The organism is Chryseobacterium sp. RU33C, assembly GCF_900156015.1.
GTDB lineage: Bacteria > Bacteroidota > Bacteroidia > Flavobacteriales > Weeksellaceae > Chryseobacterium > Chryseobacterium candidae.
This window is the reverse complement of sequence record NZ_FTMT01000013.1, coordinates 1-57671: the sequence shown is the minus strand read 5'-3', so window position 1 is coordinate 57671 and position 57671 is coordinate 1. Positions and strand designations below refer to the sequence as shown.

The following is a 57671-nucleotide window of genomic DNA, read 5'->3' as shown; positions in this document are numbered from 1 at the left end:
CCATTAATTCTTTCCCTCCGTTTTCAAGAACAACTTGTGCAAACTTTTCTCCAAAATTCTCAGCTGGAGTATATACAAAATTTTCATCCACAGCAATGCAGTTTTTCCCGTCCAGAGAGCAAAGTGCTGCTTTGAAGCGGATCTGGTCGCCGATGATTTCTGCAAAAGCGCCGATAGGTGCAGTACAGCCTCCTTCTAAAGTGCTCAGGAAGTTTCTTTCAATTTCCACACAGATCTGAGTCTGCTGGTGATTGATCTGGCGTACAATTTCGTTGATCTCCGGTTTGTCGGTATGTCCGGCTACAGAGATTACCCCTTGTGATGGAGCAGAGATCATTAATGGAAGCATTTCATAATCAATTTCCATTTTCATTCTTTTGATTCCCGCCAAAGATAAAATGGTAGCATCAAAATCTCCGTCTTCCAGTTTTTGAAGCCTTGTCTGAATATTTCCACGGATATCCGAAAAATCAGTAGCCGGATAATTTCTCAGCCAGAAAGCTCTTCTTCTCAAGCTGCTGGTAGCCAGTTTAAGCTCGTGGAATTCTTTATTCCTTGCAGATTCTTTTCTGATCAGAATATCCTGTGGATAATCTCTTTCCAGATAAGCGATCATCTCAATATTTTGAGGCAATTGAGTAGGAACGTCTTTTAAAGAATGTACGGCAATATCAATTTCGTCATTCAGTAAGGCAATATCAAGGTCTCTTGTGAAAACCCCGGTAATTCCTAAAGAATAAAGCGGCTGATTGAGGTTCTTATCGCCAGAAGAAACGATAGGAACAATTTCCGTTAAATAATTGTTGTTCTGAAGGTGCCTCGCAACCTCTCTAGCCTGCCAAAGTGCAAGTGCGGAATTTCTTGTTCCGATTCTAATGCTTTTCATTGAATTCGTTGTTTGGTTGTTCAACTAATATTTCGTGCATTAATTTACTAATTTCTTCGGCTTTTAAAGGATTATCGATGATATATTTTGCAAAACGGTTGGTGATTTTCTGGATCATTTTGTCAGAAAGTTCCATGTCCGTGATGTTTATGTATTTATTCTTTTTATAAAAATTATGCATTTCATTGCGTTCCATGTTTTTTAGAACTGCTTTGAAATGATGAATATTGGGTGCCAGCTTTCTCTTTTTCTCCCATTCAATAAAGTCTTTCATCAGTTCCTTAATGATTTTTTCAGCTTTAGGGATTTCTTTTTCGCGCTGTTGAATCGTTTCCTGAATCTGTTTTGAAAGCTCATCTACGTCAATCAGAGTTACGTTTTTATTTTCAGTAACATTCTTTTCAACATTATGCGGAATAGAAAGATCAATGATCAGCGTTTCTTTCCCGTTCGGGAAATGAGACTGGTTAACAATAGGATGTTTGGCCCCTGTTGCCACAATAAGAATATCTGTATTTTTTAATTCCTGGTCAAAATCAGAATAATCAACATGAGGAATATTATATTTCTGGGAAATCTTTTCTGCTTTCTCCTGAGTTCTGTTGGCGATTTTAATTTTCGGCTGATAGACATGTTTTACCAGATTTTCAACAGTATTCTGTCCAATTTCACCTACTCCCAAAAGAAGAATATTTTTTTCAGTGATTCTCTTCTGGTTATTTAGAATATAATGAACCGCGGCATAAGAAACAGAAGCTGCACCATTGGAGATACCGGTTTCATTTTTTATTCTTTTCGAAATCTGAATAGCCGAATTGATGGCTCTTTCCAGATAAGGATTAGAATTTTGTCTTTCTTTTTTGAAACGGCTGTATGCTTTTTTAATCTGTCCGATAATTTCAAAATCCCCGATAATCTGACTTTCAAGGCCGGCCGCTACCCTGAAAAGATGAATCAAAGCTTCCTCTTTGGTAAGGATATTAGCGAATTGAAGAAAGTCTGTTAGTTGTACTCCAATTGTTTTGCAATACTCTTCTGCTACTAAGAGGTAATTGGGAGAAGTGGTATAGATTTCCGTCCTGTTACAGGTGGAAACAACAAATGCATCGCCCAGATCTTCCTCATGAACTCTGGAAACAAAGTTTTTGATGTTCTCATCAAAGAATGCAAACTTTCCTCTCGTTTCTACATCGGCTTTCTCGTAGCTTATTGAAAGCACGGCAAAATTTGACGTTCGATGAATGTTGGAATACTGTAACATAGGTAGTGGCAAATTTACGATTTTTTTAATTAACCTCTCTCAGATAGTGTATATGATAATTATCGTAAAAAACTATAAAAGAAAGAAAAAGCTCTTTATGACGGCAAGGCAAAACTTTAAATTGATAAAATTGCTTATTTTGATCATGATTGTTAATGTTCTTTATTTTATTTGATCTTGTTTGTGCAGATTTCTGGTCTTTTTATCCTTCCGTTATTTCGCTTTTTAACCCTTTTAATATCCCATTAATTTTAGTTGAAATCAAACTCTGTAAATGTCTAAATTGAAAGTTAATAAAGAATTATAAATTTTAATAAAATTTTAACCAAATTAAGTTGTTGGGAAATTTCTTTAGTAGTCTTAAATTTATATCTTTGTATTCTTAAAATCAGAAGAAAAATATGAGTTTATTTGATATGTTTACGCAAGAAATTGCGATAGACCTGGGAACGGCTAATACCCTTATTATCCATAATAATAAAATTGTTATAGATCAACCGTCAATTGTTGCAATTGAACGTTCTACGGGTAAACCCATTGCTGTAGGGGAACAGGCTAAGCATATGCAAGGTAAAACTCACGAGGATATCAAAACCATCCGTCCTTTGAAAGATGGAGTTATTGCTGATTTTCACGCTTCTGAACACATGATTAAGGAATTCATCAAGAAAATTCCCGGAATCAAAGGTAAATTCATTCAACCAGCATTACGAATTGTAATCTGTATCCCTTCTGGTATTACTGAAGTTGAAAAAAGAGCAGTAAGAGACTCTGCTCAGAAAGTAAATGCAAAAGAAGTAAGATTAATCTACGAACCAATGGCAGCTGCAATTGGGGTTGGGATTGACGTTCAAAAGCCTGAAGGAAATATGATCATCGATATAGGTGGTGGTACTACGGAAATTGCTGTAGTAGCTTTGGGAGGTATTGTATGTGATAAATCTGTGAAGATTGCCGGAGATGTGTTTACCAATGATATTGCTTATTACTTAAGAACTCACCATAACCTTTATATCGGAGAAAGAACCGCAGAAAGAATCAAAATTGAAGTAGGTTCTGCAGTAGAAGATCTTGATGTAGATATCGAAGATATCCCGGTACAGGGTAGAGACCTTATTACTGGTAAGCCTAAAGAAATTATGGTTGGATACAAAGAGATTGCAAGAGCATTAGACAAATCAATCATCAGAATTGAAGATGCTGTAATGGAAACATTATCTCTTACACCACCGGAACTTGCCGCGGATATCTACAAAACAGGTATTTATCTTGCTGGAGGCGGGGCATTATTGAGAGGTCTTGCGGACAGAATTCACAAAAAGACAGGTCTTCCTGTATTTGTTGCTGAAGATCCGTTGAGAGCTGTAGTTCGCGGAACAGGTATTGCCCTTAAGAATATGGATAAGTTCAATTTCTTAATTAAATAATTTTAACTTTTTACGACTTTATATCTGAATGGGATTTTTGCTGAGATTATTTTCGAAGAATACTCTTTTCGTCTTCTTTATATTCCTGCAAATTATTGCTCTGGTTTTGATATTCTCAAGAAATGCCATGCAGAGATCCTGGATTGCAGGTCAAACGGCTGCGTTTAATTCCTGGGTTTCCGGATATATTGATGAAGGAGTTTCTTATCTGAAGCTAAAACAGATCAATGAAGATCTTGTGGTTCAGAATAAAGCCCTCATGACTGAACTCTATGGAAAAGACGGAGAGAAAAATCCGGTTTTCAAAAGAGTTCATGATACTATTGGTGGCGGGCAGATCTATACTTTTGTTGATGGAGAGATTGTTTTTAACAGTATCAACAGAAGAAACAACTACTTTACAATCAACCGCGGACGCAGAGACGGAGTCTTTCCTCAAATGGGAGTAATGGCACCAAGAGGTATTGCGGGAATTGTAATCAATTCTACAGACAGTTATGCATTGGTTCAATCAGTATTAAGTGTAAACAAGATCAGAATTAATGCAGCACTTAAAAACTCAGGGTATTTTGGTACTTTAACATGGAATGGAGATAATTCAAGGGTCATGCACCTGGCGGATATCCCAAAATATGTAGCCCTGAAAGTGGGTGATACTGTTGTTACAGACGGAAAATCTGCTATTTTCCCTAAAGGAGTAACAATCGGGACTATTGCAGGATATTCTGTAGACAATAAAACCGGCTTCTGGGATATTTCCGTAGAGCTGAGTGAAAAAATGGGAGCGTTGAATAAAGTGTATGTAGTGAAGAATCTTAAGAAAGCAGAAGTGCAGAAGATTCAGGATACTCTACAGGCTGTAATAAAAAAGGAAAATGATTAGCAGGACTTTATTTACCGATATATTGATCATGATCTTTCTTGTGGCATTACAAATTTTTGTATTGAACAGGATTACACTTTTAGGGAAATATACTCCGGTATTATATCCTGTGTTTGTTATGTTCTATCCGTTTTTCAGAAATAAATTTCAGTTCCTGGGACTGAGCTTTTTAATAGGGCTGTCTATTGACGGCTTCCTCTATTCCTGGGGAATCAATGCATTTGCAACAACGTTAATTGCCTATTTCAGAACGTTGATATTCAGGACTTCCACAGATACGTCTACGGACTTTTTCTCTTTTCAGTCCCTTCAATGGGCGCAGTTTTTGCTGTTTTTATTTTCAAGTATTTTCCTGCATCAGCTTCTAGTACAGTATATCGAGTTCTTTAAGTTTAGCAGGTTTTTTGAAATATTATTTAATGTGTTGGTGACAAGTGTAATTTCATTTATCTTTATAGTCATCTACGCATTAATATTTAAAATCAAACAAAAAGTTTGAACACACGTTATTTAAAAATTTTTTCCATCCTCGTTATCATCGCCCTGATCTTTGTGGCGAGGCTTTCATATTTGCAGTTGTTTACAGACCGTTATGCATTAAATGCAGCGAATACTTCCATTAAAACAGAATACGTCATTCCGCAGCGTGGGGTTATTTTTGATAGAAATGGTAAAATCATGGTGGGTAACCAGCCTGCTTATGAAATTTCGTTTACTCAGGCTTTGATGAAACCTGATTTTGATACTCTGGCTTTCTGTAGTTTGATGAAAATTACAAAACAGGATTTTATCAATAAAGTCAATACTATCAAAAAGGAAAAATACTATTCTAAGCTGACGCCGATGACTTTCATTAAAGACCTCAGCAGAGAAGATATTGCAAGAGTTCAGGAAATTATTTTTAAATATCCTGCATTTAATATTGTATCAAGACCTCAGCGTCAGTACGAAGTTTCCACATCAGGAAACCTTCTCGGTTATACCAGTGAGGTAAACGAAAGAGATATTAAAAAAGATTCTCTCTACTATTTACCGGGAGATTTTATTGGAAAAACAGGGGTTGAAAAATCCTACGAAAAAGAACTTCGTGGAGTAAAAGGAGTGAAATATATCCAGAAAGATATCAGGCTTCGGAATATTGGCTCCTATAAGAACGGTGCTTTAGATAAAGATGTGATTACGGGTAAAGATATTACATTAACCATTGATTACGATCTTCAGAGAACAGCAGAAGAAATGCTGGTGAACAAACATGGTGCAATTGTGGCCTTAGACCCTAATAATGGAGAAGTCTTGGTAGCCGCAACCGGACCGGATATTGACCCCAACCTTTTTACCGGACCTAATAAATCAAAAAACTTATATGCCCTTTCAAAAGATACGCTTTATGAAAATAAACCTACTTTTGACCGTTCTTTACAGGCAGGATATCCCCCGGGATCAACTTTCAAATTACTGACCGCTTTAGCGGCAATGCAGATGGGAGTGATGGATGAGAAAACAATCTTTCCTTGTGGAGGAGGATTTTTCTATAAAGGAAAAAGAATTAAAGGTCATGGTGGAGCAGATCCGCTTATTCCTTCCATTCAGGTTTCCAGTAACTGTTTTTTCACCTACGCATTTATTGCCATTATCAAAAAATATCCGGGAAATCCTTCAAAAGGTGTTGATGAGTGGAAAAAAATAATGAGCAGCTTCGGAGTCGGAGAATTTTTAAATAATGACTTTGCTGTCGGGGCAAAAGGAAGAATACCTTCAGGAGATTTTTACGAAAAAAGATTTAAAGCAATCATGAAGGCAAGCGGTTCCCAGAGAACTGATTTTAAAAACTGGGATGAAATGTCTACCGGTGCTATTTATAATGGAATGGGGCAGGGAGATGTTTTGGTAACTCCTATTCAGCTGGCCAATTATGTAGCGGCTATTGCTAACAGAGGATGGTATTATACTCCTCATATCGTAAAAGCAATTGATGGGAAACCCAATCCAGATCCAAGATTTAAGGTTAAACATAAGACATTAGTTGATCCGAAGCATTTCGAACCGGTATTGAAAGGAATGGAAGCTGTAGTGCTGAGAGGAACTGCAAGAGGATTGAAATCCAATGATTTTACACAATTAGCAAAAACAGGAACAGCGCAGGTGCCGCAAGGAAAGGATAATTCCATCTTTGTATTAATTGCTCCTGCTGATAAACCCAAAATTGTTGTGGTAGCAGTAATGGAGCATGCCGGATTTGGAGCTACCTGGGCAGGACCAGCCTGTACAGTGATTGCTGAAAAGTATATTACAGGTGATCTGAAAAGAGAACATCTTTACAAAAAAATGATCACATCGAGTTTCATGCCTGAATACAAAAGGCAGTGGATTGCAGATTTGAAACGTAAAGGCTTATATATTGATCCTAAACCTGACTCAATCAGACAGAAAAGAATAAAGGATAGTCTGGAGCAGGTGAAACAGCAAAAAGCAAAACTGCAAAAGAAGATAGAAGAGGAAACCAAAAAGAATAACACTGCTAAAAAAACTGTGAAGCAATGAAATGGACAGAAGGAATAGATAAACTGGGCCTTGGGCTGTACTTCCTGCTTTGCATTTTTGCCATTGCAAATATTTACAGTGTGGACCAGAAACTGGGAGAAAAACAACTGGTTTTTTTCTGTATTTCATTATTTGTGGGGCTTATCATCTTTTTCAGCCGAAGTAAATTCTTTGAGAATATGGCAGGGATTATTTATATTGGCGGCGTATTGCTGCTCATAGGACTTTTCCCGTTTGGTAAAGAGATCCTGGGGCAGAAGAACTGGTATAAATTCGGAAGTTTTACCATGCAGCCTGTAGAATTTGCAAAGATAGGAACAGCTTTAATGCTGGCTAATTATGTTTCAGGCCCAGATTTCAATCTTAAAAACAAGAAGTCTTTGTGGACTACTTTAGCCATAATTGGTATTCCGGCAGCAGTAGTTCTTGCTATCCCGGATGTAGGTTCCATGCTAGTATTTATTGCATTTTTCATTGCTTTGTATAGAGAAGGACTGAGCGGCCTTTTATTCGGTATAGGATTTGTTTTTGCCGGAGTTTTTCTGATCTCTCTGGCTATTCCTCCTATTTATGTTACGATTGCAGTGTTATTGATTGCAGGAGTTCTTATTGTAATGAATTATCATAGAATGTCTTGGGATGTTATTTCAATTTCAGGAATTGCAGGTTCCATTCTTTTATTGTGCGGACTGGCTTTCGGTTCTCCTTATATTTTAGAAAAACTTCCTAAGCACCAGAGAGAAAGAATTGAGGTTCTTTACAAAGGGGAAAAGGCATTCAGGGATACTTCGGGATACAACCTGTTGTATTCCAAAACAGCGATCGGTTCCGGTGGACTGTGGGGAAAAGGATATCGTGAAGGATCAGTTACTCAGGGTAAATTTGTTCCGGAGCAGCAGACAGATTATATTTTTTGCGCGGTTGGGGAAGAATGGGGTTTTGTTGGAAGTGCTCTTCTGGTGCTAGCTTATTTGGTTTACATAGGAAGAATCTATTATCTTTCTGAACAGCAGAAATCTACTTTTAACCGTGTTTTTGGGTATTGTTTTGCTTCTATTCTGTTGATGCACTTTTCGATCAACCTGGGGATGGTTATGGGGCTTTTTCCTACTGTAGGGATTCCGCTTCCTTATTTCAGTTATGGAGGAAGTTCTTTACTGGCCTTCTCTATGATGACTTTTATTTTCTTTAAACTTAATTATTCGGATAAGAACAGTTTGGTGTAATGTTTTGGAGTTAAAAGGACTCTCAAAAAACTAGTATTTACCCATTTGATAAACCTGCAGATTGCAGGGTATATTGTCGTATCATAAAACATAAAACATAAAACATGAAAGAAGCTTACGTCCTGGATAAGGATTTTGAAAATACCGACCTTTCTCAAATAGAAAAGGGCGGGTACGAAAACTGTACGTTCAGAAACTGTAATTTTGAATACGGAAATCTATCCGGTTTCAGCTTTACAGACTGTGAATTTTCAGGGTGTAATCTCAGTATGGCGAAATTGGTAAAAACGTCTTTTCATGAGGTTGTTTTCAAAGAATGTAAGATGTTTGGCCTTCAGTTCGGTGATTGTAATGCCTTCGGATTATCTTTTATGTTTGATGGAAGTGCTCTCAATAATTCGCTTTTTTATCAGACATCTGTTAAGAAAACCGTTTTCAGAAATTCCAAATTGATTGAGGTAGATTTTAGTGAATGTGATTTGTCCAATGCAGTCTTCGGTAACTGCGATCTCTCAGGCGCTGTTTTTGATGGTACAAACCTGGAAAAAGCAGATTTCCGGACATCGGTTAATTATTCAATAGATCCTGCCTTAAACAGGCTTAAAAAAGCTAAATTTTCTCTTTCTGAAATCTATGGACTGTTGTATAAGTTAGATATTGAAATTGATAAGGACAGCTGACGTCTTCGGTTAAGAAATGATTACTTATAAAACTTCAGTATTAAGTTAATAAAAGCGGTTTTAATCCGATTTTCTCTTTAGTCTATATTCACTCACGGCTTTGTTAGGAAATTAGAAGAAATAACACATATAAAAAAGCCATCAGAATTCTGATGGCTTCATTATTTAAATCAATTATTTATAAAATTAAAAATTTGCTGGTGTAGCCGGAGTAGAGGCAGCTAGGTTATTATAAGTTTCTCCTTCTTCGTTGATCACTCTCTTGGCGAATCTGAATTTAGGTCCCCAATAAGAATCATTCAGTGAAGAAATCATTACTCCTTTTGATGTTGCTGCGTGGATAAATTTAATCTCACCTTCTTCAGAAACACTTTCTACAATACCTACGTGAGAAATTCTTCTTCCATGGGAAAAGAAGATCAAATCTCCCTTCTGTAGTTCTCCTTTTTCTACTCTTTCACCTTCCTGAGCCTGAGAAGCCGCTACTCTGGGTAAGCTAAGACCTGCTGCTGCCCCGAATACAGAAAGAACAAAAGCTGAACAATCGATACCGTTTCTGGTTGTCCCTCCGTATCTGTAAGGAGTCCCAAGGTATGTTTCAGCTTCTTCAAGGATACCGTCAATGGTTTTATTATGTTTGATTGCTTTTGCAATCTCAGAATTCTTAACTGCTTTTTTAGCACTAGCGATAGATGCCGCCTTTTCTGCAAGGAATGAGTCGATAAGTTTTTGCTTATCCTGCTCCATTTTTTTGTAATCTATAGAAGCTAGTTTGGCATCTGTTTTGTATTCTTTTGTGTAAGTTGCTGGTTTTGAAACCACATAATTTGTAGCACACGATTGCAATGAAACTGTAGAGACTAAAGCAACTAAATAAAACAAAACTCTTTTCTTCATATATATTTGATTATCCGTGTTAAAAAGGAATATTTATTTTCAAAAGCAATACAAAAGTAGATATTCCAAGCAAAAGACCCCTGATATGATAATTGTCAGAATCTTATTTTAACACATTTTAACATATAGTTTGCATATGTTAAAGAAAAATAAACCGCAACAGCCTGTTTTTGGTAAGTGTGCGGTTTTTTTTATTAAGATTCTTTAACAAACTTCTTCGATTTTCTTCTATATATCGGGTTTTGTGATTCAATGTCTTGATTTTCTATGCTGTTAACAAAACAAAAAAATTCCCCGGAAAACCGAGGAATTTAAACTAATATGGAACTTTACAGGACGTTATTTTGTAAATAACATTTCTCTGTATTTTGTCATTGGCCAAAGCTCATCGTCAACCATCATTTCCAATGCATCAGAAGCCTCTCTGATAGGATCGAATAATGGTTTTACTTTGTTACAGTAGTTTTCTGCCTGTTTTTGGCTGTCTGATATGCTTTTTGCAGCTTCTCTGGCTTTGATAAGATCTTCAACCCCAAGCTTGATTTTAGAAACATTTTCAGAAATGCTTGTAATTAAACTCATCTGCTCTTTTGCCAGCGTTTTGAATTCTTTATCGCCAAAGATATCTTTAAGACCTTTTACGTTTTCAATTAATCTGTTCTGATAATTTAATGCAGAAGGGATGATGTGGTTTCTGGCGATATCACTTAACACTCTAGCTTCAATATCAATTACAGTAGAGTATTTCTCTAATTTAATCTCGTTTCTTGCTTCTACTTCTCTGTGGTTGAAAATTCCCATCTCTTCATAAAGATCTAAGAATTTCTTATCCATTTCCTGTTTTAAAGCTTCAGGAGTTGTCTTAAGGTTGTTCAATCCTCTTTTCTTAGCTTCTTTTGCCCAGTCATCAGAATATCCGTCACCTTCAAACATAATGTTTTTACACTGCTTGATGTATTCTCTCAATACATTAAAGATCGCTTCGTCTTTCTTAAGACCCGTTTCAATTAAAGCATCAACTTCTTTCTTAAAGTCATTAAGCTGTTTAGCAGCAATAGTATTCATTACGGTCATAGACTCTGCGCAGTTTGCAGAAGAACCTACCGCTCTGATCTCAAATTTATTTCCTGTAAATGCAAACGGAGAAGTTCTGTTTCTGTCTGTGTTATCTAAAAGGATTTCAGGAATCTTTCCAACTACATTTAATTTTAATTCTGTTTTCTCTTCCGGTGATAATTTTCCGCTGGTTACTTTTTCAAGTTCTTCCAATACACTGAACAGCTGGCTTCCGATGAATACGGAAATAATTGCTGGTGGCGCTTCGTTGGCACCAAGTCTGTGGTCATTGCTTGCAGAAGCGATACTTGCTCTTAAAAGATCTGCATATTCGTGAACCGCTTTAATGGTGTTAACAAAGAATGTCAGGAACTGTAAGTTTTTCTTTGGATTCTTTCCCGGGCTTAACAGGTTTTCACCAGTATCTGTAGCTAAAGACCAGTTGTTGTGTTTTCCGCTTCCGTTTACTCCAGCGAATGGTTTCTCGTGGAACAGAATGTGGAAGTGATGCTTGTGCGCTACTCTTGCCATGATGTCCATCAACAGAGAGTTGTGGTCTACCGCAACGTTTACTTCTTCAAACATTGGTGCAAGCTCGAACTGGTTCGGAGCAACCTCATTATGTCTTGTTGTTGCAGGAATCCCTAATTTCATACATTCGATTTCCAGCTCTTTCATGAAGTTCATTACTCTTGTAGGAATAGAACCGAAATAGTGGTCGTCCAGCTGCTGTCCTTTTGCCGGAGAATGTCCCAACAATGTCTTACCTGTTAATACAAGATCCGGACGTGATTGGTATAATGCTGAATCAACAAGGAAATATTCCTGCTCCCAACCCAAAGTAGGCGTTACCTTAGTTACGTTTTTGTCAAAATACTGCATTACATTCGTTGCCGCTTCATCCACAGCGTTCAAAGCTCTTAAAAGAGGTGCTTTATAATCTAACGTTTCTCCTGTATAAGAGATGAAGATAGAAGGAATACATAATGTAGTTCCCATAATGAATGCAGGAGAGGTAGGATCCCAGGCTGTATAACCTCTTGCTTCAAAGGTATTTCTGATACCTCCGTTAGGGAAAGATGATGCATCAGGCTCCTGTTGTATAAGCATATTTCCGCTGAATCTTTCGATTGCTCTTCCTCCTTCAATGGGTGTAAAGAAAGAATCGTGCTTTTCTGCAGTAGTACCTGTTAAAGGCTGAAACCAGTGAGTATAGTGGGTTACCCCTTTGCTCATTGCCCAGTCTTTCATTGCTACAGCTACCTGATCTGCAATATGTCTCTGGATCTTAGTTCCTTTTTTAATTGCATCCATGATGGAACCGAATGCTTCTTTTGTTAAATATTCTCTCATTGTTTCTTCTGAGAAAACATTTTTACAGAATAGCTCTGATAATTTTGCAGGGATCTCAACAGAGTTGTCTTTTCTGAAATCCTTAAATGGAAGGGTTTCTAATGCTTTGAATCTTAAGGTTGACATAATTGGGTTAATTTTTACAGGGCAAATTTACAAAAAAAATGAATCGGAAATATTTTAACCCTAAAAAATTTAGGGGTGTGTATGGTTTTTTTTTTTTTTTTTTGAATCAGTCTTTGTTGTTTATATTAAAAAGGCTCGCAAAATTGCAAGCCTTTATAAAATAATATCAGGAACTATTTTTTTATAATAGAGAAAGATTTACCGCTATTACTGGAAGAATTTTTTATTTTTACAATATACATACCAGCCGGCAGGGTAGATAATGATATTTTGATTGTTTTTTTTGAAGTGCCGGTCTTGTGTATTACCTCTCCTAAAGTATTGATAATTTCTATATTGTAATTGTCATTAGCAGAACCTAGATTAATATTTAGGTCGTCCGTCACAGGATTTGGATATATGCTTTGATTATTATAAAAAGAATCTGTCTCCAGAGTGGCTAAAGTGCCAAAATGGACATTAATATTAGGAATTCCGTTTATATATGAAAAAGGATAATAATCAAAGGTTGTTTCTCCATTTTGAAGCACAAGTTCTACTTGTAAATTATATTGTCCGTTTGTTATTTCTAATTCGCTTACCGGCATGTTTACAGAAAATGTGTTTCCAACCGGTGGAACCGACCATGCTTTTCTTTCATAAGCTTCACCTCCAACACTATGTGGTGCTGGGTGTGGATCTTGATAAATGTTTATATCTGTTACAGGCCTGTCAGACTGAAATGAACCTGAGGCAGTAAGAATGCCATTATTATATGTTGTGTGGAGAGAGGTTAGTCCTGCATTATGATTATTATAATAAGTTCCTCCTGGAGCAGAGGTAAATACTTGGCAGTTATTAAGTATAGCAGATCCTGCTCTGTTAATAAATGTTGGTGAAGCTCCTAATGTTAAATTGCCTGGACCCATAAGGTTCTTTCCTTTATTTGGATTCAAGTTTTCGGAGTTGGTTTGCCTGCTATGTGGCAAATTAAGGCCATGTCCAAGTTCATGCATCATTCCCCCAAACCATTTAGAAAATTCATAAGTACTGGTACCCACATATTGAATATTAAATTGTGGATAATCAAGTGCAAAACAAGTTTTGCCTACGCCATAAAAAGGAACGTTTGCGGTAGCCTGATCTGGAACGGCTGCAATCACAAGTGTATGCTCACTGGTTTTTTGTGTTGGATTATTCGCAAAATAAGTATTTACTTCATTTTGCATTAAACCAGAATCGGTATAAGGATAGCTTGAAAGGGGTTGGCTTCCATGAATCAAAATAATTTTAACATTATTAGGATTCGCCGTTTCTCTAAAAAGGCCAAATGCCTTGGCACCATATCCATTACTTATCATATTTTGTTTATAAAAATTTTGTCCCCAAAGCATTATAGCACTTAGACGTGTTTTATAAGTTGGATCTAATGGGACATTATTTGCTACAAAATAAACTATATTCAAATTGTTTGGTTGGTTAGAGGAATAACTAATTCCATCATACGTGCTTGTGTAAATTTGAGCTTTGGTTTTGTTGTTAAGAAATAAGCAAATAAGTAAAAATGCCCATTTGTAGATTGTAGAGGTTTTTTTCATCATAATTATTATTAATTTACAAGTTAAATGTTTCAAAAAAATAATAATCTATCCATTAAACTTTAATAGTCGTTGTGAAGAATAGATTTTTTTAATTGCCGTGGCAATTCAGTAAATAAATAAATGTGTTTTTTGCAAATGTAAAAAAACATGAAATATAACCACTATTAATTCCTCTTTATTTAGATGAAAATCTTTATTATACACAATGAATATCATTAAAAAAATATTAAACTGAAATGATAAATTGCAGTTTTGTGTGAATATTACTTCTGGTTATTTTGTTTTACAGCGATATTGTTAAATAATTTCAAGAGAGTTCGGTATAACTATTAAAATAAATAAATCTGTTTAGTATCTGCAGAATTGTTTTTTAGAGAAAGCTTTTTTTAATGAAATTGGATATTATCTGTGCAGAAAAAATAGTATTGAGGTAATTGGGCTATACTTCTGTGTCATAAATGCTGTACCTGATAATATTTTAAGCTGATCAAAGATGGTTTCCATAGTAACTCTTCTGCGCAGCACATAGGCATCGAACATTCAGGTTAAAGATTTTGTTTTCATATATTTTTCGTAAAGTTTTTATATTGCCGTGGATTTCTGTTCATCTAAAGTTGCAGCAGTGATTATACAATCAATAATTCAGCCTTTGTCATTGGTAAAAAACATGAAGTTTAAAACTGTAAAATCACCCCAGAAAAACAGGCCCCTTTTGGCAATTTCTTTAAAGGTTTTATACTTATGAATTCTCCTGCTGTGGCACAACCTCAAAGCCTTAATATCTAAATGGCTGATCCCGGAACAATTGGATAGATTGATTTTTACTTTTCAGGAAAATGCTTTTTCGTAAATTTTCATACAGCCAGGATAAAAGGATTTAAATTTCCCGTCCCTTTTCTAATAGCAAACTCACACTATTTTAAGTGTTTTCTTAAAGGTTGCTTAAAATAAGTTGAGCAGAGATTTTGTATATTTGTGTGAAATTTATTTTATGACAAATTCTAGAGCAAGAGAAACAACAGAGGCTATTGAAAGACTATACATCTCTATGAGACACCTGTTTTATAGAGGATTTTTCAAGCCGGGCGGAGTTTCAGGAGAAAGTATCAGAAGTTTGTTAAAGACCATCAATCCGGAAATTTATGGAACCATGAATATTCCAAGTAAATTGGAACTGGACGGTTTGATGTATGTGCTGGACAGACTTCCGGAAGGAATTGAAGAATGCGCTTTTATTCACCTTACATCTGATGAAGGGTTTGATAAAGGAAGTTTCGAACCTATTGTCCCTAAGAAAAGAAGAAGAAACTGCTATAGAATAGACGAACACCAGATGAATATTGAGGTTCTTTTGGGCCGTTCCGAAATTTATGACATTCTTACCCACCTTACTTTCCTTTTTATAGAAGCTGACAAAATCCGTAATCTGGCATTCATTCAGGATGAAAACTGGAAGCCGACACGTGCTTTCAAAATTATTGAAGAAGTAGTGAAAGGTGAAAAGAAATTCAGCAGAAAAGAAAAAGAAGTAGCGCTTATTCATCTTTCTTCTTTAATAGGAAGATCTTTTGATGAAACGTTGAGAGCTTACAATACTTTCGGTGATGATCATAATCCTGACCGTCTGTTCAAAATCATTTACAACTTGGCAAAAGTAAGTCTTGATGATGCCAAAGGAAGCAGAGAAAGAGAAATTCATTTCAGTTCTATATTAAAAGAAAGAGTAGGTCACCATTATTTTGGTGAAAAATGGGCCAACAAAGTGAAAGAGGTTTTATTTGAAAACAATCTTCACATGCGTCCGTTGCACATTATTTCTGCCAATATGCACTCGGTGAAAAATATGCTGTATGCCAATAATGCCCTTAAAAAGAAGCAGCATCATGAGGTGGATTATAAATTGTACGAAGAGATTTCGAACAAAAAAGAACTTCGTGATAAGGTTTTAAAATATGCTTTGGAGGAAGGAATGATCCATATTGCGGACAAGAGCGGAAGTAATATAGATGTACAAATCATAGACCTCAGCAAAACAGATCTAAAGAATACCCCATTTGCAGACTGCAAGTTCGGAGGAGATGATGTGGTAATGGTTTTTGATTATGCATTCGGAGAGCAGGCTTTTGAAGTAATGGATGAATTGCTTCGTCCTTTTGAACATAAAGGAGAAGTCTATATGATGCATGTAAAATCTGTTTCCATTATGGGTAAAGCCGGAATTCTTACCGGAGAAAAAGGAGATATTATGATTCCTACTTCCCATATTTTTGAAGGAACTGCAGATAACTATCCTTTTGAAAATGCTTTAAAACTGGAAGATTTCAAAGATGATGAATTAAAAGCTTTTGAAGGTCCTATGATTACCGTTCTGGGTACTTCTCTTCAGAATAAAGATATTCTTTTGTATTTTATGAATACTTCATGGAAAGCAATAGGTCTTGAAATGGAAGGAGCGCATTACCAGAAAGCCATTCAGGTAGCCTCTAAGATCAGACACCACATTTCACCGGACCTGTTTGTAATGTATGCTTATTACGCTTCAGATAATCCGCTGGAAACAGGGAGTACATTGTCTTCAGGAGGGTTGGGGCTTACGGGAGTAAAGCCAACCTATCTGATCACTTTAAGAATTCTTGAAAAGATTTTAAGAAGTGGAAAGAAAGAAGCTTCTGCAAAAAAATAATTGTAATTTAAAATTATAATATCAACCTCAGATACTTTTGTATTTGAGGTTTTTTGTAATTAATTAAACACGAATATCACAAATTTATTTGCACAAATTGCACTATTTTATTGTGTTTAGAATAGTGGTTTTCATTGGTGAAATTTGTATTTAAATAAAAACCTATCTTTAGGATACATAAATAAATATCCATGAGCTCAATTTCACAACTTGCCAAAAGATTCAGAGAAGTTATGCTGGATGGTTTCTGGATCGCCAATACCAATTTTAAAGATCAGCTTTCAGATGTTACCTGGGAACAGGCGGTTGCAAAAGTAGATTCTTTAAATACCATTGCCATGCTTACCTTTCATATTGATTATTATATTGCAGGCATTATTAATGTTTTTGAAGGCGGCGGGCTTGAGATCAAAGATCAGTTCAGTTTTGATCTTCCAGCCATAGAATCTCAGCAACAATGGGAAGAGCTGTTGAATAAACTCTGGGCAGATTCTGAAAAATTTGCATTATTATTAGAACAAATGCCTGATTCCAGACTTGATGAGGTTTTTGTTGATGAAAAATACGGAACCTACCGAAGAAATATCGATGGAATGATTGAACACAGCTATTATCATCTGGGACAGATTACTTTAATTAAGAAATTATTAAAAAACGCCTGAAAATAAATATAGCACCTTTGAAAAGCCGTGTATCAGTGATTCTTGTCAAGATTTCAAACCTTGACAAGAATTATTTCAAGAAAACTCAGAAAGAAATTTAACAATTCAGATCAAAATCCATCTATAACCATAACAAACAGAATAAAACCTCAGAATAACTCCTATTTGAGGCTTTTATTTAAATTACCTACCTTTAGAAAAAATAAAATTTTAAATGAGAAAATCGGCTGCAATCATTTTTGCGTTTATCATTTCACAATTTCAGGCTCAGCAAGGAGCTTACTATCAGCAGGCTGCGAAATACAAGATGGATATTGATGTCAATGCTGAAAAATTTACCTATCAGGGAAAACAAACTTTAGAATACACCAACAATTCGCCGGATGAGCTGAATGTTGTTTATTTTCATTTATACTGGAATGCTTTCAAACCTAATTCTATGATGGATCAGAGAGTGGCTTCCCAAGGGAAAAATGGTGACGGAAGACTACAGAAAGACGGTGTTTCAAGACTTGCTTCCATTCCTAAAGACCAGGAAGGTGCTCAGAATATTCACTGGATTAAACAAAATGGGAAAGATCTGAAATTTGAAGTTCAGGAAACCATTATGAAAGTATATCTGGCAGAACCTGTCAAGCCAAATTCTACCACTACGTTTACAATGGATTGGGATGCTGTGATTCCTATGCAGATCAGAAGAAGCGGAAGAAACAACAGAGAAGGAGTAGATATGACCATGACGCAGTGGTATCCGAAAATTGCTGAGTACGATTATGACGGCTGGGCCACTTTTGATTATCTGGGAAGAGAATTCCATGCGCCGTTCTCCGATTTTGATGTTACCATTAAAATCAACAAAGATTATGTAGTAGGAGCAGGAGGAATCCTGGAGAACCCTGCAGAAGTAAAAGGTTATGATGTTAATGCAAAAATAAAAACAGAAAAAGATAAAAAGGCAATCTGGAGATGGACTGCAAAAAATATTCTTGATTTTGCATGGAGTGCAGACAGAGATTATTCGGTAGAAAGCTTCAATGTTCCGGAAGGTCCGAAAGTATATCTGGTGTATCAGAAAAATGATAAAACGAAAGTGTGGGGCGAATCACAGCCTTATATTACCAGGTATTTCCAGATTATGAATGCTCACTTTGGAAAATATGTATATCCTAGCTACGCATTTATCCAGGGAGGTGATGGAGGAATGGAGTACGGGATGTGTACCATGATTCTGGGAGAAGCTAAAAATATTAAAGATTTAATGGGGCTAATGGCTCACGAAGGCGCTCACTCATGGTATCAGCAGATGCTTGCCACTAACGAATCTGTGCGTCCATGGATGGATGAAGGTTTTACAAGCTATGCGGAAGGGTATACCATGTATCAGCTATTCCCTGAAGATCTGCCAAATCCTTTTGCTAAAACACTGGATGCTTACAGAGATTTTATTAAAAAAGGAATTGAAGAACCGGCAGTCTGGTTAGGTGATCACCATGATAACGGAACAGCTTACACCTATGCATCTTATGTGAAAGGTGAACTGTATCTGGTGCAGCTTGGGTACATTATGGGAGAGCAGAATCTTGCAGAAACCTTAAAGCAATATTATGACCAATGGAGTATGAAACATCCTTCAGACAGGGATTTCCTTCATATTGCCCAAAAGGTTTCCGGAATGGATCTGAAGTGGTTCCATAACTATTGGATCAATACAACAAAGACAATCGATTACGGAATCAAAGATGTAAAATATGATGCCAATTCTACTACTATTACATTGGTTAATAATGGTCAGGTTCCAATGCCTATTGATTTTGGAGTGATGACTGCGGATAAGAAGATCGTTACGTATCAGATTCCAATGAATATGACTCATACATGGAAAGAAAAGGATATTTATGGTGATCTTAAAACAATGCCTTACTGGCCTTGGACACAGAAAGAATATACCCTTACTATTCCTTACACAAAATCTCAGTTATCTGTTCTGGGGATTGATTTCAGCCAGAGAATTGCAGATGTGAATATGGAAAATAATTTTGTTGAGGTAAAATAATCTACATAAAAAACTATCCATACTAGATAGCTGCCTTTATGTTTTTTTAGTCAATCTTTTCAGAATGAAACATAGTAAAACCCACAGAGCCCTCTGCGGGTTTTACTATTTTAATTTTTATAATACTATTTTCAACCTGATCTCTTCCAGGTTTTCTATTGAATGGCTGAATCTGTATCCTTTTCCATAATTTATGGTATAGCTTTCAATAATAAAATTATAATTTCCATTCAGTTTTTCTTTTAAACTTTCAACAAGTCTTTTATTGAGGCCATCATCCAGATCTGAAAAATAAAATCGAATTAAATCTTTATCCCAGGGCTTTAATTTTACAGTTAGCTTAATCTTCGTTTTTCTATTTTCAATAGCTTGGTAACATTCTATTAAATATTGATGATCTCCTTTTTCTTCAATGATAATATCATCAGCTATAAATCTATTTTGAGGGTTAAATTTTTGAGAAGAAATAAATTTATAAATATTCCTGTTGAATTCTGTATTGTGATTAAGTACTATAACTTCATTATTTTCATGATCAAATATCTTTACTGCTTTGTCATGATATTGATACATAACATAGTTTGGATTTTCAGAATTTATCAGGAATTGTGATTTATCTATTGTGCTGAGATTGCTTTTTATGAGAAATTTATAATCAAATGTATAATGAGACTGTGCATTCCAACTAAAGCTAATAAGCATAAATAAAAAACATATTATAGCTTTTGAATTTCTAATCATTTTTTGCATTTTTAAAATCTTATTGCAAGAATAATTTTTTTTAATCAATTAACAATACCCTTTTCCTGAAAAAATAATTTTAACCTTTAGATATGCTGCAGATGATATTTTACGAGGATGTTTCATGGTACAATATATCTCATTTTGTTACAAATGAATAGGCCGGAGCTTTCCGGAGGGCTCAGTTGATTCCCCCCCAGCTTGCGGGAGCCTTCCGGAGATCTCCGGAAGGCTCCCGCAAGCCTGTTTTAAACCTCTCGAGGTCTCCGGAAGGCTAAAATATCTGTGTTTGTAACTTCCGGAGGATTTGTACAGGATACCAACGGTTTGTTTTGTGTGATGTGAATTCTGTCAATGATAGTATTGAGATCATTGTAATTTATGGGAGATTGGCAGGTTTTTTTTATAAAAATCATTAAATTTAGTGCCTCAAAAATAAGCGGGATTTCAATTTATGTAATGAATTTCTTCTGAAAAATATGTCAATGAATTCAATTGTAATAAACGTAGGAAACAGCAATATCAGATTTGGTCTTTTCAATGGGGATAATTGTGATATTTCGTGGGTTATCAATACAAAACCTTACAGAACAGCAGATGAGCTTTATGTACAGATGCTGATGCTGTATCAGACCTATAAAATTGATCCCAAAGAGATTGATAAGGTAATTATCGGATCCGTAGTACCTCAGCTTACCAAAGTAATGAGCTCCGGCATCAAAAAAATTCATGGAACAAATCCTGTGATTGTTGATAGGTCAACACCTTCGGGAGTTCAGGCGAAATCCAGACAGATGGGAACAGATATTTACGCAAACCTGGTGGCAGCACACAATTTGTACCCGAACAGAAAAAAGATTGTCATAGATTTTGGGACGGCTCTTACCGCAAGCTGTGTAGCTGAAACAGGGGAAACTTTAGGAGTCATTATTGCTCCGGGAATTGTTACGTCTCTGAATTCGCTGATCAACCAGACCGCACAACTTCCGGATATCGAACTGAAAAAACCAAAATCTGTCCTGGGATTGGATACGGTAACCTGTATGCAAAGCGGAATGGTATATGGCTTTCTTGGGATGGTAGAAGGTTTTGTAACCCGCATTAATGAGGAAGTGAATGACGATTGTTTTGTAGTGGCAACAGGAGGTGTTTCTCACGTATATAAGCCTCTGACGGATAAGATTCATGTGATGGACAGACTTCACACCCTGAAAGGTCTTTATTTCCTCGGAAAAGATTTATAAATTTAAATGGTTAAAGTTGAGGTTGAATCCAGCCGATACTTTAGTTCCTCAATCTTACTGTTAACATAATGAAAAAATTTCCCGTCATACAAACAGAAAGGCTGACTCTTTCCCAGCTGGAAGAAAGAGATATTTCTTCTATAGTTGAATATCTTCAGCACAGAATTTTTTCTGATCTTACCTCTAATATTCCTTATCCATACGTGGAAAATGATGCGATATCCTGGGTGAAAATGTCAAAAGAAGCTTTTGATAACAATACCGGATACACATTTGCTATCCGGAATAAAGAAGGTCAAATCATGGGAGCTATTGGGCTGCATGACAGAGATGATGATAAAGCTGAACTTGGCTACTGGATAGGAATTCCTTACTGGGATAAAGGATATGTAACTGAGGCCGCAAAAGCGATAATAGATTTTGGTCTTAATGAATTAAAGTTGAATAAAATTTTTGCCACTCATTTCCTTCACAATCCCGCGTCCGGAAGAATTATGGAGAAGATAGGAATGGAGCAGGAGGCTGTTCTCATAAAAGAAGTGAAAAAGGACGGAGAATATTTTGATCTGGTGAGATATTGCATCTTAAAAGGCTGAATATAAGGCATTTGTGGTTATAAAATTGAAAGCCAGAAAATATTAATATCCTCTGGCTTTTGTTTTTAATTATCTTTTACTTTTAAAGAATTCTTTAACAATAGAAGAGCATTCCGCTTCCATGATTCCCGTAATAACTTCTGTTTTCGGGTGGAGAGAAAGATGTTTATTGATAAAACCTCTTTGTTCATCCCGTGCTCCAATCACTACTTTCGAGATTTGAGACCAGGAAAGTGCGCCTGAACACATGACGCAAGGTTCCATCGTAACATACAGCGTACAGTCTTTTAAATATTTTCCTCCCAGGAAGTTGGCTGCGGAGGTGATGGCCTGCATTTCTGCGTGGGCTGTAACATCATTCAGTGTTTCGGTGAGATTATGGGCTCTTGCAATAATTCTGTTGTTTGAAACCACCACGCATCCGATAGGAACCTCATCTTTTTCTAAAGCGGTTTCTGCCTCCTGTAGAGCCATTTTCATGTAATATTCGTCTGTAAACATCTATTTAATCAAAGTTTAATGCTAATGGAACGTTCATAAAAGCCCTTTCCGGCTGTCCGTTTCTGGTTGCGGGTTTCCGTGAGTAATACACAGAGTTCAGCTTGCCTGTTAAATTGTTCATTGCTGCCAGAGGCTTTTACAGAAGTAATACTTCCGTCTTTTTCTATAATAAAATAGACTCTGCATTCAACTCTGTTCGTACCTTTAATCGCATCTGCATAATTATTTTCTATATTCTGAATCTGAATATCGTATTTTGCCTTAATAATTCTGAGGCCTTCTGTCTGCTGTGAAAAATAAAAATTAAGTGCAAAAAACAGAAATAAGCTGAAATACTTTTTCATTAATCCGTTATCGTTAAAGTTAAAGGAAGTTTAAAACGGTAAATAGTAGGATCGCCTTTCAGCATTGCCGGAGAAAATTTTTCGGTCAGAGAATACAGGGCTATTTCTGCCTGCCTGTTGAAGGTGAAATTATTTCCCTGCGCATGAACATTGCTGACAGTTCCATCTTTTTCTACAATAAAAGCGACATCTGTTTTTACCATCTTTTCTTCAGAATATACCCCGTCTACGTACAGCAGATTGGCAACTTCCTGCCTCAAAGAATTGATGCCTCCGGGATAATCTGCGATTTTTTCGGCATCTGCAAACTTTTCAGATGAGGTGAATGTGGTGTTTTTGATGGTTTGAAGGTCTTCCAGATTTCTGACTTTTAATAAAGCTCCGATCAGAGCATTGTTTTCAATGCTGTCCATTTTTTTCATGAAAAAAAGGAAGTCTCCTTTTATCGCTGCTTTTTTTACCGTATTGGATTCGGCATCAAATTTCTTTTTAAACTCTTTATTCAGCATATTTCTGTGCTGGTTATAATAACTCTTTACAAGCCTGAACTCTTCTTTCTGCTGGGCGAGAAAAAAGGAAGAGATAAAGCAGCTGATGCCAATGAATAAAGTTTTCAATAAAGGTATATTTATGTAAATATAACAAAAAATATGGAATATATTCCTGATGATCAGCTTTCAAGATAACGGTTCAAAGATTCCTGCAAATGATTGCGGATGTCATCAACTAAACCTTTCGGTTCCAGAACGGTTACTTCCTTTCCATAAGAAAGAATCTCCTGCATAAAATCATAAGTAGGGTGGAGGAAGAACTCAAAATAGATCTCTTCCGGAGTTTCTTTGGTTTCTTTCTGTGACTGGTGAAGCGGAAAACTTCTGATATATTCTCCCTGGTGGCGGCTGCATTTCAATACAATGTTCTGTGGATTCTGTTCTGTCAGGTTCATCACCCCGAATGCATTTTTGAAATGCTCCCTGAAGTTGTATTTGTACTTTTCTCTGAACTGATTTTTGGATACATCCAGATAGTTGATTCTATCCAGCCCGAAAGATTTTAAAACTTTATCTTTTGTATCAATGGCAATAAGATACCATCGGTCTTTGGATTCTTTTAAAGCCAAAGGATGCACTTTTCGGGAGGTCATCAGCTTATTTTTGTAATTGTAGTGTTCAAAACTTACAACCCTTTTATTACGGATGGCGAAGAACAGGTCATAGAAATGTTCTACACCGGTGGGTTTACGGCTTTCGAAGAAGATAAAATCTGAAAAATCGGGGTGGGTATTCATGGCGTTACTCACCTGAAAAGATTCAAGCAGTTTCTGATTGTATTCATCCACTTCCATAATGGGGCGACTCTCGATGTAGTATCGATTGTCTCCTTTTTTCTTGTTGTGGATGGAAAGGTTGAAAAGATCGGAAATCTCCCGGATATCCCTCTGCAGGGTACGGATAGAGTAGCTCTTGATTCCTGCATCCTGGAATTCAAATGAGTTTAAAAGATAGTCCTCCAGCTGTGAATAGGTAGCCGGAGAACTTTCTAGTCTTTTAATTATTAAGGCATACCTTGTCAGATAAAAATCTTTCTTCATTTCTCTATTTTTAGGGTGCAGCAACGCTGCGTTCATGGTAAAGTTTTATAAGACAAATATATGCGGTTAATGCGACAAAACGTGTCGTGTTTTATTTTTTTGTCAAGTTTATATGAAGAAATAGTAAAGCCACAGATATACTGTGGCTTAATGATTGTTGATAAAAGTTCATCCTTTTTCTGTTCATTCATTATTTATTGGAACTGTTCTTTGCTTCCGCATTTACACACCATTAAAGTTAAAACAAGCAACAAATTATAATTTTTCTTATTTTCTTAGCGAAGTTTTATTAAGTAGAATTCCATTATAAAAAACTCCATATCGACTATAGATGGTATCTTTATTTTTACTAAACTTAATATTTTGTTTTTTATCTAAAATATTAAAATAATTACCAGTTGGATTTTGAGGAACAAAATAAATAAATTTATTGTCTTCAAAATAAAAATTATTAATTTTTCTGAAAGATTCAATGTTTATAATTTCTTTTAAACTTACATCTTTATTTAAAGAATATATATTTACAGTATTATAAAATTCATAATAATTATTTGCGTGTAATTTTTTTTCTAACTTAGGATGACGTTCAATGTTTTTAGTTCTGAAATAAATTTCATTTTGATCCTTATTAACAAAGATTAAACTGTCTTTAGTTGTCTCACAATTTTGACAATCTTTCAAATTTTTCTCACATGAAAAAATTATAAATGAAAGGGCTAATAAGATTAATTTCTTTGAATTTTCCATATTGATGATATCGTTTTAGTTAAAGTTTGTTTATTACTATTTAAATAAAAATTTACATATGTCCAGCTAGATTGATCTTTAAATCCATTTTCAATATCAGACAATTTACCATTTGACGATGTTTCACCATGTTGGTCGACAATTCTGTAAGTTGCATTACATGGATTAGTATTATCAATAATTAATGTTTGAACATGGAAATCATCTGAATATGTTGTATAAAAGACATGATATCCAATTTTATTATTAATACTTTTTGATATAAATCCCATTAGTAGACCTTTTTTTATACTTAGGGCATCATAAGTTACATCATTTTTAACTTTTTGAATATTAGCAAATATTGGTAAGGCTTCCATGTCCTGCATTTCCAAAATCCACTTTCACACCTCCTACAGGATAATAGCTGGGAGCCGAAATGCCCGGCTCCCAGCAGTATTTATTTTTATTGCAAGATTGTAACAGACTAAGACTTATCATAAGCGTCCAAAACAGGAGTGTAAGAGTCCCTTTTATAGGGCGGATTTTTAAACTCTTTTTCATCAAAATTAAGGGATAAAATACTCTACTTCTGTAGCATAAGCATAATCATTGTTTTTTTTCTCTTCTGCTGTTGGAATTTTATTTCTAAAACGCAGTATTTTTTCTTTTGTATTATTGGTAACTAAATAAAGCGTTGCATCTTGATCATTATCATCAATCTCTAACTTAAAAATAATTGCATTAAGTCCTCTTTTTTCTACAAAGCTTTTAAATTTTTTTGGCATTGTAAATTTGGAACAATAGAAAGTTTCTTTTGCTTTATCACGCCAACCTAATTCAAACTCAACAGGTAATTTTCTGCGAAATTTTTTATATATCCCTATTCCTTGTTCAAGTGTTCCATCTAAAGAAGTAAAACTAAACCCTACCTCACGATGATTAGGTCTGTTAAAATCAAAAATTATATTATATTCCTTTTCATTTTCAGCCCAAGCTTCATAAGGAATACCATGGAGTTGCCAATAAGTGTAATATTTACCCCAATTTTCAAAGTTTTTAGTTTTATATCGCACATCAGCGGTATCATCATAACTTCCTTTTAGTCTCGCCTTTGCCACTTCTATATTTACATAATCATCTGTTTTTTTATCAAGAGCTTGAAACCAAACCCGAATCCAACCACCTGGAGCCATCCCTACCACCAAATGCCCTAAATTGTCTTCGTCATCAAGATTATATTCATTAAATAAATCCCTTATCTTTTCTTGTGGAAGTGAAATTTTTCCATCGTAGGTATAATTTTCTGCCCCACTATTGTAGTGTATGGAAACCTCTTTTGGAGCATCTTTCCATTTTTCTCCAACTACCGCTCCATAGGTCTGTCCCCAACCGGGATCAAAACTAGTAAGACTGCCATTTCCTGCGTTATCAAAACCAACTCTAACATCCGCCGCAGGATAATAGCTGGGAGCCGAAATACCCGCCTCCCAGCGGTATTTATTTTTGTTGCAAGACTGTAAAAGACTAAGACTTATCATAAGCATCCAAAACAGGAGTGTAGGAGTCCCTTTTATAAGGCGGATGTTTAAAATCTTTTTCATCGGTATAACTACTGAATGAAGTACTCTACTTCTTGAGAAAAATCACTGTTTCCTAAAATTTTATCCTTCGAAGGATAAGTTTTAAAACGTAATAATTTTTCTTCACCTTTATCTCCAATAAGATAGATAACTCCATATTGGTCATCTTCTTCTATTTGTAAGGAAAGAACAACTTTACTTAATTTTCTATCTTCAATAATTTTTGAAAAATTTTTAGGAAATGTTACATGGGTATCATAATAAATATTGCTGTTTTTGGATTTCCAAACAGCAACAAGGTCAACAGGTAGTTTCCTTTTTAATAGACTATCAACGGGTGTTCTGTAATATAGTGTGCCATCTAAAGAAGAATATTGAGGATCAGTAACCTCATTTTTAGGATTAGGTTTATCGAAATCAAAAATTATATTATACTCCTTTTCATTTTCAGCCCAAGCTTCATAAGGAATACCATGGAGTTGCCAATAGGTGTAATATTTACCCCAATTTTCAAAGTTTTTAGTTTTATATCGCACATCAGCGGTATCATCATAACTTCCTTTTAGTCTCGCCTTTGCCACTTCTATATTTACATAATCATCTGCTTTTTTATCAAGAGCTTGAAACCAAACCCGAATCCAACCACCTGGAGCCATCCCTACCACCAAATGCCCTAAATTGTCTTCGTCATCAAGATTATATTCATTAAATAAATCCCTTATCTTTTCTTGTGGAAGTGAAATTTTTCCATCGTAGGTATAATTTTCTGCCCCACTATTGTAGTGTATGGAAACCTCTTTTGGAGCATCTTTCCATTTTTCTCCAACTACCGCTCCATAGGTCTGTCCCCAACCGGGATCAAAACTAGTAAGACTGCCATTTCCTGCGTTATCAAAACCAACTCTAACATCCGCCGCAGGATAATAACTGGGAGCCGAAATACCCGCCTCCCAGCGGTATTTATTTTTGTTGCAAGACTGTAACAGACTAAGACTTATCATAAGCATCCAAAACAGGAGTGTAGGAGTCCCTTTTATAAGGCGGATTTTTAAACTCTCTTTCATCTGTAAAATGTGGTACATTGGCATAGGCAAAATTATAATGATCTAATGCATCTGCTAAAGGTGCATTGAAGTTTGCTGATAAATGTACAAAATCTTCCATAATATAATTATTCATTTCAGCCGAAAGATTATAATAGCCTTTTTCATCAAAATGCTGAGGATAGGTAACTATTTTTCCTTCTTTGTTTATCCAACCATGTTCAGCCACTTCTTTTAATAAATTATAATATGTTTTCAAATCTTTTTCCTTTCCATCTCCTTCCGGATAAATATATTCTTCGGGATGAAAAGGTGGTGGCTTTAACCTTTTATCAAGTGGTTCTAAAAACGGCACATCAGCATAGGTGGAGGCAATGTACTTCATCACATTCATATACACCAAAGAAAGTTTGTTATTTAGCGGACGTTTAGAGACGAGTTTGTGGTGGTAGCCTTTTAATAAATACGTCCAGTTGCCCACTGTTTTTTGGGTAGCATTTCCCATAAAATTTTCAGGTAACAGCTCGTCTTTCTCTCCATCTGCATCACTCCCCATGCCCTCAAAAGCATGTACATGATGTTTGGTTTCCCAATAAAATTTAGATTGATCGTCTGGGCAAAGCTTTTGAGAGATATACCAGTTACGCAATAATTCTTTTTGTTGCTCTAGTTTTTGCTTTTCAGAAGCACTGGCATCAACCCCTAAATCGAAAAAATGTAATGTGGTAAGCTCTTTTTTGGTCTGCCAGTACGCACCTCCTACATCCGAATGTGCTCCCAAAACCCCCAATTCTTTAGCATGAGTAGTACTAGAGATACTTCCTATTGGGGTAATAGGGAAATTATCTCGCCACTCAGTTTGGGCTTTTAGTTGCAAAATTTTCTTAATATGTGGGTTGGAAAGATTTGGGTTTACTTTTTTTATCAAACTTATTGCTTCTACACCTGCGCCTACAATGGGCTTTAACCATAATGGACTTAGAGTTGTTGCCAGTATTTTAGTAATTGGATTTCTTGCACCATCTATAATTCCCTTCCTTTCAAGCATCTGAGAAATTACCGTATCAAACAAACCTAAAAATTCTACATTTACGTTATATTTGGGGTAATTAATTTTCTTTTTTTGGAGAAAATCTCCCAATTTCCCGCCTATAAAGACGTCTCTTTCAGGTGCATTGAAACGTTGCACCACTCTTGTATTATCCTTTTCAATCCTATACGCCTCTCTTTTGTACTGCTTAATGCTTGGAAGGCTGTCCTTTGTTTTTTCATATTTTTTAATGCTTGGACGTTTAAGATCGGTAATAGGCATATTACCTCCGCTTCCTGGGTTTTTGTCTTTTCCTGTTTTCAGCACCTCGTTGCAGAAATGTCTTGCTGCTGCTGCACCACGGCTAAAACCAAAAACATCAAACTGAATGGATACAATCTCTAAAGGTTTTTGCTTTGCTATACTCTTAAAAGCAGCGTCTATCTTATCTGCTATATCTTGACACGCCTGTTCTACTCTGGAGATAACGCCACGGTCTCCTTCCCCCATACCAGAACCTAATTTATCATCTTCTTCATCCCGTAAAGTTCCAATACCCTGTATGTAAACTTTTAATTGAAGTTCTTGAAATTTTGGGTTTTGTTCCTTACTTCTGTCTTTTTTTTCCTCATATAAATCGTGCAGTAATGAGATGTTGGAGTAAGAATTCCAATAGCTGCTCCCGGATTCTATCACAAAACTTTTAAAGCCTTTAATTTTGTGTACTTCATCTTCTTGTAATGGGTGATTATAAGGTTTAGGTTTGTAATTAGGATTATATTTGGGATTGTAATAAACTGCATCCGAATTATACCTATTATTCCCTGTTCCGTCAAAAAACACACCAATTCGGAGTTTTACTTTTTCGGTACGGCTATAGGATTGAAGTTTCCTTTTATCCGCTCCATACACATCAATATCAGCAACACCAATATCCACAAGGTTTCTTATTCCTATATTTCCTGTTTTCATTTTTTGTGAATTTTAAAAATTAATAAAAAAGAAAGCGGTGGTTTCCCACCACTTTCAAAACAAAGTTTTATACTTTTATACAGGTTTTATAATTGTACTTGGCAATGTTGTAGGTTTGTCACTATGCTGCAATTGCACATCCTTATCCAAAGAGAAGCTTGTTTCAAACTCCAGTTCTTTTGGATTTTCACAGTTCTTCGGATCATCTTCAGGGAAGATAGGAAGCGGGTGATCCACAGGAAGCCCCGTAGATTTATCCTGAAGGATCGTCAATGTAGTAGGGATTCTGGTAATCCAGTATTTACCCTGAGGTTCTCCGGTAGGCTGTCTCATTTCGTCCACGATACTCATGTACATTGGGTCTCCGATTACCGGAACAGAACCGCCATTCCATATTAGTCCTGTTTCAAGGAAGAACTGAACAGCTGCTTCGAAACCTGGTTTTACGGTAACGATAATTCTTGCCATACCTGCCTGCAGGAAACTTCTGAACAATGGGTCCATACTTTCGCTGATATAGAATTCCTGCCAGCTCTTACGGTTAGCCCAATAGTATGGATAGAAGGTATAATCCATGATTTCCCATTCGAATGCCTGCTCCATAAACTTGGCAAGGGCTGTATATCTGTCCAGATTTTCATTCAGGTATACCTGGAAATTATCCATGGTTGTTTTCTCATCAGCACCGTTGGTTGTTTCCTGGCCTAATGTATAAAGGTAATCCTGTAATAAATAAGCGATACAGTTGTGCTTTAATACATCATGTTCCATATAACGGTAGAAAGTATCCTGTCTTTCTTTAAGCTGGGCTTCTTTTTCTTTCTGTTCTGCATCCAGCTTTGCCTGATCTTCCTGGAATTTGGCATAAGCAGCTTCATAGGCTTTAATAATGTCGTTAAAACTGTCTGTTTTCCATTTGTTGATAAAGACATCGCTCAGCTCACAGTTTACCACTACTTTGATGGTATAACTTCTTACGTTGTGTCCCTTCACCTGGAAAGATACATTACCTGTGATATTGAAGCCAGATGATGCTTCGCCAAAAACAAGGTCTCCACCACGTTCAGAACGTCCAATCATGTCTCCTTTAAAATTAGAGAAGAATACTTCAGAATAACGGGATCCTGACCATCCACCACCTCTGTTTCTTGTTGATACGCAATTGAAACTTGCATTTTTTCCGGCATAATTGTCCGGGATGGTAAACTGTGTATAGTCAATTCCAAAATCATCATTTTGACTATGAACAGCTGAAGCTGTATGAATAACCTGTTTGGTTGCTTCCGGGAAAGCTTCTAAAGTTACTCCATATTCCTGTGCCCAATGCTGGATCTGTACAATCGTTGCAGATTTTGGATCTGCCATTAACCATGGTTCCGGTGCTTTTCTTGGATCTACAGGAGCCTTAAGCACCTGAGCTTTGGCAACAGTAAGAGCCAGACGGTGTAATCTTGAAGGTTCAGGAACCATAAATTCAAACATTGTACGCTTACCATAGTTGTAGATCTGGTTTTTCATTTTCTTGTCGATCCATCTGTAAACTCCGGTAATGTGTTTAGGCTGTGCAGCTTCAGCATTATCAGTGTTGGTTACCTTTCCTCTGTTATCATATTCATGAACATTGGTTTCCGTATATTCTTTGATGATTTTCTGTACTCTTTCTTCTGAAATTTTAGTAAGAACTCTTTCCATTGCTCTTTCCGTGATTTCCTGAGATTTCATCACAGCCTGTCTTGTACTGTCGTGCTGTGCCGTATTATTGGCATAGTCTGCACCGATTTCAAACTTCATGGCACTGTCATTTCCATAACTGAATCTTGTGTAGGCAGAAATACTCTGCTGCTTTTCAATTTCTTTCGCAACTTCGGTCTGCATATCCGTTCTGGAAGTTTTGGAAGTGTCTGACATCTTCTCTGTTTCCTGAGATTTGGAAGTTGTATCGGTAATTTCAGAGTATTCTCTGGAAACGGAAGACTTATGTCTCAATTCGCTTGCCATGACGTTCTCAATATTGGACACTTCTCCCGGAACATAAGCATGAACACTTTGCACGACTTTCATATAATCTGCTACTCCCAATCTTTTGATCCCGAAATTTTTACGTTTTTGGGTTGTACCTGGTTCAGGTGTACCCGGGTTTTCCACTGCTGCACGCTTCAGAGTCAGCATTCCGGTAAGGTTTAAGTCTTCTTTCAGATATTGTGTGGCAATCTCTCCATAAGCATGGCTTCCGTTATCAAAAATAATTTCTATTTTGAAACTAAAGCTGGTTCTGAATCTGTTTACCAAAGCCGCAGGTAAGGTAATTTTATTATCAACTACAGAAATATTGCTGTAATTTTCTTCGAAAGTTCCGGCAGCATCTGTTGTAGCCGTAATTTTAGCATTGGCAACGCTCCACGAAACATCTTCAACTTCAAAAGAAAAATTAACAAATCCTCTGCTGCCTGCTACTACGTAAGCACTGTGAGCATATAAGCTGTATGCCATCGGTGTTCTGGCTGTATTCTGAATAAGAGGTATTGAAGCTCCGCCGATATTGGCATACTGCTGTTCCGGAAGAGGACTATTTTGAAGTGCGGTCTCCATGGAAGAAGATATATTGTTTCTTACAACCAGTAAAGCATCAGCATAGCTTTCAATCTCATCATCGAGAACAATGGTCTGAGCACCCATTCTTAAGGTGTCATGCGAAAGGATCTGAAGGCTGTCTGTATCTTCTGCCACAGAAGTTAAGCTGGTTGTGGATTCACCGAAAAGTTCTACAAAAAGGTCGAAAGATTCCGGAGAAAGCTTTGCCTGCAAATCTTCCAAATTGATTTCATTTTTGTACGTAAATACGAAAGGAGCAACTTCATATTCTTTCAAAGTGCTGTAAAGACGTTCTTTTTCTTCTTCAGACATGTCCGGAGTGATTTTACTGTCTACTTCTGCCAGCTTTCTGTCATACAGTTCCAAACGTTCTTTGTTTTCTGCCATATATCTGGAATACTCATCCTGGTAGGCCTGATGTCTGGATTTATGGAACTTTTTCTGAAGCTTTTCCAGTTCGGAATTCAGTGTGTTTAGAGATTCCTTTCTGTGGATCGCTTTGCTGGATATAAAAGAAGCTCTTGCTTCAGACTCTAATCTTTGAACCGTTCTCGCTGCCAAAGCCGGTTCAGAACCTTCAGCTCTCGCAGAAACTAAAGATGCCGTTTCTGTATCCTCTGAAAATAGAATGGTAGGGAGTATAATTTTTCCATCCATTGCCTTCTCCAATGGTTTTTCTCCATTAATTTTGATGATTTCCTGATCTGTAAGGTCCTGGTTGCTGGCAAAACCAAGCTGAATAGCCATTAAAATGTGGCTGATGGCTTCTTTAATATAGAAATCTCCCTGGGTAACAATCTGATAAATATAATTATTCCAAAGCTGGGAAAATATAGCAATTCCTTCTGCGTTTAGCTGTCTGTTAGTGTTAATAAGGCTTTTGTAATAATCCGTAACCAAATTCCAGTCAGCGCTTTCTAATGTTTCTTTTTTAGAAAGCTTTCTTCCGATCATCAGAAGGTCTTTAAATGCTCCTTCTTCGATTTTCTTCTCGCTTTCGAATCCGGAATTGTTAAACTCACCGGCAGCCCTTTTCATGGCTGTAAATTTTAAAGTTTTGGCAGGTCTTCCAACTACTGCTGTATCAAAAACACCGGTTACTCCTTTAGGTCTGTGGATAAATCCTAAGTTTTTGTCTTTAATTTCTGTTAATTGCGGGTTTCTCAGACTTACAAATCTGAAAAGTGATTGTGATGCGTTATTGGTTGTATTCATAGGGTTTGTTTCTTTATAATTAATAATTCCTTCTCCTATTAAGGATTTTCCGACAGTAAATGCGGATTTTGCTGTTGATGTATCGTTTGTTGGCATTTTGTTTTTATTTTTTGGTGTATTCAAGTGTTAGAGTAAACGAGTTGATAAGAGAATAATCATAATCAGGCACATTTAGTAGTTCAATAATTGCTCTTTCTCTTTCGATCGTGATGTAGGCTTTTGTTCGCCATTGGTTACCTGCAAATGCAGCTTTAAGATCATACCATTCTGTAAACATTTCATTAGAGATGATGGTTTCAAGATCCGGGAATTCAGATCTTAAGTCGATTTCACCTGTTCTTGGAATCTGATCCAGATATAATGTTTTTTTATAAACAGGTTTGCCATTGATCCATTTTCCGCCTGTCAGTTCTTCTTTGGTGCTGTAGGAATGCTGTTTGTCTGCATATTGTTTCTGGATGTAATCATTTTCCTGTGCGTTGTCTCCAAAATAAGTTTTAGAACTTAATCCTCTGGCATTTGATACCTGATGTTCTACCATAACAGGTTCATCTGGATAATTGCTTACCATGATTCCTTTTCCGTCAGAATGATCGGTAAAACTCGTTAAAGAGGCTCCGGCATTACTTAAACTAAGTTTTGCGCCATAAGCTCTTGCCAATACACCGTAATCTTTACTGACATCTAAATTTGATTGTATAGAATTATCTATACTGCCTGATGTGATCAAAACTCCGCTTGGAAAGAAACCTACCTGGTTTTTAATTCCTTCCTGGGTATTAATTTTATAAAGAAGAGATTCAATTTCCGGTGCTTCGGCATTCTCAAACTGAATATGACCGGATACGGGATTGTTCACTTCTGTTCCTGTGAGAGGAATGCAGTTTTGGAAGTCGGAAAGGTTTTTATATCCCAATACATTACCGGCATTCAGAACCGCTACTTTTGTATAGGTGTTATCGGCCAGTGGAGTTCTTTTTGCACTGATTACAGCATCAAAATCCAATGTTCTTGTGGCAAAATCTCCACCAATTAAAGGGGTTACAAAATCATGACGTCTTGCTACCGGATTGGATTCAATAACCAACTTGTTGAATGTTGAACCTCCTAACGGTGCATTACAGCCGATAACGACATTGTTATCACCCCAAACTCCCATAGCATGCGTAGTGGAAGCTGCGTTATATCCAACAAAAGTATTAGATCCCCATGCGCCTGAAGTTGTCACTTTTCCATGAATATTTCCCGCAAAAGCACCTAAAAAGGTATTCTGGGTTCCATTAGTTAAGGAATAGGCGGCTCCAAGACCGAGCGCAGTGTTATTGGTTCCGGCAATATTTTTGTTTCCTGCCTCATCTCCGATGTACGTATTTCCATTTCCTGTTGTTGTTTCAGTTCCCGCTTGTGTTCCGAAAAAAGCATTGAAATTACCCGTTGTAAGTTTAGCTCCGCTTGAAACACCTGTTGCGGTATTCCATCTTCCTGTGGTGGTTTCATTTAAAGAGTAAGAACCGAGAGCTACGTTATTTGCTCCTGTGGTTAATTTTGATAATGTATTATAACCAATGCCTAGTCCGTAAGCTCCGGTATGATCCGTATTCAAATTTCCAAACCAAAAGGAATAAGTGGTAGGACTGAAGTTTATTTCGCCCGCTCTGCCCTGGCTTGGCTGAAAAATAATAGGTTTGGTTGTTCCGTTACCTCTGTCGATGACATTCTGCAAATTATCATTTCCGCTAAAAGTTGGCTTATCGGAAAGATCGTTGTAACTTCCTGTTACAGCTACTTTTTTTACAGTGATTTTTTCCTGTCCTTCCTGTGATAATGTTACACTTCCATCAGCATTGGTCGTTGGAATGATGCTGAATTCCGAGAGATTGATGTGAAAGGCTGATCCGTCATTTTGGGTAATGGTAATAATATTTTGAGAGGCATCATATACCGCGTTTTCAATGCTGATATCACGGGTTACCAAACTGCTTAAATCTACGGATTTACTTTGCTGGACACCATTCTCACCCGTATAAAATACCGTTAAGACATTCCCATTTAGTTGTGGCGACTGAATAGCTGTCTGAGTTTCAATTTTTTCTTTCCAAAGCTGAGCATCCTGTTGGCTTATATTGGAAGCGTTTACATCTGCTTTTTTAGACAGATCATAATCTAATTGATCTGCAGGAATCTTTTCATCTTTGTGCCAGTATGAATCATGCCACTCCCAGAATTCCTCCTGTACCGGAATATCTCCGTTTTCGAAATATTTTTTTAATTCTTGTTTTGTTTTCATGTTGAGTTTATCTATAGGTGATTGTAGCTGTTGACGGAATACCTGCCTTACTTAGATCTAATCCTGTAGGCGCTGAAACATTCTTAAGGGAAGGAATGGCAAATGCATTTTGTCCAACAGATGTTACTGTGCTTGGAATGTATAAGTCTTTGATAACAGTTGCTCTGAGGCAGTTAAAAGCATAATCTCCAATACTAATTAAACCTTCATTTAAAACAATTTCTTCTATTGAATCAGATCCATTAATCATATTAGCTTGTTGGCCAAAAGCATTGTTTTCAATAACCTGAAGGGTTGAGGGTGTGCGGACGCTTTTAATGTTTTGCTGATTAAAAGCAGAAGGTCCAATCACCTCAAGTCCTTCGTTGAGGTTTACCTTCACAATCTGATAAGACATTCCTGAAAAGGAGTAAGCGCCATTAATAATTTTTTTGGTATTAGATGGAATCGTAATTACTAATGCTGAGCCAAGAAGTTCATTGTCATTTGTGAAAAATGGTATTACTTTTTCAATGCTTTCAATAGAGCTTTGAGCAATTTTCTCGTCTTTATGCCAGTAAGCGTCCTGCCATTCCCAAAAGTCTTCCTGTTTTGGGATATCTCCATTTTCGAAATAGAGTTTTAATTCTTCTTTTGTTTTCATAAAATTTTGTGTGATTTGTAGGTTAATAAATTCATTTTTTCTCCTTTTATGGATGGCGGAGTTTCCATTTTTATCCTGTATTTTCAGACATAGTTCTGGCTGTCCAGCATTTTGTGAATGGTGAATTCAAAGGTGTTGAGACTATTTAATGAGATGGCTGTGCGTGTGTTATAGAGATTTCAAAGGTAATGGCGGACAGCGTCAGAACTTGTCGTGTTTTTTAAATTTATTTAAAAAACATCTTCTTCAGGTATTCCTTTTTCAAAATCTTCTCTGAAGAAGTTTTCAATGTCATTGAGATAGTTTTCATAATCCATCTCAGCATTTTCGATATCGCTCCATTCTATCGTATAGAGATCTTCATCGATGAGTATATCTGTATTGTGATCTGGTGTTTCCATGTTTTGTGTGATAAGGTGTTGGTTATAATTTTTTGAACATATTTCAGGCTGTTCAGCATAGGGAAATGTTGAATTCAAATGCTTTATAAAAGTTTTTAAGGATTGTTGTCTGTGTCTTTTTTGATACTCCAAAGGTAATCGGGTGAAACGACAAAACTTGACGTGTTTAAAAAAGATTTTCCAATTTTAAAATATAATTTTTAAAGCTTATATTGGGTCTTTATAAGGTTAAAAGCTTATATTTTATTTTTGATGAGCTTCTGAACAATTTGGTTTAATGTTTCTCTGTTATCATCAATATAGCTCAATCCGGCTTGTATCAGATTCTCAATATTGGATCTTCTTACATTATCCATGGCGGGAGAAGCATTTTTCAATGAAGGATTCAAACGGTAATAGTTTTTTTGATTTCTAAGGCCCAGAGTCTGAAACATCTGTTCCAGCTGATAATCTACAGTTTCTGCGTTGGCAGACATCAAAATGTCAACGATTGGGCCTACCCAGCCAATTTTTCCTGCTTTTTCCAGTCTTTTAAAAGAGTAAGGTCTTGCTTCAATTCCTGTTCCGATAGAGACGATGATCATATCGTTTACACTTGGATGGTTGGCTTTCTGATGGTTTTTTAAAACTTCTGCAAAAGGGATCTTTCTTGCTTCAGCATAGGCGCAGAGTGCAGGATTATTCGCAAACATTCCACCGTCAATCAGGCTGAAGATCTGTCCATACATAGATTTGATCTGCACCGGACTAAAATAAGTGGGAGCCGCTGAAGTCGCTCTGCAGATATCTCTTACAAAGAAATTGTCTGTGCTGAGGTGGGCTTTCCAGGAGTTGAAAAGTTTTGCTCTTCTGTTTTCAATATCATAACTCGTTATTAAACATGGTTTTATGAATTCTTTTAATTCTAGATTTCCAAAAAAGTCATTTAAGTTTTTTTCAAGAGCTTCCTGGGAAATTTTTTCATTCAATAATCCGAATGGATTGACCAGTTTTTCCCAAAAGGAAACCTGGAAAATGTCGCCACCCTTTTCAGCATATAATTCCAACCCTTTTTGAATAGAATATTTTGCTTTTCGGGTTTCATCAGGAGAGAGAATAATAGAAGCAATCAGACCTCCGGTACTGCTGCCGGCCACCAGATCAAAATAGTCTCCCAACTTGGCAGCCGGCTTATCATAATACTGGAGCTGTTCTTCTATGTAACGCAGAATAATGCAGGTTACGATTCCCCTTATTCCACCTCCGTCCAAAGAAAGAATGGTTGTCTTTTTCATGTGATATTTTTAATGGTTTTTTAAAAGGACACATGCAATCTTAAATCTACAGAATCCGTTGAATAATCAAAAAATATTGAGATTCCATACTTAGATTTCATTGCTTTTTTCGTTGTTTTCTTATAAAGCAAAGGTAGGCTGGGGAAGCGACAGAACGTGTCGTATTAAATTTAATTTCAAATAAATAACACTAAAAAACAACGTAATTCTGCTGGTCTTTTGGCATCTTCAAAAGCTTTCTCCAGCTGGTTTTTACAGGTCCTTTTTTAGAAGGGATGTTCTTTTTTTCAAAGTGGGGAAGATCTTTAAATGTTTTCCAGTTTCCACCCCAATCCCAGCCGTGGCGGGCAAATATTTTTACACATTCGTACCAGTCTGCAACGTTGTCATTATCCCAGTCTTTTGCCGTATCCCAACTTGCTGTTTTCCCGTCAATCATAAGACAGATGTCTACTGCCAGTCCATAATTGTGAATACTTTGTCCTGCCTTTGCATTGGTTACTTTTTTTCCTGAAGTAATTCTTCCGATTGCATACAGCTTTTCCTGCTCTTCAAAAGATCTTAATCCCTGAGTGATCCGTAATTTGGCTCTTCCGGTAAGTGCTTCATCACATTCCTGTATAATTTGCTTCACTTCATCTCTTACCAACGGGTGAAGCTTCTGAATTCTTTCTAAGGTTACTTTGTCCATATTTCTTATTTTGTTACAGGACAAAAGTATAGCGCGGATGCGACGAAACTTGACGTGTTTTATTTGAATTTTGATTAAAATTATATAACATTCTATCAGAGGATGAAAACATAAAAGGGAGACATATTCAGAAATGCTTAAATTAATCTATACACAAAAAAATGAGAAAATTTGCTTTTAAATTTTTAAAAATCAAATAGAAGTAGTAAATATGACGGATAAAACACAATACTAATGCATACTATCCTACCTTTTTTATTAGCCATGATTGTGGCCATTGTGCTGCTCAATATGTGGGCTGCAAAGCTAAAAATTGCTTACCCTATTTTGCTCGTTGTATTCGGATTGCTGGTCAGTTTTGTGCCAGGTCTTCCGGTTGTAAAGATCAATCCCGATCTTATTTTTTTTATCTTTTTACCTCCTCTTTTATTTGAAGCAGCATGGTCAATTTCCTTTAAAGAAATGAAACGATGGTGGCGTATTATCGGAAGCTTTGCTTTTTTGGTAGTATTTTTTACGGCACTGGCAGTAGCAGTGACGGCTAATTATTTTATACCCGGATTTACACTTGCTCTCGGGTTTTTGCTGGGAGGCATCGTATCTCCACCGGATGCCGTGAGTACAGGAGCCATTATGAAGTTTGTAAAGATACCATCTACTACATCTGCTATTCTGGAAGGAGAAAGTTTGCTGAATGATGCATCTTCACTCATTATATTCCGTTTTGCTTTAATTGCTGTAGGAACAGGACAGTTTATATGGCAGGAAGCTTCGCTGGATTTTTTATGGATGGTAATAGGCGGGGCAGGAATCGGGTTACTAGTGGCATGGATTTTTGTACAGGCTCACAAAAGACTTCCTACAGAAGCTTCTTCAGATATTGCACTCACACTTATTGAACCTTATCTTATGTATTGGATTGCAGAACAGTTTCATTCTTCCGGGGTGTTGGCTGTAGTTTGCGGAGGGCTGTATATGTCAGGTAAAAGATTGATATTTTTAAACAGTACCAGCCGTATTATGGGATATAGCGTATGGCAAAGCTTTGTATTTATTCTGAATGGTATTGTATTCTTAATAATAGGACTCGAACTTCCTGAAATTGTCGGAGGACTGCGGTCTGAAGGAATTCCTTTAAGAATTGCTATCCAATATGGAGTGTTGGTGACCGGTATTCTGATTGCCGCCAGAATTATAAGTTCTTATGCCGCCATGCTGGCTACATTGATTTTCCGACCGAGTGTAGCTCCTCGTGCTTCCTCCGCCAGAAGGCAGCTCTTGATGCCTCTGATGCTGGGATGGACGGGAATGAGAGGTGTTGTCTCATTGGCTGCTGCACTTGCCATTCCGATTACCCTTGAAAACGGACTCCCTTTTCCCAACAGAAACCTTATCCTCTTTATTACTTTCGTTGTGATTCTGCTTACCTTACTCGTACAAGGACTTACTTTGCCCTACTTTATAAAATACGGACATGTATTTGATGATTTTACAGATGAAGAGAAAGATAAAAAGGCGAGGGAAGAAATAAAACATCAACTGAAACAGCATGTTTATCATTTTCTTAAAAATAAGCATGAAAATGAACTGAACAGCCATGCAGGATTAGAAAGAATGCTGAAACAATGGGAGGAAAAAATACAGACTCATAATACAGACTGGATGAATGAAAAGACCAAAGATATCTTTTTTGAAATGCTGGAAAGTCAGAGGCAGTTTCTTTCAGAATTGAATAAAGATATTTCCGTGAATGAAGAAATTATCCGCCATCAGCTTTACCAGCTGGATCTTGAGGAAGAACGTTTGCGGATGATTTAATCCGTATCACAATCAATGTTTTTGAAAACAAAATTAAAGCGTTAATGCGACAAAACATGTCGTGTTTAAAAATTTTATTCATTTGTTTTTCAGATTGTTAAATGTGATGTTAATTATGGTTTAAAAGATTGTTTTATTCTTTAAAAACTATAATTTTGTGTAGAATTTTACTATACAATTGTCATGTATGCTCTGGTAGATTGTAACAATTTTTTTGTTTCGTGTGAAAGGACTTTAGATCCTGACCTTGAAGGCAAACCCGTTGTGGTATTATCCAACAACGATGGATGTGTTGTGTCCAGAAGCAAAGAGGCAAAGGATCTGGGGATTCCTATGGCTGCTCCTGCATTCAAATATAAAGAGCTTTTTCAGAAATATGATGTAAAAAGCTTTTCAGCAAAATTTGAACTGTATAATTACAAAAGCCAGCAGGTTATTAATATCGCTAAATCGTATGTTCTTGATCATGAGGTTTACAGTATTGATGAGCTTTTTCTTGATTTGACGGGATTCAAGTACATTGATATTTATGAATATTGTCTCAAGATCAGAAATGAGATTGATGAGAAAGAAAATATTCCTGTAAGTATAGGAATTGCGCCCACCAAGACTTTATGTAAAGTGGCAAACAGAATCGTAAAAGAATTTCCGGATAAATTTAAAGGAGTGTATATTCTGGATACTCCTGAGAAAATTGAAAAAGCTTTGAAATGGCTCAATATAGGAGACGTATGGGGAATAGGGAGAAGGCTTGCTGCCAAAATGAATGACAATGGGGTATACAAGGCATGGGATCTTCTTCAGAAACCTGAAATGTGGGTTCGAAAAGTTATGGGAATTCATGGAGTAAGAATGATCCATGAACTGAGGGGAATTCGTCAGCTGGAACTGGATGCTCCTTCTCCTAAAAAATCCATAGCGGTTACCCGAAGTTTTATGCAGATGCTTACAAAGAAAGAAGAAGTACGGGAAAGAGTGGAGACTTTTGGAATGTATTGCTCGGAAAGATTAAGAAAGCAGAATACCTGCTGTAAAATGATCACTGTTTTTGTACAAACCAACCGGTTCAGAAAAGATCTTCCTGAATACAAAAATGCGGTGACCCGCATTCTTTCTAATCCTACCAATTCGTCCATTCTCATCGGAAGGGTGGTCAATGAGCTTTTTGAATCGGTTTACAGAGAAGGGTTTCATTATAAGAGAGCAGGAGTAATGGTGAATGATTTTGTGCCTGAAGATCAGAGACAGATCAGCCTTTTCGAAGAAGATATTCAAAACCAACACCTTCCTGTGATGAAAGCTATGGATGCGATGAACAGGAAATTTGGAAAAGATAAAGTGAGACTGGGAAGCATGAGCGGGGAAAATACCTTTGGGCGCGCAAAACTGTCCCCGGAATATGAGGCCTTTCTGAAAAAAAACACATTACCGGAAGCGAACTTCAGATTTCATTAAGAATATCTCGTCTGCAGTTTATATCTATTTTTTTTCATATTTCCAGTTTCTTCCTTTACCCTCAGCGATCCATTCTAAAGCCTGATCCATTCTTTTATGTCGCGTAGCTTCTGTTTTAGCATCTGCAATCCATGTAATATATTCCTTTCGGAAAGATGGGGAAGCCTTCAAAAATACGTCAAGAGCAATCTGATGGGTATTTAAGGCATCCTGAAAATAGTCAGGAACCTCCATTTCTGTTTTGGAAGGAGCTGCTTTTTTCATGGTAACGCCCATATCCGTAAGCTCCATGGCTTCCTTAATCGCTTTTTTCAGCTGAGGTTTGGAGGGAAGATCCCCGATTTGTGCAATTTTTCCTAAACTGAACATTGAATTTTTCTCAATATCCTGAGTGATTTCCTGCATGGTTTTCATTTCTCTTTCAAGCCAGAATCCAAAAGTACAATGCTGTTTGAAAGAAGCCATGGCACAAAGATTTTTCCCTTTATAGATAAAGTGCGGAAAACCCCACTTCATCGTTTCTTCGGCATCAGGACAGAATTCATGAACGGCTTCACGGATGTAATGCAGGATAGGTTTTGCAAAATCCTGTGATTTTTCAATATATGCATCAATTGTAGAACTATACTTCTCCATCATGTTTATTGGAATAATTGTACAATTTCATTCACAAGGAATTTTACCTGATCAGGTCTTCCTCTGTCATTTTTAGGGTTGTTGGAATAACTTCCGGTTTTTACAATAACCATATTGTGTTCAGGAACCATAATGATAAACTGTCCCTGCAATCCCAGAAAATAATAATGTTTGATAGGATTGTCATGATTGATCCAAAGCCCCATTCCATAAATGTTTTCAGACTTTTCTGTTGGAGTTCTCATCTGTTCAATGAAATCTGCATTAAGGATCTTATGAGATCCGACTTTTCCGTCATCCAGAAACAGCTGTCCGAGTCTGGCAAAATCTCTTGCATTGGAATGAATACAGCAATAGGCTTTTTCTATACCATAATCATCTGTACTCCATTTGGCATTTTGTTCCATTCCCAGAGGACTCCAGAATTTTTCTGATAAATAACTTGCCAATGGCTTATCCAATGCTTTTCGAAGAGCAAAACCAAGAAGTTGGGTAGAGCCGCTTTGGTATTCAAATCTGGCTCCTGGTTCTTCCTTGAATTTTCTTGAAAAAACAGCTTTTACAAGGCTTTTTCCGTAATAGGCTTTAGCATTGGGAAGAAAAGGATTGTTGTAGTCTTCATTCCAGTCTAATCCGGCTTCCATCTGAGCTAAATTTTTAAGAGTAACCTGATTTCCGAAAGGTTTATTTTTAAATTCCGGATAAAATTCTGAAAGTTTTTCATCGATAGTCGGAATAATTCCTTCTTCCAGCGCTTTTCCCAAAAGCATCACAGTCACTGCTTTTGCCATAGAAAAAGAATTGGTTGGCGATAGCTGGTTGTAGCCATCCCAGTATTGTTCATGAAGAATTTTCCCATTTCTTATCACCACCAGAGCTGCTGTTCTGGAGTGTTTTAAGTTTTCAACTAAATGTTTAGGTAAGTCTTTTTTGTTATATTCAGAATCCTCTTCCCAGAGTCTGGGCTCTTCTGTTACAATAGGATTGCTGGGAAAAAGATCTCCGTCATCAATGTGTGCGCTCAACTTTCCTTTAAGGTAGGTTTTGGAAATACCACTAAATAAATAATCATATCCAAAAAAATAAGCCGCCGCTGCACCTGCTGCCGCTCCACCTACCATATACTTTAGTATTCTCATTTTTTCATGAATGGGTCTTCAACAAATTTAGAATAATTTGGCTATAAAATTTAAAATGAACCAGCAAATAAGTTATTTTTGCTCTTAATTGATGAAAACTATGACCAGAAAACTTTTTGTATTGGGGTACTTCTTATTTTCAATCATGGGAATGGCCCAGATTTATAAACCGATAGATACTGCAGATTATATACAGAGAAAAGCATTTTTAAAGAGTTTTGAAGGAAATAATGAAGCAACTGTAAAGAGATTAAAGTCTCAATATTCCGGGAGAACAGGCTCAGAATTATCCAAAATTTATAAAGAATTCGGAACTGACTTTGAAAAGCAGGTGAAGAATAAGGATTTTATCTTTAAATCTGAATTTGAAACCAGTATACAGTTTATGATTCAACGTCTTAAAAAGAATAACCCAACAATTCCTCAGGATCTGAAAATTCTGATTGCCAAAGACAACACTCCCAATGCCTATTGCCTTGCTGACGGAACCTTTGTAATCAACATGGGGCTTTACAGCTGGCTGAATAACGAGGAACAGATTGCTGCAGTGATTTCCCATGAGCTGGGACATAAAATAGAGGAGCATTCCCTGAAAACTTTTCTAAAAATTATTGAACAGGATAAACAGGATAAAGCGGTGGTTGAGAATATAAAATCCACTACAACAAGCAGAAGCCAGAGCCGGAACCAAAAAGCTTTCGATATTTTTAAAAACAGAGTCTACAGGAAAGGAGTAGAAAGAAGACAAAGTGAAATGCAGGCAGATTCTTTGGGGTATGTCTTTTTCAGAAACGGTGATTTCAGGAAAGCGGAATTCGTCAATGCTCTTCAGAGATTACAGGATTTTGATACCATTTCTCCGAGAGAATTAAAGGTTGAAACCTATAAAAAACTTTTTAACCTTCCCAAACAGGCGTTCAATGAAAAATGGATGAAAAAGGAAGATTTCTCCCTGTACAATTATAATTTCTACAAAGAAAAGCTGAACAAAGATTCTCTGGCATCACATCCTGAAGTATCCAGAAGGATTGAAATGCTTAAAAAAACTTTTACCGAACTTAAAACTTCTGTTAGTCCGGAAAAGCCTTCAGATCTATTCTTAACATTAAAGAAAACGGCGAGGATGGAGATTTTACCCAATTATTTCCATTCAGAAGATTATGGGCTGGGAATTTATACTGCCATGCAGTTTTTACAGGATGATGAGGAAGAAAAGTATTATAAAAGCTGGTTGGGAAGATGTTTCTCAAAAATATATGAAGCGAGAAAAAACTATAATCTGAACCGGTATCTGGATAGAATAGAACCCAAAAATCAAAGTGAAAGTTATCAGCAGTTTCTGAACTTTATGTGGAACTTAAGTCTTGATGAAATAAAGAATATAGCAGACTTTTATCAGACTAATGAAACCATAGCGAAAGTAAAGTGATTTCTAATAAAGAGGCTGTATCCTACATTTGACTTTGCAAACATAGGAGACGGCCTCTTTTCTTTTATACTAGTAATTTAATTTCTCCAAACGGATCTTGTTGAATTTTTCTTTTTCATTATACTCACGGAGCAGAATATAACCTTCTTTTCCTACATACGGCGTTACTGCATAATTATCTTTTTCAGAGATTGGAATAATTTCCTGTTTGAATTTTCCATCAATAATGGTGTTGATAAACAGATTCCATCTTTTCTGTTTGGTTACTTCATCTTTTTGATAGTCGCGGTAGAAAAATACCACGTCTTTTCCTCCGTTGAGGTACTGGGAGAACAGATAATCACTGTTTACCCATTTTGATTTTTCCTTTTCAAAAACCTGAACATTTTTCACTTTGAAATCTTTATCAGTGTAAATGTATACAAGATCAGTGGTCTTCGGAGCGTTGTACTGACCAGCCGGTTTGTATTTTTCGGATAAAATACCTACACTTCCATCATTCATAAAGTACATATCTTTGGTCTGAAGCATGTAACCGCTTTCTACCATTCCATATTTGTTGACTTTTGGAAGAAAAGCAGAGATATTGGGCTCATAATTGATCGCTTTCATATCTACTGAAAAATCAGATTTGTTGAGGATCATTCTTGCAAATCCTACAGATTCGGAATCATCATAATTTCTTCCCAACAGAACTACTTTATCATCAAAAGTTTTATCATTATCAAGCTTTCTGTAGTTGGAGTAGAAGGATTCAATATTGTCTATTGTATCATCAGATAATCCGGTAATCGGTTTGTTGGAGGTTTCTTTTCCGGTTTTCATGTCAAGAACCATGAGGCTGAATGTCTTCTGCTTGTCATTCACTTTCTTCAGGATACAGTACATATAGTTTTCGTCTCTTTCCAGAACGGATAAAGTAGTGTACAGTTTTTTACTTCCGTCAGTATTGTATCTATACCTCCAGATTTCCTTTTTGTTTTCATCAAACCTCATTAGACTGTTGTTATTTTCGTACTTCCCATAGTCTTTGTATTCAACAGCAAAATAACCGCCTTCTTTCAGTTCTCCTACTGCGGAAACGTAGTTGTAGCCTTTTTCTTTTTTCTCATCACGGTTTTCCTTACGCTGTTCTTTCCAGCTCTTCGGTTCGTTGATCTCTTTGAAAGTACCGTTTTCCAGATAATCATAATATATTTTTCGGGTAATAGCATTGGTTTTCGGGTCGATTACCATAGAAACCGGAGTAAATATTTCTTTGCTTTTCACAAGAGAATAATCCATCATGGAAGGCTTTAAGATAATCTGACCTTTAAAATCAACATATCCCAGATAAGAGGCAGCCGTGATATCTCCTTCAAACTCTTTATTGGCAACAGGGTTGAGGTTTTTATCCAGGATCACATACTCAAACTTCTTGGTCTTATCACCGGATTTACCGTAAGAATATAGAGAAACGTAACCGTACAGATTGTCTTTATCATCGAATAGAGCATTCATCCCCACATGATCACCTGCAGCGAGTGTTGTAAGGTCCTGAGTCTGGGAAAATGCAAATGTCTGGATTAATCCAAACATCATCAGCGTTATTTTTTTCATGGTTAAAATTTGAGGGATAAAAGTAATAAATTAACTCATATGTTGTGAAAAATAAAAAAGCCCTGGAAATATTTCCAAAGCTTACAACCTAAAATGCAAAATAATTATTAATAGTACTCGTAAAGCCAGTTATGAGTACTTGTTCCATAGCCTGAGATATCGTAGTAACAGCTTTGGTAGGATAGTTGTCTCCGTTAAGCGTGTAAACTGCGGTAATTTTGTTGGTTCCATTGGATAAACCGGAATAACTCTCTGTTTGATTCAATAGATTATTATACCCTATTTGCCCGTCACTCACATCAAATAAATTAATCTTAACAAAACCTTTTATATTCTTCATAGGATTGTTGAAGGTGTCATAAGTATTGGTAATATTGTAGGTAACTCCGTTATATGTATATTTTGCTGAAGCCACATTTCCTGCATTGGTTAAATTAACATCCACCTGTGCAAATACAAGATTGGAATACGTTCCTGTTGAAGGATTATAAGTTCCGCTTTTATACTCATCAAACTGAACATGGGTATCACTGAGATACTGATAAATTTTGGTATAGATCAGCGTTCCCTGTTCTTTATCAGTTATCTTTTCCGTTGAAAGTCTTCCATTGGAATAGGTGAATTCTCTCATAAGGACCAGAGAGCCACCAATGAACTCTTCTGTCTTAGCAATATAATCTCCGCTGTAAGTATAAATCACTCTATCATCATCTGATGCATTGTAGGTTTCTATAAGCTTGTCTCCATTATACTTAAATTCCACCACATAAGGCTGGCCGCCAGGATTGACGTCAGTTGCTTTTTTCAAGAGTGGAGAAGTACCCGTGTTATTGTTATGAGAGTTATTGCTGTTGTCTCTGTGGTCGGCCGGATTATCATTAGACACACAACTTGAGAGCACTGCTACAGCCAGTGATGAAAGTATTAGCTTTTTCATGGTTATTATTAGTTTTTTAATCCGCTAAAAATAATCATTTTTATGGTATGTTGATCCGGAATGTATGAAAAATAAAAAAGCCCTGAAAAACAGGGCTTTTAAACTATAATTGAGAAAGTAAATTTCTGAAGTTTGTCTTCTCATCAATGATTCTTCTCAACTCTGAAACGGGAACTCTTTCCTGCTGCATCGTGTCTCTGTCTCTGATGGTTACCGTATGATCAACTAAAGAGTCATGATCTACAGTGATACAGTATGGAGTACCAATGGCATCCTGTCTTCTGTAACGTTTTCCGATAGCATCTTTCTCTTCGTAGAACAGGTTGAAATCATATTTCAGATCATTGAAGATCTTTTCTGCATACTCTGCTAAACCATCTTTCTTCATCAATGGAAGAATAGCGGCTTTAATTGGTGCCAATGCCGGAGGTAACGATAAAACTGTTCTTTCTGAACCGTCTTCCAATACTTCGTCTCTTAAACAATGTGAGAATATAGAAAGGAATAATCGGTCTAAACCTACTGAAGTTTCCACTACGTAAGGAACATAGTTTTCGTTTCTCTCAGGATCAAAGAACTGAAGTTTTCTTCCTGAGAATTCTTCATGCGCTTTTAAGTCGAAATCTGTTCTTGAGTGAATACCTTCCAGTTCTTTAAATCCGAATGGGAAGTTAAACTCAATATCAGCTGCAGCATTTGCATAGTGAGCAAGCTTTTCGTGATCGTGGAATCTGTAATTCTCATCTCCCAAACCTAAAGCTTTGTGCCAGTTCAGACGCTTTTGCTTCCACTGCTCGTAGAATTCAAGTTCTGTACCCGGAGCAACGAAAAACTGCATTTCCATCTGTTCGAATTCACGCATTCTGAAAATAAACTGTCTTGCCACAATTTCATTTCTGAACGCCTTACCAATCTGTGCAATACCGAAAGGAAGCTTGTGACGCGAAGTTTTCTGTACGTTTAAAAAGTTAACGAAAATACCCTGAGCCGTTTCTGGTCTCAGATAAAGATCCATGGCGCTGTCAGCAGAAGCTCCCAGCTTGGTACCGAACATCAGGTTAAATTGTCTTACCTCTGTCCAGTTTTTAGAACCCGTATCAGGATCTGCAATTTCAAGCTCTTCAATCAAAGCTTTTACATCAGCAAGGTCTTCTTTTTCCAGAGATTTTGCCAGTCTTGAGAGAATAGTCTCTCTTTTGGCTCTGTATTCCAGAATTTTTGGATTTGTAGCCACAAACTGATCTTTATCGAAAGCATCCCCGAATCTTTTCGCTGCTTTTTCAATTTCCTTGTTCTCTTTATCTTCAATTTTAGCACAATAATCTTCCACCAAAACATCTGCTCTGAAACGCTTCTTAGAATCTTTATTATCAATCAATGGATCGTTGAAAGCGTCTACGTGGCCCGATGCCTTCCAGGTTGTTGGGTGCATTAGGATCGCCGAATCAATGCCGACAATATTTTCGTTAAGCTGTACCATAGCTTTCCACCAATATTGTTTGATATTATTTTTTAGTTCGGCACCGTTCTGTCCATAATCATAAACAGCGGATAAACCATCATAGATCTCACTCGATGGGAAAATAAAACCATATTCTTTAGCGTGAGAAATCACTTTCTTGAAAACATCTTCTTGCTTTGCCATAATTTTTTTACGTCTGATATGCAAAAATATGAATTTGGAATCAAAATCATGAGTTTCAATAAAAAAAGCCGTTAATAAACAGACAAATATCTACAAATTAATTTTTAAGGAGCCGGGAACCCGCTCTCCGTTCCAATTCCTCGCTCGGCGGTTCTGCTTCGCGCCGCCGCCTCAATGCGGGATTTTCTCTTAGATCGGGGCTATTGATAAAGGAATGTCTAAACCTAACAGGTTTTCAAAACCTGTTAGGTTTACAAATATGGCCGCATATAATATCAGTCGAAAATCTTTACTTTTGCCGAATGTTAGAAATTCTTTATCGTGACGAGCATCTTATTGCCATCAACAAACCCAGCGGATTATTGGTTCATAAATCTTTCTATGCGGGAGAAGCCGATACCTATGCTATTCAGGAGCTGAAGAAGCAGATTGGGCAAAAAGTGTATCCCGTACACCGTTTAGACCGAAAAACTTCGGGTGTTCTGCTATTTACTTTAGATAAAGATACTCTTAGAATCATGAGTGAGAAGTTTGCATCACGCGACGTAGAGAAAATATATCTGGCTATTCTTCGGGGATGGACAAAAGAAGAAGAAACCATTGATTATGATTTGGTTAATGAAAATGAAGTCACACAGAATGCGGTTACTTACTATCGTCGTTTGCAGACTTCAGAAATAGATTTACCCTTTTTAAAACACCAGACTTCAAGATATTCTTTGGTAGAAGCCATCCCTGAAACAGGAAGATTTCATCAGCTGAGAAAACATTTTAAACATATTCTCCATCCTATTTTAGGCTGCCGGAAACATGGCTGCAATAAACAGAATAAATTGTGGCTTCAAACATTTGAGATCAATAAAATGACGCTTCATGCCCATCAATTGATTTTCAATCATCCTGTTTCTAATGAAAGAATTACAGTAAATGCTACTATAGATGAAGAGTTCAAAAGGGTAGGGGATATTCTGAATTTTGACCTGAGTGCGTACTCTTCATTAAAACCTTGACAAGGATGGTGTTTATAATTATATTAAAAAAGTATCCCATTTCATTTAACAGATAACGTAGATTTCTCTTTATCTGTTGTTTTTAACGCAATGTTCGCAAAGTTTATATTTCCGATCGTAAGGGCACTTCGTTCAGCAAAGGCTGATAGTGTGTACTTTGCTTAGTGAAACGCCCTTGCGAACCAAAATGTTTTCAGGATAATCATCTTTCTTTGCGGTCGCAGCGTTAAAAAATCCCACTAATTTGTTGCATATATAGTTGTTTTCCAGCTTATAGATACTATAGATGAGCCATTTCGATAAAATATTATACATCAATATAGCATTAATTTTAAAAAGAGTAATTTTGTAAAACTTTTTTTCAATGTACAAATCGCTCATTCGTCCTATTCTTTTCAAATTCGATCCTGAAGATGTTCATCACTTTACCTTCTCAATGCTTAAGAATTTTGGATTTCTTACCAAACTGTTTTTACCAAAACCTATTGAAGACAAACGTCTGGAAAGAGAAGTTTTCGGATTAAAATTTAAAAATCCTGTAGGACTGGCTGCCGGTTTCGATAAAAATGCAGTGTTATTTAACGAATTGGGAGATCTTGGTTTTGGATTTGTAGAAATCGGAACCGTAACTCCAAGAGCTCAGGCCGGAAATCCTAAGAAAAGATTGTTCCGTCTTATTGAAGATGGTGGAATTATCAACAGAATGGGATTCAACAATGACGGTCTTGAAGCAGCTATTGAGAAGCTGAAATCCAACAAAGGAAAAATAATTATCGGTGGAAACATCGGAAAAAATACAGATACAAGCCCGGAAAATTATACCCAGGATTATCTGGACTGCTTTGAAGGTCTTCATCCTCATGTAGATTACTTTGTCCTGAATGTGAGCTGCCCGAACGTAGGAAGCCACGCCAAGCTGGAAGATGTAGACTATTTGAGAGAGCTGATTACGGAAGTGAAAAAGATAAATGAATCAAAATCTGTACAGAAACCTATACTACTTAAAATTGCACCGGATCTTAATAATAATCAATTGGATGAAATCATTGAACTGATTGCAGAAACAAAGATTGATGGTATTGTAGTGTCCAATACTTCTGTGAACAGAGAAGGGCTGAAAACCTCTCCCGAAGTTTTAGAACAGATAGGAAATGGTGGATTAAGTGGAAAACCCATCCGTGAAAGAAGTACAAAAATGATCAAATACCTTTCTGATAAAAGCAACAGGGCATTTCCAATCATTGGAGTAGGAGGAATTCATTCTGCTAAAGATGCGATGGAGAAGCTGGATGCAGGAGCTGTATTGGTTCAGTTGTATACCGGATTTATTTATGAAGGTCCGCAACTGATCAACGACATCAATCAGGAATTACTAAAAAGAGCCAGCAGATTACCAAGATAATAACAAAAAGAGAGTTGATATGACTCTCTTTTTTATTTTGACTTTACGACGGTTGCATTTTTTAGATCAACGGTAAATGTATGAGCTGGTGTGCTATCGGATTTACCTATTTTATATTTGATCGTTTGCCTGTCTTTGGATTTTGTTTTGGTAGCATCATAGATGTTTTCCAGACAACTTTCTATCAGGAATTCTTGATAGTGTTTATAATTCCAGTCTTTGGTAAAATAAAGAACTCTATAGCCTTTCTCACCTTCACTTGCTCCGCATCTTCCACAGGCATTAAAATTTGATGTCTGCTCAAAATAGAGCAGAACTCTGTTTCCGTTTTCTCCTGCGGCATAGGAAATCAATTCGTTTCCACCCGCTTTATTAATGAAATCATAGGTATTGATCTTTTTATTGTTAGGCAGGAACAGGTAATTGTTGAGACGATAAATCATAGCATTACCTGTAAATAATTTAGCCGGCTGAACTTTTTTGCCCAGATAAAAATGCCCGGGAATCGGGTTGTTATTCATACTCATGTTTTCGAATATAATAGATTCCTGAGGAGCTAGTTTTTGGGCTGTCTCATCTGTTTTTTCTACTTTCTGAAGAGAGGTGATCTGCTCTTTCAGAAGCTTAGAATTTTGTTTTTGTTTGCTTCCGAAATTATACAATGACAGGTTTCCATAATAATTATATATTCCGGTGAGGGGAATTTTCTTTTTGTATTTGTCGTAATAATACCATCCGTCAACGTAATGCTGATACTGGTCACAATCTACCACACCTGTATAGTTGAGCTCTATAGTAATAGGTACTCCGCCGATTTCTCCGGTAAAAGTCTGTGAAGAATCCGTTACTTTCTTGAATTCAACTTTCTGGCAGAGAGCAACTGTGAGGGAAAAGAAAAAGAATACAGTGAAAATTTTTTTCATGGTTGAGTGATTCGTGGTTTTAGTTTCTTAAATAAAAAAATGAGCGATGGTGTAGATGATCAGCCCGACCAGACCTCCAACCAGTGTTCCGTTGACCCGGATAAACTGCAGATCTTTTCCTACTTCCAGTTCCAGCTTTTCACTCAGTTCTTTCCCTTGCCAGTTCCCAACAGTTGTACTGATGAGGTTCCCGAATTGATGGGTGTTTTTCAGAATATATTTATAAGCCGTCACCCGAACCCAATGATCAATTTTGTTCTGAAGGTTTTCATCAGTCTTTAAATTTTGGGCAAATTCATTCAGATTTTTAGTAAGATAATTTTTCAAAGCAGAATTCTCCTCCTGAAGTTCTTTCATCAGTGTTTTTTTAATGGAAACCCAGATGTCATTGGAATATTCATCCAGTTTATCATTTTTCAGAAGCCCGTTTTTAATGGTTTTAAATTCCTCATCCCATTTCGGATCTTCTTTCAGATCAACAGAGAATTCATGAATTTTCTGCGTAATTAATCCTCTTACTTCATGTTCAGGATTTTCTTCTATTTCTTTGAAAAAATCAGAAAGTCCGTCTGCAATTTTATCGGCAATTTTAGTGTCTACAAATGATGGAATGAAAGAATAGCTTCCTTTTTTTACCCGCTCCTGAATCATTGCATCGTTTTCAATGATGTATTCTTTGATTTGTTTCGAAAGATTGGTGATGATTCTCTGGTGGTCATTTTTTTCAAGAATATATCCGATTCCGTTTCCAACCACTTTATTAAGCTTAATATCATCCGTCATTTCAGAAACCTTTTTACTGATAAACTGGCTTACCGTAGAATCATCAAGCTTATTAAGAATATCAAGAACAATATCAGAAAGATTTTTAATCAAAATCTCCTGGCTTTTTTCCTTGCCCAGCCATTCCCCGACAAAATTAGAAACTTTAAGTTTTTGGATATAAGGACGGATATTCTGAGGAGAAAGAAAGTTTCCAACCACAAAACTCCCGAGATTGTCTCCCAATCTCTGTTTACTGTTCTCAATCAGGTTGGTATGTGGAATGGGAAGTCCCAGAGGATGACGGAATAATGCGGTTACTGCAAACCAGTCAGCAAGTGCCCCTACCATTGCAGCTTCAGCAAATGCGCGCACATAGCCGATCCAATGAGATTGATTAGACTTTTGTAAAATAGTGGTAACAATAAAAATAACAGCCATCAGGACAAATAACCCTGTGGCAAATGCTTTATATTTTCTGAGTTGTTTTCTTTTTGCTTCGTCATTCATATTCTCAAATTTACTAAATTTGGTTATGAAACCATTCGTGGTTACAGAATTAAAATTGATGATGAAATTTTTAATTTCAATAACCCTGTTAATTATTCTGCAGGCTTGTACGCAAAACTACCAACCTATTAAAACCCCTTCTATGAAAAATACAGAAGCAAAAAATAATCCATACTATTCCAGAACAGATACTGAAAAACTCAATATTTCCAATGAAGAATGGAAAAAGATCCTTGCTCCGGATCTCTACGCCATTGCCAGAGAAGCAGCTACAGAAAGAGCTTTTACGGGAAAATACAATGAATTTGATGAGGTAGGAGAGTATTATTGTGCCGTATGTGGAAATCACCTGTTCCGTTCTACATCTAAATTTTCCAGCAGCTGTGGATGGCCAAGTTTTTTTGAAGCGGATAAAGAAGGCGTGTATTATGTAAGAGATCAGTCGTATGGAATGGATAGAGTAGAAGTACTCTGCAAAAGATGTGATTCCCATTTGGGACATGTCTTTGATGATGGTCCGAAGCCTACAGGATTGAGATATTGCATGAATTCTGTAAGTCTGGAATTTGTTCCGGATTCTCAAAAATAAATAAAAACCACCTGCTACAGGTGGTTTCTCACTTTTAAGAGGATAATAGTCCGGCTGCTTTAAGATTATCTTCCAGGTTTTTTAACCTTACCCATACATCTTGTGCTGTTGCTGATGGTGAAGGTTCAGCTGCTGTGAGCGCATCGGCCTGTGTTCCTATGAGTTTCCATCCGGATGAGCTTCCACTGGCTGTTTTTATCCATAGCATCTTGTTACCTCCATCATTATTGATATAAATACTTCCAGGATTGGCCGCAATGCTTGGAGCTCCATTTCCATTAAAAAGACCTCTATCGTTTTTACTGCCATCAGAAGTAGCCCATCTGAATCCTTGTTCTGCATATACAGAATTTCCATAAAATCCTTTTCCTTCACCGTTCACAAAAAATACTTTATTGCCAGAGGCATCTAATCCGCTATAAAGTTCATATGAGGAAGATGCCTGATTTTGTAAGGTTAATACAGGGTTTACTGAATTTGTGGTTAGTAAATTTCCGCTGTTCGTTTCATAAGAATTTTCTTCCCCATTGTTTTCTACAGAGCTTTTATAAAGTCCAAAACCTTTTGAAATGACCTGACATCTTTTAGAATATTTATCAAATATGATTGCATAGAATGGATCTTGTGGATTTTCCATTCTTGGTCCTACGATAGTATTGCTTTCTCCGGTTATTTGTGCTGCGGTAGCATTGTCAGGATCATTGTCTTCGAAAGACGGATAAAGAAATCTGTTATTATTATAAGGATGGAGATTGATTTGTTTATCTTCCATAAGTATATGGAATGTTTTAACTTTCGGGAAACTGGTACTATGGTTGAATGTTCCACCATAGAAAGTATTTTCATTGATATAGCCTTGAACATCATTTTTCTCGAATTTCAGATTGATTTTATTGTCGTGAAAATAGTTGATAAAGAAGGTGTTATATGAAGTTCCGCCACCTCGGCCATTATCAGAATATATTAATGTCCCTATTTTAAATCCGGTCACCCTTTTAATTTCAATGGTCGAAGCGATTACATTCATAATTACTATTCCTGTTGAGTCTGAGTCATTATATATCTTTTTTGAACAATTAAGCCCCTGAATATTTAATCCTGCCAATGAATCCTCTACAGGTTGATTAATAGCAGGGCCATGAGTTCCTATAACAATAGCATTTCCGGTAAAGGATTCTTTTACATTTAAATTACCCTCAATTTTTATTGTTGTATCGGGAGCAACATCTATATTAACCGTTTCGGTGATATCATAATCACCATTGGGAATATATAGAGACTTGTAATTATATTTTTTTGCAAGCTTTATTCCTTTATTGATAGCGGTTGAAGTGTAGCCTCTGTCTGCATTAAGTCCAAATCTTCTGACATTAATTGGGTGACCTCCCATATAGTCTTCAAGCACATAGGTATTTCCGGAATGCTCCAGATAAATAACTCCATCTTCATTGTTAATAGTTGATGAAATAGGAGAGTTATTATGAAGAAATGTAGCGGTTGGAAAATAATTCAGCGTTTCATTGGTTGCTGGATTTACAATTTGTATTGACATAATAATTTTGTTTTTTTGTTATTTTGAATATTGATGTTTTTAAAGTATTGATATTAAATTATTCACAGAATCAGGACGTTAAAGTTTCTTAAATAGCGTTAAACTTTTTTCGTTTTTACCCTTTGCGTAATGATGTTTTTATACTTTTGCTCCACTAATTTGGATTTATATAGTATTGAATGAAAGGATTTTATAGCGTATTAGGCCTTGTTTACATGGTTACCACCTCATTCTACATTTCTCCACGAGGAGCTGTAAAGAATGAAAATTTCATGACGGCAAAGACTGAAATAGTATCTATTGCTGATGACACGAAATCTGAGAAGACTACAACTGCTGTTTCTTCATCAGAAGCATTATACCAATCAATTGCATTTGACCAAGGGCATGAACTGAACTATGACGTATTCTCAAAAGCATTGACCGGTTACGAAAACTTAAAGAAAGCAGGATTGCTTACTCAGGATTCGCATTTATTAACGATCTGCGATTTTTCTATGTCTTCCAACACCAAAAGACTTTGGGTTATTGACCTTGCAGACAAAAAAGTTCTGTTCAACTCATTGGTTGCCCATGGTAAAAATACAGGCGAAGAATTTGCGACGAATTTTTCTAACAGGGAAAGTTCGTTACAGAGCAGCCTGGGATTTTATATCACAGATGCAACCTATCAGGGAGAAAACGGATATTCTTTAAAACTGTTGGGCATGGACAGGGGATTCAATGATGCAGCTTACAGAAGAGCAATTGTAATGCACGGAGCCAATTATGTAAGCGATGAATTTGCTGCTATGCACAAAAGGATCGGAAGAAGCTGGGGATGCCCCGCAGTACCAAGAGAGCTGACGCAGCCGATCATCAATACCATAAAAGGTAGAAATCTTCTGTTCATTTATTATCCTGATCAGAATTATCTTTCCTCTTCGGAATGGTTGAAAGGGCAAGTATAAGATAAAGCAGTCAGGTTGGGCTGCTTTTTTTATGTATTGCTAATTTTGGACAATTGGATAAAAAATTTTCTGTGGTTGTTAAGTTTAAATTACACATCATATTTTCTGTTTAAATAATTTTATTTGTAAATTCTTGCAAGTAATTTTACTAAAACAAAAGTATTGACGGGTAGCGACAAAAGAAGTCGTATTATAATTAATTTTTCATTTTTTTTTAATCAGAAAATTATTACTTGTAAAAAGGTATTGTTTATCTGTAAAGTAGTGACTAGTCCTGAAAAAGGTTGACTAGTTTAATATTTCAAATATACTTAAATCAGAGTAGGAATTTTCCTATTCTGATTTTGTTTTTTGTATGTTTTTAATTTCACGTTATTTTTCATATGCACTTGGCTAGGGATGTTATAATTTAGGGAAAAATGAGGTCTTAAATTATTATAATAATAAATTGATTGGTCAAGCTGCTGTGAGAGATTCTTAAAGTTTTCAAAAGTATCAATCAATCCAAACTCATATTTCAGAATGCC

At 36.4% G+C, this 57671-nt stretch carries 50 protein-coding genes (1 of these 50 running past the window's edge); 18 read left to right on the top strand and 32 right to left on the bottom strand.

Going from position 1 to position 57671, the window contains the following annotated elements; genetic code table 11:
• Together hemC and hemA are read right to left on the bottom strand one after the other, a co-directional pair.
• Window positions 1-886 carry the 5' portion of a hydroxymethylbilane synthase gene (gene hemC, locus BW946_RS12215; RefSeq protein ID WP_076596453.1) on the bottom strand. The gene continues 23 nt to the left of window position 1, outside the view, so 886 of the gene's 909 nt are visible here — the first part of the coding sequence; its start codon is at window positions 884-886; the stop codon falls past the left edge of the window.
• On the bottom strand, window positions 873-2147 hold the full coding sequence (gene hemA / locus BW946_RS12210) for a glutamyl-tRNA reductase (protein WP_076596452.1): 1275 nt from the start codon (window positions 2145-2147) through the stop codon (window positions 873-875). Before hemA ends, hemC begins: the two co-directional genes overlap by 14 nt.
• A gap of 401 nt (window positions 2148-2548) precedes the next feature.
• Here hemA and BW946_RS12205 point away from each other — a divergent pair, with 401 nt between their 5' ends.
• From BW946_RS12205 to BW946_RS12180, 6 genes are all read left to right on the top strand, one after another.
• Window positions 2549-3574: a rod shape-determining protein gene (locus BW946_RS12205; RefSeq protein ID WP_045491741.1), complete on the top strand. Its 1026-nt coding sequence runs from the start codon at window positions 2549-2551 to the stop codon at window positions 3572-3574.
• A 28-nt stretch (window positions 3575-3602) separates the two neighbouring features.
• Window positions 3603-4457 (top strand): rod shape-determining protein MreC, encoded by an 855-nt coding sequence (gene mreC, locus BW946_RS12200; RefSeq protein ID WP_076596451.1) that lies wholly within the window; start codon window positions 3603-3605, stop codon window positions 4455-4457.
• Window positions 4450-4956, top strand: coding sequence for a rod shape-determining protein MreD (locus tag BW946_RS12195; RefSeq protein WP_076596450.1), 507 nt, complete (start codon window positions 4450-4452; stop codon window positions 4954-4956). Before mreC ends, BW946_RS12195 begins: the two co-directional genes overlap by 8 nt.
• A complete protein-coding gene (locus BW946_RS12190; protein WP_076596449.1) occupies window positions 4953-6998 on the top strand; it encodes a penicillin-binding transpeptidase domain-containing protein in 2046 nt (681 codons plus the stop codon). The genes BW946_RS12195 and BW946_RS12190 overlap by 4 nt, the downstream gene beginning before the upstream one ends.
• Complete coding sequence (gene rodA / locus BW946_RS12185) at window positions 6995-8224, top strand: rod shape-determining protein RodA (protein WP_076596448.1); 1230 nt, start codon at window positions 6995-6997, stop codon at window positions 8222-8224. The genes BW946_RS12190 and rodA overlap by 4 nt, the downstream gene beginning before the upstream one ends.
• A 104-nt stretch (window positions 8225-8328) precedes the next feature.
• On the top strand, window positions 8329-8904 hold the full coding sequence (locus tag BW946_RS12180) for a pentapeptide repeat-containing protein (RefSeq protein WP_076596447.1): 576 nt from the start codon (window positions 8329-8331) through the stop codon (window positions 8902-8904).
• Window positions 8905-9090: 186 nt separating this feature from the next.
• Here the strand turns inward: BW946_RS12180 and BW946_RS12175 are convergent, their stop codons facing one another.
• From BW946_RS12175 to BW946_RS21900, 4 genes are all read right to left on the bottom strand, one after another.
• Window positions 9091-9801, bottom strand: a complete 711-nt coding sequence (locus BW946_RS12175; protein ID WP_076596446.1) for a C40 family peptidase — start codon at window positions 9799-9801, stop codon at window positions 9091-9093.
• Between the two features lie 339 nt (window positions 9802-10140).
• A complete protein-coding gene (locus tag BW946_RS12170; protein ID WP_076596445.1) occupies window positions 10141-12336 on the bottom strand; it encodes a glutamine synthetase III family protein in 2196 nt (731 codons plus the stop codon).
• A gap of 173 nt (window positions 12337-12509) precedes the next feature.
• Window positions 12510-13916 (bottom strand): T9SS type A sorting domain-containing protein, encoded by a 1407-nt coding sequence (locus BW946_RS12165; protein ID WP_076596444.1) that lies wholly within the window; start codon window positions 13914-13916, stop codon window positions 12510-12512.
• A gap of 642 nt (window positions 13917-14558) precedes the next feature.
• Window positions 14559-14735: a transposase gene (locus BW946_RS21900; RefSeq protein ID WP_083688865.1), complete on the bottom strand. Its 177-nt coding sequence runs from the start codon at window positions 14733-14735 to the stop codon at window positions 14559-14561.
• 172 nt (window positions 14736-14907) lie between these two features.
• Here BW946_RS21900 and BW946_RS12155 point away from each other — a divergent pair, with 172 nt between their 5' ends.
• The 3 genes from BW946_RS12155 to BW946_RS12145 all read left to right on the top strand — a co-directional run bounded on the left by BW946_RS12155 (window position 14908) and on the right by BW946_RS12145 (window position 19314).
• Window positions 14908-16599 (top strand): DUF6909 family protein, encoded by a 1692-nt coding sequence (locus BW946_RS12155; RefSeq protein WP_076596443.1) that lies wholly within the window; start codon window positions 14908-14910, stop codon window positions 16597-16599.
• 191 nt (window positions 16600-16790) lie between these two features.
• Entirely contained in the window at window positions 16791-17261 is a 471-nt protein-coding gene (locus BW946_RS12150; protein WP_076596442.1) for a DUF1572 domain-containing protein, read from the top strand.
• A 214-nt stretch (window positions 17262-17475) separates the two neighbouring features.
• Window positions 17476-19314, top strand: a complete 1839-nt coding sequence (locus BW946_RS12145; RefSeq protein WP_076596441.1) for a M1 family metallopeptidase — start codon at window positions 17476-17478, stop codon at window positions 19312-19314.
• 117 nt (window positions 19315-19431) lie between these two features.
• Here the strand turns inward: BW946_RS12145 and BW946_RS12140 are convergent, their stop codons facing one another.
• Window positions 19432-20055: a hypothetical protein gene (locus BW946_RS12140; RefSeq protein ID WP_136521236.1), complete on the bottom strand. Its 624-nt coding sequence runs from the start codon at window positions 20053-20055 to the stop codon at window positions 19432-19434.
• A 485-nt stretch (window positions 20056-20540) separates the two neighbouring features.
• Here BW946_RS12140 and BW946_RS12135 point away from each other — a divergent pair, with 485 nt between their 5' ends.
• Window positions 20541-21299 carry a type III pantothenate kinase gene (locus tag BW946_RS12135; RefSeq protein ID WP_076596439.1) on the top strand — a complete coding sequence of 253 codons (759 nt, stop codon included), beginning with the start codon at window positions 20541-20543 and terminating at the stop codon, window positions 21297-21299.
• A gap of 68 nt (window positions 21300-21367) precedes the next feature.
• Window positions 21368-21895 (top strand): GNAT family N-acetyltransferase, encoded by a 528-nt coding sequence (locus BW946_RS12130; protein WP_076596438.1) that lies wholly within the window; start codon window positions 21368-21370, stop codon window positions 21893-21895.
• Window positions 21896-21964: 69 nt separating this feature from the next.
• Here BW946_RS12130 and BW946_RS12125 read toward each other — a convergent pair whose 3' ends face one another.
• The 16 genes from BW946_RS12125 to BW946_RS12055 all read right to left on the bottom strand — a co-directional run bounded on the left by BW946_RS12125 (window position 21965) and on the right by BW946_RS12055 (window position 38788).
• Window positions 21965-22396 carry a nucleoside deaminase gene (locus tag BW946_RS12125; protein WP_076596437.1) on the bottom strand — a complete coding sequence of 144 codons (432 nt, stop codon included), beginning with the start codon at window positions 22394-22396 and terminating at the stop codon, window positions 21965-21967.
• Window positions 22397-22404: 8 nt separating this feature from the next.
• On the bottom strand, window positions 22405-22740 hold the full coding sequence (locus BW946_RS12120; protein ID WP_076596436.1) for a hypothetical protein: 336 nt from the start codon (window positions 22738-22740) through the stop codon (window positions 22405-22407).
• Window positions 22740-23357, bottom strand: coding sequence for a hypothetical protein (locus tag BW946_RS12115; RefSeq protein ID WP_228402566.1), 618 nt, complete (start codon window positions 23355-23357; stop codon window positions 22740-22742). The genes BW946_RS12120 and BW946_RS12115 overlap by 1 nt, the downstream gene beginning before the upstream one ends.
• Window positions 23358-23410: 53 nt before the next feature.
• Window positions 23411-24331 (bottom strand): helix-turn-helix transcriptional regulator, encoded by a 921-nt coding sequence (locus BW946_RS12110; RefSeq protein WP_076596513.1) that lies wholly within the window; start codon window positions 24329-24331, stop codon window positions 23411-23413.
• A 267-nt stretch (window positions 24332-24598) separates the two neighbouring features.
• Entirely contained in the window at window positions 24599-25078 is a 480-nt protein-coding gene (locus tag BW946_RS12105) for a hypothetical protein (RefSeq protein WP_076596435.1), read from the bottom strand.
• Window positions 25057-25437, bottom strand: coding sequence for a hypothetical protein (locus tag BW946_RS12100; RefSeq protein WP_139326001.1), 381 nt, complete (start codon window positions 25435-25437; stop codon window positions 25057-25059). The genes BW946_RS12105 and BW946_RS12100 overlap by 22 nt, the downstream gene beginning before the upstream one ends.
• Entirely contained in the window at window positions 25412-25621 is a 210-nt protein-coding gene (locus BW946_RS21195) for a hypothetical protein (RefSeq protein ID WP_139326000.1), read from the bottom strand. The genes BW946_RS12100 and BW946_RS21195 overlap by 26 nt, the downstream gene beginning before the upstream one ends.
• A gap of 5 nt (window positions 25622-25626) precedes the next feature.
• Entirely contained in the window at window positions 25627-26661 is a 1035-nt protein-coding gene (locus tag BW946_RS12095; protein WP_076596433.1) for a DUF2931 family protein, read from the bottom strand.
• An 8-nt stretch (window positions 26662-26669) separates the two neighbouring features.
• Complete coding sequence (locus BW946_RS12090; RefSeq protein ID WP_170872081.1) at window positions 26670-27704, bottom strand: DUF2931 family protein; 1035 nt, start codon at window positions 27702-27704, stop codon at window positions 26670-26672.
• Window positions 27628-29685: a phospholipase effector Tle1 domain-containing protein gene (locus tag BW946_RS12085; RefSeq protein ID WP_076596431.1), complete on the bottom strand. Its 2058-nt coding sequence runs from the start codon at window positions 29683-29685 to the stop codon at window positions 27628-27630. Before BW946_RS12085 ends, BW946_RS12090 begins: the two co-directional genes overlap by 77 nt.
• 75 nt (window positions 29686-29760) lie before the next feature.
• Complete coding sequence (locus BW946_RS21190; protein WP_139325999.1) at window positions 29761-33588, bottom strand: hypothetical protein; 3828 nt, start codon at window positions 33586-33588, stop codon at window positions 29761-29763.
• 7 nt (window positions 33589-33595) lie between these two features.
• On the bottom strand, window positions 33596-35779 hold the full coding sequence (locus BW946_RS21600; RefSeq protein ID WP_076596429.1) for a hypothetical protein: 2184 nt from the start codon (window positions 35777-35779) through the stop codon (window positions 33596-33598).
• 7 nt (window positions 35780-35786) lie between these two features.
• Window positions 35787-36422 (bottom strand): leucine-rich repeat domain-containing protein, encoded by a 636-nt coding sequence (locus BW946_RS12070; protein WP_076596428.1) that lies wholly within the window; start codon window positions 36420-36422, stop codon window positions 35787-35789.
• A gap of 230 nt (window positions 36423-36652) precedes the next feature.
• A complete protein-coding gene (locus tag BW946_RS21420; RefSeq protein WP_168801917.1) occupies window positions 36653-36823 on the bottom strand; it encodes a hypothetical protein in 171 nt (56 codons plus the stop codon).
• 236 nt (window positions 36824-37059) lie between these two features.
• Window positions 37060-38097, bottom strand: a complete 1038-nt coding sequence (locus BW946_RS12060) for a patatin-like phospholipase family protein (protein ID WP_076596426.1) — start codon at window positions 38095-38097, stop codon at window positions 37060-37062.
• 190 nt (window positions 38098-38287) lie between these two features.
• A complete protein-coding gene (locus tag BW946_RS12055; protein ID WP_076596425.1) occupies window positions 38288-38788 on the bottom strand; it encodes a M15 family metallopeptidase in 501 nt (166 codons plus the stop codon).
• Window positions 38789-39022: 234 nt separating this feature from the next.
• Here BW946_RS12055 and BW946_RS12050 point away from each other — a divergent pair, with 234 nt between their 5' ends.
• A complete protein-coding gene (locus BW946_RS12050) occupies window positions 39023-40606 on the top strand; it encodes a Na+/H+ antiporter (RefSeq protein ID WP_076596424.1) in 1584 nt (527 codons plus the stop codon).
• A 183-nt stretch (window positions 40607-40789) separates the two neighbouring features.
• The gene (locus BW946_RS12045; RefSeq protein ID WP_076596423.1) at window positions 40790-42061 is read left to right on the top strand and encodes a Y-family DNA polymerase; all 1272 of its coding nucleotides are present in this window, start codon (window positions 40790-40792) and stop codon (window positions 42059-42061) included.
• 24 nt (window positions 42062-42085) lie between these two features.
• On the opposite strand, the gene BW946_RS12040 is transcribed toward BW946_RS12045, so the two are convergent.
• Entirely contained in the window at window positions 42086-42700 is a 615-nt protein-coding gene (locus tag BW946_RS12040; RefSeq protein WP_228402564.1) for a YdeI/OmpD-associated family protein, read from the bottom strand.
• A 2-nt stretch (window positions 42701-42702) separates the two neighbouring features.
• Window positions 42703-43836, bottom strand: a complete 1134-nt coding sequence (locus tag BW946_RS12035) for a serine hydrolase domain-containing protein (protein WP_083688863.1) — start codon at window positions 43834-43836, stop codon at window positions 42703-42705.
• A gap of 100 nt (window positions 43837-43936) precedes the next feature.
• Here BW946_RS12035 and BW946_RS12030 point away from each other — a divergent pair, with 100 nt between their 5' ends.
• Complete coding sequence (locus BW946_RS12030; protein ID WP_228402561.1) at window positions 43937-45265, top strand: M48 family metalloprotease; 1329 nt, start codon at window positions 43937-43939, stop codon at window positions 45263-45265.
• A gap of 69 nt (window positions 45266-45334) precedes the next feature.
• On the opposite strand, the gene BW946_RS12025 is transcribed toward BW946_RS12030, so the two are convergent.
• The 3 genes from BW946_RS12025 to BW946_RS12015 all read right to left on the bottom strand — a co-directional run bounded on the left by BW946_RS12025 (window position 45335) and on the right by BW946_RS12015 (window position 49446).
• Window positions 45335-46864, bottom strand: coding sequence for a hypothetical protein (locus BW946_RS12025; protein WP_076596421.1), 1530 nt, complete (start codon window positions 46862-46864; stop codon window positions 45335-45337).
• 88 nt (window positions 46865-46952) lie between these two features.
• Window positions 46953-47801, bottom strand: coding sequence for a hypothetical protein (locus BW946_RS12020; RefSeq protein ID WP_076596420.1), 849 nt, complete (start codon window positions 47799-47801; stop codon window positions 46953-46955).
• Window positions 47802-47904: 103 nt separating this feature from the next.
• A complete protein-coding gene (locus tag BW946_RS12015; RefSeq protein ID WP_076596419.1) occupies window positions 47905-49446 on the bottom strand; it encodes a glycine--tRNA ligase in 1542 nt (513 codons plus the stop codon).
• Window positions 49447-49748: 302 nt separating this feature from the next.
• Here BW946_RS12015 and BW946_RS12010 point away from each other — a divergent pair, with 302 nt between their 5' ends.
• On the top strand, window positions 49749-50456 hold the full coding sequence (locus BW946_RS12010) for a pseudouridine synthase (protein WP_076596418.1): 708 nt from the start codon (window positions 49749-49751) through the stop codon (window positions 50454-50456).
• A 364-nt stretch (window positions 50457-50820) separates the two neighbouring features.
• Complete coding sequence (locus BW946_RS12000) at window positions 50821-51858, top strand: quinone-dependent dihydroorotate dehydrogenase (RefSeq protein WP_076596416.1); 1038 nt, start codon at window positions 50821-50823, stop codon at window positions 51856-51858.
• Window positions 51859-51890: 32 nt separating this feature from the next.
• Here BW946_RS12000 and BW946_RS11995 read toward each other — a convergent pair whose 3' ends face one another.
• Both BW946_RS11995 and BW946_RS11990 read right to left on the bottom strand, forming a co-directional pair.
• Window positions 51891-52781 carry a hypothetical protein gene (locus tag BW946_RS11995; RefSeq protein WP_076596415.1) on the bottom strand — a complete coding sequence of 297 codons (891 nt, stop codon included), beginning with the start codon at window positions 52779-52781 and terminating at the stop codon, window positions 51891-51893.
• 27 nt (window positions 52782-52808) lie between these two features.
• A complete protein-coding gene (locus BW946_RS11990) occupies window positions 52809-54053 on the bottom strand; it encodes a DUF445 domain-containing protein (RefSeq protein ID WP_076596414.1) in 1245 nt (414 codons plus the stop codon).
• Window positions 54054-54195: 142 nt separating this feature from the next.
• Between BW946_RS11990 and msrB the strand changes: the two genes are divergently transcribed.
• Window positions 54196-54642 (top strand): peptide-methionine (R)-S-oxide reductase MsrB, encoded by a 447-nt coding sequence (gene msrB / locus BW946_RS11985; RefSeq protein WP_228402557.1) that lies wholly within the window; start codon window positions 54196-54198, stop codon window positions 54640-54642.
• 34 nt (window positions 54643-54676) lie between these two features.
• Here msrB and BW946_RS11980 read toward each other — a convergent pair whose 3' ends face one another.
• Window positions 54677-56194 carry a hypothetical protein gene (locus BW946_RS11980; protein WP_076596413.1) on the bottom strand — a complete coding sequence of 506 codons (1518 nt, stop codon included), beginning with the start codon at window positions 56192-56194 and terminating at the stop codon, window positions 54677-54679.
• 179 nt (window positions 56195-56373) lie between these two features.
• On the opposite strand from BW946_RS11980, the gene BW946_RS11975 reads away from it, so the two are divergent.
• On the top strand, window positions 56374-57144 hold the full coding sequence (locus tag BW946_RS11975) for a murein L,D-transpeptidase catalytic domain family protein (protein ID WP_076596412.1): 771 nt from the start codon (window positions 56374-56376) through the stop codon (window positions 57142-57144).
• A 311-nt stretch (window positions 57145-57455) separates the two neighbouring features.
• Here BW946_RS11975 and BW946_RS11970 read toward each other — a convergent pair.
• A partial coding sequence (locus BW946_RS11970) for an integrase core domain-containing protein (RefSeq protein ID WP_139325998.1) occupies window positions 57456-57671 on the bottom strand: 216 nt, incomplete at its 5' end.

What these genes read in the sequence shown, in the direction of transcription:
- hemA (WP_076596452.1), bottom strand. Translation starts at nt 2,147, where the DNA reads ATGTTACAGTATTCCAACATTCATCGAACGTCAAATTTTGCCGTGCTT.
- BW946_RS12205 (WP_045491741.1), top strand. Translation starts at nt 2,549, where the DNA reads ATGAGTTTATTTGATATGTTTACGCAAGAAATTGCGATAGACCTGGGA.
- mreC (WP_076596451.1), top strand. Translation starts at nt 3,603, where the DNA reads ATGGGATTTTTGCTGAGATTATTTTCGAAGAATACTCTTTTCGTCTTC.
- BW946_RS12195 (WP_076596450.1), top strand. Translation starts at nt 4,450, where the DNA reads ATGATTAGCAGGACTTTATTTACCGATATATTGATCATGATCTTTCTT.
- rodA (WP_076596448.1), top strand. Translation starts at nt 6,995, where the DNA reads ATGAAATGGACAGAAGGAATAGATAAACTGGGCCTTGGGCTGTACTTC.
- BW946_RS12180 (WP_076596447.1), top strand. Translation starts at nt 8,329, where the DNA reads ATGAAAGAAGCTTACGTCCTGGATAAGGATTTTGAAAATACCGACCTT.
- BW946_RS12175 (WP_076596446.1), bottom strand. Translation starts at nt 9,801, where the DNA reads ATGAAGAAAAGAGTTTTGTTTTATTTAGTTGCTTTAGTCTCTACAGTT.
- BW946_RS12170 (WP_076596445.1), bottom strand. Translation starts at nt 12,336, where the DNA reads ATGTCAACCTTAAGATTCAAAGCATTAGAAACCCTTCCATTTAAGGAT.
- BW946_RS12165 (WP_076596444.1), bottom strand. Translation starts at nt 13,916, where the DNA reads ATGATGAAAAAAACCTCTACAATCTACAAATGGGCATTTTTACTTATT.
- BW946_RS12155 (WP_076596443.1), top strand. Translation starts at nt 14,908, where the DNA reads ATGACAAATTCTAGAGCAAGAGAAACAACAGAGGCTATTGAAAGACTA.
- BW946_RS12150 (WP_076596442.1), top strand. Translation starts at nt 16,791, where the DNA reads ATGAGCTCAATTTCACAACTTGCCAAAAGATTCAGAGAAGTTATGCTG.
- BW946_RS12145 (WP_076596441.1), top strand. Translation starts at nt 17,476, where the DNA reads ATGAGAAAATCGGCTGCAATCATTTTTGCGTTTATCATTTCACAATTT.
- BW946_RS12140 (WP_136521236.1), bottom strand. Translation starts at nt 20,055, where the DNA reads ATGATTAGAAATTCAAAAGCTATAATATGTTTTTTATTTATGCTTATT.
- BW946_RS12135 (WP_076596439.1), top strand. Translation starts at nt 20,541, where the DNA reads ATGAATTCAATTGTAATAAACGTAGGAAACAGCAATATCAGATTTGGT.
- BW946_RS12130 (WP_076596438.1), top strand. Translation starts at nt 21,368, where the DNA reads ATGAAAAAATTTCCCGTCATACAAACAGAAAGGCTGACTCTTTCCCAG.
- BW946_RS12125 (WP_076596437.1), bottom strand. Translation starts at nt 22,396, where the DNA reads ATGTTTACAGACGAATATTACATGAAAATGGCTCTACAGGAGGCAGAA.
- BW946_RS12120 (WP_076596436.1), bottom strand. Translation starts at nt 22,740, where the DNA reads ATGAAAAAGTATTTCAGCTTATTTCTGTTTTTTGCACTTAATTTTTAT.
- BW946_RS12110 (WP_076596513.1), bottom strand. Translation starts at nt 24,331, where the DNA reads ATGAAGAAAGATTTTTATCTGACAAGGTATGCCTTAATAATTAAAAGA.
- BW946_RS12105 (WP_076596435.1), bottom strand. Translation starts at nt 25,078, where the DNA reads ATGGAAAATTCAAAGAAATTAATCTTATTAGCCCTTTCATTTATAATT.
- BW946_RS12100 (WP_139326001.1), bottom strand. Translation starts at nt 25,437, where the DNA reads ATGGAAGCCTTACCAATATTTGCTAATATTCAAAAAGTTAAAAATGAT.
- BW946_RS21195 (WP_139326000.1), bottom strand. Translation starts at nt 25,621, where the DNA reads ATGAAAAAGAGTTTAAAAATCCGCCCTATAAAAGGGACTCTTACACTC.
- BW946_RS12095 (WP_076596433.1), bottom strand. Translation starts at nt 26,661, where the DNA reads ATGAAAAAGATTTTAAACATCCGCCTTATAAAAGGGACTCCTACACTC.
- BW946_RS12090 (WP_170872081.1), bottom strand. Translation starts at nt 27,704, where the DNA reads ATGAAAGAGAGTTTAAAAATCCGCCTTATAAAAGGGACTCCTACACTC.
- BW946_RS12085 (WP_076596431.1), bottom strand. Translation starts at nt 29,685, where the DNA reads ATGAAAACAGGAAATATAGGAATAAGAAACCTTGTGGATATTGGTGTT.
- BW946_RS21190 (WP_139325999.1), bottom strand. Translation starts at nt 33,588, where the DNA reads ATGCCAACAAACGATACATCAACAGCAAAATCCGCATTTACTGTCGGA.
- BW946_RS21600 (WP_076596429.1), bottom strand. Translation starts at nt 35,779, where the DNA reads ATGAAAACAAAACAAGAATTAAAAAAATATTTCGAAAACGGAGATATT.
- BW946_RS12070 (WP_076596428.1), bottom strand. Translation starts at nt 36,422, where the DNA reads ATGAAAACAAAAGAAGAATTAAAACTCTATTTCGAAAATGGAGATATC.
- BW946_RS21420 (WP_168801917.1), bottom strand. Translation starts at nt 36,823, where the DNA reads ATGGAAACACCAGATCACAATACAGATATACTCATCGATGAAGATCTC.
- BW946_RS12060 (WP_076596426.1), bottom strand. Translation starts at nt 38,097, where the DNA reads ATGAAAAAGACAACCATTCTTTCTTTGGACGGAGGTGGAATAAGGGGA.
- BW946_RS12055 (WP_076596425.1), bottom strand. Translation starts at nt 38,788, where the DNA reads ATGGACAAAGTAACCTTAGAAAGAATTCAGAAGCTTCACCCGTTGGTA.
- BW946_RS12050 (WP_076596424.1), top strand. Translation starts at nt 39,023, where the DNA reads ATGCATACTATCCTACCTTTTTTATTAGCCATGATTGTGGCCATTGTG.
- BW946_RS12045 (WP_076596423.1), top strand. Translation starts at nt 40,790, where the DNA reads ATGTATGCTCTGGTAGATTGTAACAATTTTTTTGTTTCGTGTGAAAGG.
- BW946_RS12040 (WP_228402564.1), bottom strand. Translation starts at nt 42,700, where the DNA reads ATGATGGAGAAGTATAGTTCTACAATTGATGCATATATTGAAAAATCA.
- BW946_RS12035 (WP_083688863.1), bottom strand. Translation starts at nt 43,836, where the DNA reads ATGAGAATACTAAAGTATATGGTAGGTGGAGCGGCAGCAGGTGCAGCG.
- BW946_RS12030 (WP_228402561.1), top strand. Translation starts at nt 43,937, where the DNA reads ATGACCAGAAAACTTTTTGTATTGGGGTACTTCTTATTTTCAATCATG.
- BW946_RS12025 (WP_076596421.1), bottom strand. Translation starts at nt 46,864, where the DNA reads ATGAAAAAAATAACGCTGATGATGTTTGGATTAATCCAGACATTTGCA.
- BW946_RS12020 (WP_076596420.1), bottom strand. Translation starts at nt 47,801, where the DNA reads ATGAAAAAGCTAATACTTTCATCACTGGCTGTAGCAGTGCTCTCAAGT.
- BW946_RS12015 (WP_076596419.1), bottom strand. Translation starts at nt 49,446, where the DNA reads ATGGCAAAGCAAGAAGATGTTTTCAAGAAAGTGATTTCTCACGCTAAA.
- BW946_RS12010 (WP_076596418.1), top strand. Translation starts at nt 49,749, where the DNA reads ATGTTAGAAATTCTTTATCGTGACGAGCATCTTATTGCCATCAACAAA.
- BW946_RS12000 (WP_076596416.1), top strand. Translation starts at nt 50,821, where the DNA reads ATGTACAAATCGCTCATTCGTCCTATTCTTTTCAAATTCGATCCTGAA.
- BW946_RS11995 (WP_076596415.1), bottom strand. Translation starts at nt 52,781, where the DNA reads ATGAAAAAAATTTTCACTGTATTCTTTTTCTTTTCCCTCACAGTTGCT.
- BW946_RS11990 (WP_076596414.1), bottom strand. Translation starts at nt 54,053, where the DNA reads ATGAATGACGAAGCAAAAAGAAAACAACTCAGAAAATATAAAGCATTT.
- msrB (WP_228402557.1), top strand. Translation starts at nt 54,196, where the DNA reads ATGAAAAATACAGAAGCAAAAAATAATCCATACTATTCCAGAACAGAT.
- BW946_RS11980 (WP_076596413.1), bottom strand. Translation starts at nt 56,194, where the DNA reads ATGTCAATACAAATTGTAAATCCAGCAACCAATGAAACGCTGAATTAT.
- BW946_RS11975 (WP_076596412.1), top strand. Translation starts at nt 56,374, where the DNA reads ATGAAAGGATTTTATAGCGTATTAGGCCTTGTTTACATGGTTACCACC.